Genomic DNA, 57,671 nt, shown 5'->3' with positions numbered 1-57,671 from the left:
ATATCCATATAACCCCCGACAGGCAGCCATTCACTTTTCAGGCTTCGGAACACTCTTTCCATTGGTGAGTTATCCAGGCAGTTACCCCTGCGGCTCATACTCTGCATCACTCCGTTCCTCCACAGTAACTGCCTGTATTTCTTACTCCTGTACTGCCCTCCCTGATCCGAATGAAACAGCAGCCTCTTTTCCTTTGGTCGCGTCTCCAGTGCATTACGCAGGGCTCGACACACCAGCTCGGCATCCGGGGATGACGATATGGCACTGCCCACTATCCGACGGGAGTAAAGGTCAATCACCAGTGCCAGGTAGCACCAGCCACCATTGACTTTGATATAGCTGATATCTCCACTCCACACACGATTGGGCTCCGACGGCTTAAACTGCCTTTTCAGTAAGTCTGGCGATGCCAGTGACGTCTCCCGTTCACCACGGTAACGAGGCTTGCCGGGTTGGCGACTCGCCAGACCACATTCCTGCATCAGCCTGCGGGCCAGCCAGCGCCCCACGTTATAACCCGACTGACGCATCAGCAGACTCAGTGTTCTGCTGCCGGCTGCTCCCCGGCTCTGTTGATGCAATTTCCGCACCTGAGCACGCAGTTGCAGACGTTTTACATCAACCCGCGAATTCAGCGAGGCATAGTAAACACTGCGCGTTACTTTGAGCAGGCGGCACAATTCGACCACCGACCATTTTGTTTTCAGCCGTGTGATTAACGCAAAGATTTGATGGGGAGCTCGCTCATCAACACGGCTGCCTGCTTTAGTATTTCTTTTTCCATTTCTAGCCGTTTAATCTGCGCTCTGAGCGACTGGATTTCACGTTGCTCTGGTGTCAGTGCAGGATTGTCCGGCGTCACCCCGCTGACTTCTTCTTTGTGCTGGCGTATCCATTTACGCAATTGGCTGGGGTCCAACTCCAGAGCGCGTGCAACCTCGATGGTTGACCGCTGATACTTAACGACCTGCTCAATAGCTTCCAGTTTGAATTCAGGAGAAAAACGGCGTTTGGTCTGTTTAGGTTGAGTCATTATCAATTACCTCAATTGGCTGTCATTAAATTAACAGGCTATTGAGGTGTCCGGTATTACTGATCCACTACAATTGAACTTGTTGTCTGAACGTGCGGAGGTTCTTTAATGTTTGGCAACGGTGACAACCGACATAAGCGCATCTTGTTAGCTACTGTCTTGATGTTGATGGCGCTGCCAGCTCTGGCCGTAGCGGATAAAGACGACGGTATTCCGGCCATTCTGAAGTTTGTGGGTCAGTGGCCGGAAAAAAATCCCGCGACCAAAAGCAGGCAGGATGGGCGACAGTTTCGCCTAGCGCCGCAAAACGGACTGCATCAGAAGAAGGCGGATGAGGCAACGCTGATTGAGTTACGGCAACAGATTGAGGCGTTAAAGGGGCAACTTAATGCGCGTGCGGAGGAGTTGGCCGAGCTCCGAAGGGAGGGGGCGGAAAATGCCCGCCGCGACAACGCGCAGAATAAGCTTCGTCGGAAGGTCGCGATGACCTCTGCCCGGCTGGCAAAAGCCGTTACAGAGAGAAACGCCCTTCAGAATCAGTTGAAAGCGCAGTCTACCGTGCTGGAGGCCATGCAGAAAAACCTGACAGACGAACAACAACAGTCAGAGGCGCTGAAGAGTCAAATCGCCAGCCTGACCCGGATAAATAAAAATCTGGACCGGCAGGTGACCGAGTCGGTATCGACAATTGCCACGCTTGAGAGCCAGAAGAAGGAAACGGAAGCGAAGTATGGTCGGATTATCCTTGATGGCAAGAACGCTGCTGCCGTTACCGATTATGCGTCAGGGGCGATGTTTGGCCGCGAACTGGCCCATGCGCTGATGCTGAACACCGCACTCGGCGTAAAATATGATAGCAAAGTGGTACTTGCCGGTGTGATGGATGTTATTGATAACCGACTCCAGCTCCGGGGGGATGATATTGAGAAAGCGTTCTCTGGTCAGCAGGATAGGCTGAGAAGTGCCCGTGATAAAATGCTCGCCATGCAGGCGGAAAAGGGTAAAGACGCGCTCGCCTTATTGAAAAGGCACCAAGGCGTCAAGGAGGCAGAGGCGGGTTACAGTTACCGTATCGATGCCATGGGTAAAGGGAAAATAGCGGAAGAACAGCCGGTCAGGGTGACGGTTAAAGAAAGCCTGGCAGACGGCACCGTGATAGAGGATATGGAAAAAAGCGGGTTGCAGTTGAACCAGAAATTGAGTGAGTTCCCGCCGATATTCCAGGCGGTTATCAGGCAGCTACAAATTGGCGGTAAAGCGACGGTGCTCATCCCCCCTGAACTGGCTTATGGCGAAGATGGCTATCCACCTAAAATCCCGCCAGGGGCGACGATGCTGTATGAAATCAAAGTGACCGCGCAGGATAAAGGGGGATCGTAATCTGTTAAAGCGTGCATGATTTGGCGCTAATGGGATCGACGCTTCCAATTAAACGGCATCAAAAGGCCAAAATGGAGTTGTGTCGCATTAACGAAGAGAAAGCGAAAAACAGGGGGCTATCGTTTAGGCGGCCAACAGATAAAATTGTTCTGCCGGTGATCCAAAAGCTGAAATCCCAGCTCGGTATTCCCTATGTGTGGGGAGGCAAACGCCATCACAAGGGTTTGATTACGGTGGCTTGGTTTACTATGTTTATAATCAGCATCTAAACGAAAAACTGCCGCGCACCACTAATCAAATGTACCAAAGCAAAAAATTGCGCCACATCAAGCAGGGAGAACTGAGCAAAGGGGATTTGGTGTTCTTCCGCATCAAAACCCAGGATGTGTCTGATCATGTTGGGGTCTATTTGGGTTACGGAAAGTTTATTGAAGCGCCGCGTACTGGAGCCAACGTTCGTATCAGTAAATTGACGGATAACTTTTGGCAAAGCCACTATGTGGGCGCTAAGCGTGCAATTACCGAGGCGGCATTGTTATAACGCCATGCTTTGTGCTTCTACCACGCTTCTAGAGAGGTAATCAGTTGGCACGGCTGCGAGGTAGGGGTTGATTGAGTAAAGTTTTTACAAAGGGATGTGAACCTCTCTGTGCCATGAATGAGATATTGACTTAGAGAGTCTGCTCAAAATGTTTGTATTTCGTCCTGTAATTTGATTGAGTTTGGCGATGTAGCAGGATTTAACCCGATGTAACATGCTGGCCGGAGAGACTATCATGCCCTGTTATGCCTATCGCCTATTGCTCCTGGCTAGCGTTTTTACCCTATGTTGCATGCCATCGATACAAGTACAGGCAAGATGTATCAATACCACAACCGGGGGACAGGCTACCGACGGTATTGATATGCCTACTTCTGGTCAGTCTGTGGTTTGCGATCCAACCGCACCTAATCCTTCAACCACCACAATCACAGCCCCTACTGGAACAACAGGCGTAAATATAACCCTATTACCGGGGAGTATACTCAATACCACACCGCGCGCTGTCGGCCTTAACGGCAGTGACAGTAATATAACTAATCAGGGTACGATCAATACAGCCGGTATCAATGCGTTCGGTATGGCCTCTACCGGGGCAGGTAACACATTGACTAATGAAGGAGCGATTCGCACATCCGGGATGAATTCGCATGGTATCAGCGCAACCGGAAGTAATAGTCTTTTGAATAATACGGGGACTATTTTGGCCAATGGCGATGGAGCCAATGGCTTTCGTTCACTAGAAACAACGACGGCAACGACACTTGTCAACAGCGGCAGTATTACTGCCAATAATAATGGTGTTTTGTTGCAAGCCGGGACCTTTGAGAACCTGGCCGGTGGCTCGGTAACCAGTGCACGAACCTACGGTATTCTAGGGGGAAATGGTGGCATTATTCTACGCAACTCTGGAACGATCAGTGCGGGTAATGGTATAGCCATCGAGCTTGGTAGTGGCAACAACCTCATCGAATGGAACGCAGGTCAAATTGTCGGAACAATTATTGGTGGAACAGGCAATGACACACTTATCCTGCGCGATCTTGCCGACACTGAGCTTGTATCGACTCCGTTAATTGATGAAGGTCAGGGTGTAGGTCAACTGATATTCGACAATTCAAACATCACTGGTTTCAGTCGGTTCACCAACTGGGATAATGTCATTCTTACCCATCATGCTGAGCTTACTCTTGATAGTAGTGGCATGACGCTAGGGGATGCTGTCACCAAAACCGGTACTTTGGCACTCGACTCTACCAGCAGCCTGAAGCTTTCCGATGATGCCACAACCTCTATTCGCTCATTCTATAGCGGACAACAGGTTTCTGTTGGCAATGCAGGTATCATCGATCTTGGATCGGGCATCCTGAACACGACCAGAACTCTGAGCATTATTGGGAATTATGTTGGTGAGGGTGGGGAGCTACACCTCAACACGGTGCTCGATGCCGATGACTCTCCATCGAACCGTTTAGTGATAGCGGGTAACGGTGCATCTGCCACAGGCACCACATCACTTATCATCACCAATATCAACGGCTCTGGAGCAACGACTACCGACAACGGTATTCTGGTTATCGATGCGATAGAGGGGGCAACCACGTCACCTGGTGCTTTTAAGCTAGGCAACCATGTTGTAGCCGGCCCCTACGAATATCTTTTATTCCGTTCGAGTATGGATAACAGCAATCCTGATGCATGGTACCTGCGTTCAACACTGACGTGTGCACAAGCTCCTTATGCGCCGGATTGTAAGGGAACAGTCCCTGACTATCGCGATGTAACTTCGTTGTACACAGTTCTCCCAGCCATGACGATATTGTATGACCGGGTATTGACTGATAGGTTACATGACCGTTTGGCTGAGGAACGTATGGGGATCAAAAAGCCTATTAGTAGAGGAAACGGTAGCGATGCGGTTCCTTCAATTGGCTGGGCACATTTGACCACAATCACTGGCGCACGTGCTGGTAGCCCCTACGGCATTTTTGGCAATGGGCCGAAATATGACTACGACATCGTCGCCTTTCAAGGCGGTTTTGACCTGTATGATAGAAAAAATGACCATGGCAGCCAAGACCGTGCCGGGATCCATATCGCTATTGGCCGAATATCCGCTGATGTTACACATGTCGATGGGCTTAATGCTGGAAAGGATAATATTAACGCTTACACCTTTGGTGGCTATGCAACCCATGTTGGTGTCAGTGGTTGGTATCTGAACACTATTGCCCACTACACATGGAATGATGTCGAATCTCAATCTTATCAAGACAAAAGTTTAGATACCCACTCCAACACGTTTTCGGCCTCACTTGAGGGCGGACAACAGTTCCTGCTGACCAACCAGCTAAGCATTGATCCCTACGCACGTTTGTCGTATCGGACTATCTCCTTTGCGGATAGCAACGATGGCGTTTCATCAATCTCCTTTAAAAACACAGATTCACTAACTAGCCAGTTTGGAACTCGGATAGCGCAGAACTGGGTACTCGATACCAATAACGCATCGCCACGCTTGCTGACACTCTGGCTGCGTACTGGGATGGGATATGAATTTCGTGGGGAGCCGACAACCGTTTTTTCATCGGCAACTGGCCCTGTTTCTTTTCAAGCCGATGTTGATGGCAGTTGGGGGGAATTGGCTACGGGCTTCAATGCTCAACTTGACCGTCATATCAGCCTCTACGGTAATATCAGCTATCAAGCTGATTTTGATAATAGTCACAGTAATGCCTACAGCAGCTTAGTGGGGATACGCGTCATTTGGTAAAGTCCTCCACTCGTTGTTCACATAGCATGACTTGAGAACGATTCGATCTCTTGAGTGAAAGATTTCTGCCGAAGCTCAGAGTTGTTCATCCTTATCTTTTACAACGCTTCTACGCCAAACACCCGAGGTGGAAGCCGGATGCGTTAGCAGCGCAAGTCTGGATCTGTGATGGGGCGGAGGGTAACCTCCGTCCTAACGTGGTCGATGAAGTAACAGGAAAACCACGTAGCGGTTAAAGTCGGAAGGTAGCATCACAGTACGGCCACTAAATCTTGCTACAGTTCAGGAGCTAACTTAGCGTTCAAAGGGCATTCATTACTGACCCATTTCTCCAATGTCTTGGGGGCATGCGTTCATCTGAGGGCATAAGCGAGATACCAGCGAACATATTGAACGATAACATCAGCGGGATAATGTAGCCGACGTAAGGCATTTCTGATCAGAGACATGGGCGGGAAAAATGGTCGTGACGCAAATTTAGTGGTAATGGTTGATTGTCTGATACCAGCCGATGATCTTATCATGCATTTCTTCTGACTTTGGGAAGAAAATGGTCTTGCGGGTAAGCCGCTTAAGATGGCTCCGCAAGTTCAGATTATGTCGCTCTATCCGTTGGGTGTATTTCTTGCTGATAACATGACTGGTTGAGGACAAAAAAGTTTGATGATGAAGTTTTGAAAGTTTAAATAAAGTTAGAAAGGTAGCTCTGCGTTGACCAAATTCACTTACACCAGCCGTTACATAAATTTTTTCGTTTGTAACTGCCGTTGATGACTTTGTTTATGGTACGCCCTACAGGGCTCGAACCTGTGACCTACGGCTTAGAAGGCCGTTGCTCTATCCAACTGAGCTAAGGGCGCATTGTGGTGCGACAACCAAGAGGTTGCGGATTGGGATTATACGGTCAGAGCAAATCGAGTCAATGCCTTTTCTTGTTACAACCGAGATAGGCGTACTTTATGATGGATTTTTGCACATAACAGCAGCAATTAGCGTAAGTAACACAATGATTTTTCTGAACCTATTGATTTTCATCAGCGAGTAAACCGCTATCATGAAGGCGTTTGACGTTGCAAACAACGGTGTGGCTCCCTTGTTCTAAGGGGAAAAATATAAATCGCAGCGCAATCGTAAGCCTATTATTAGCATAACCCTGATTCAAGGCCTGACAGCGTGCTTCTCTTCTGACAAAATAGCGCTACCCGGGCTTTTCTTAAATGATGGATTTCCTCACTGATGGCAGCAAAGATTATTGATGGTAAAACGATTGCGCAGCAGGTTAGAAACGAAGTAGCTGAGCAAGTTAAGCAACGTCTAGCAGCAGGTAAACGTGCGCCAGGGTTAGCTGTGGTGCTGGTGGGCGAAGATCCAGCTTCACAGATTTATGTGGCCAGTAAGCGTAAAGCCTGTGAGGAAGTGGGCTTTATTTCCCGCTCTTACGATCTGCCAGCGGCTACCACAGAACCTGAACTGTTGGCTCTGATCGATAAACTGAATGCAGACAGCACAATCGATGGCATTTTGGTGCAACTCCCGTTGCCTGCAGGTATTGATAATATCAAGGTATTAGAGCGCATCCATCCAGATAAGGATGTTGATGGTTTCCACCCTTACAATGTTGGCCGTCTGTGCCAACGTGCGCCTAAATTGCGCCCCTGCACACCACGTGGCATCGTCACCTTGCTCGAGCGTTATAACATCGATACCTACGGCCTCAATGCGGTCGTGGTGGGGGCCTCTAATATCGTTGGCCGCCCGATGAGCATGGAGTTATTGCTGGCTGGGTGCACCACAACCGTTACACATCGCTTCACCAAGGATCTTCGTCGCCATATAGAGCATGCCGATCTGTTGATCGTGGCCGTGGGCAAACCGGGCTTTATTCCGGGTGATTGGATAAAACCTGGCGCTATCGTGATTGATGTCGGCATCAACCGTCTGGAAAGTGGTAAAGTGGTCGGCGATGTTGATTTCGAAGCCGCCAGCCAGCGCGCGGCCTACATAACCCCGGTTCCCGGTGGCGTTGGCCCAATGACCGTTGCTACACTGATCCAGAATACCTTGCAAGCCTGCGAGGAATATCACGACGTTCAACCACACTAAGTTAAGGCAGTATGGAAATTTTTAATCTGGAAAATCACCCTCACGTCGAACTGTGCGATTTGCTGAAGTTTCAGGGCTGGTGCGAAAGCGGTGGTGCCGCTAAAGAAGTCATCGCCGAAGGGTTGGTGAAAGTTAATGGCCAGGTAGAAACGCGTAAGCGATGCAAGATTGTTGATGGCCAGAAAGTCAGCTACAAAGGCATGAACGTTATCGTTAAAGCCTGATGGTTCAGCACCATTGAAAAAGCCGGGTCGCTTTTGCTCCCCGGCTTTTTTAGGCGGCTATTGAACTTACTTACGGCGCCAACTGGTCCCTTGCGGGCCATCTTCCAGTACAATATTCATTTCGTTCAATCGGTTACGTGCAGCATCCGCTAACGCCCAGTCTTTGGCAACGCGTGCATCGTTACGCTGCTTAATCAATGCTTCAATCTCTGCCACCTCGGCGTCATTCGTTTGTGCACCGCTTTGCAGAAACTGTTCAGGCTCTTGTTGCAACAAGCCCAACACCTTGGCCAGTTTACGCAATTCTGCCGCCAAGCCGTTGGCTGCGGCCAGATCTTCGCCCTTTAAGCGGTTCACTTCACGCGCCAAATCGAACAGTGCGGAATAGGCTTCCGGTGTGTTGAAATCGTCATCCATTGCTTCACGGAAACGGCTTTCAAAAGCTTCACCTCCGGCAGGTTCTGCATTAGCGTCGGTACCGCGCAGCGCGGTGTACAAACGTTCCAAAGAGGCGCGAGCCTGCTTCAGGTTCTCTTCGCTATAGTTCAGCTGGCTGCGGTAGTGGCCGGACATCAGGAAATAGCGCACGGTTTCAGCGTCGTAATAGCCCAGCACATCACGAATGGTAAAGAAGTTGTTCAGTGATTTGGACATCTTCTCTTTATCGATCATCACCATGCCGGAGTGCATCCAGTAATTGACGTAAGGGCCATCGTGCGCACAGGTGGATTGAGCGATTTCGTTCTCGTGATGAGGGAACATCAGGTCTGAGCCACCGCCGTGGATATCGAAATGGGTGCCAAGCTGTTTGCTGTTCATCGCTGAACACTCAATGTGCCAGCCAGGGCGACCCGCGCCCCACGGGGATTCCCAGCTTGGTTCACCCGGTTTGGACATTTTCCACAGTACAAAATCCATCGGGTTACGTTTTACATCGTCAATTTCTACACGCGCACCGGCCTGTAGTTGCTCCAGATCCTGGCGAGAGAGCAGCCCGTAGTCTGGATCGCTATCAATAGAGAACATGACGTCACCGTTGCTGGCAATGTACGCATGCTTGCGCTCAATCAGGCTTTGAGTGATCTCAATGATTTCACTGATATGTTGAGTGGCGCGCGGTTCCAAATCCGGGCGTTCAATCAGTAATGCGTCGAAATCAGCGTGCATTTCTGCCAGCATGCGCGTGGTGAGTTGATCGCACGTTTCGCCATTCTCTGCTGCGCGACGGATGATTTTATCATCCACATCGGTCACGTTACGCACATAGTTCAGCGAATAACCGAGGTAACGCAAATAGCGAGCCACAACGTCAAAAGCAACAAAGGTACGCCCATGGCCAATGTGACACAGGTCATAGATGGTTACCCCGCACACGTACATGCCAATTTTACCGGCATGAATGGGTTTGAATTCCTCTTTTTGACGACTCAGGGTATTAAAAATCTTTAGCATCGGGATATTCCGTGTGTGTGCGTGATAATAATATTACTCGAGTAAACTTCGCGTATTGAAACCCGAAGGCTATTCTATTGCAAGGTCAAGCCTGATGATTGCCGATTTCACTGGCCAAAAGTTGCTTAGAATCAGCGTTTGCCCCATCTGGTTAGCGCGGCAATATCCGTTACTTCACCGCTAGCCGTGTCCCCCGGAGAGCTACTGACTGATTAATAGAGATATGTTATAAAGGCGGCCTGATTGCTCACATGCCTCCCTTGTGTGACATTTCACTTCATCATCTTGTTAGGACAAAAACTATGGTTACTTTTCATACCAATCACGGCGACATCGTGATCAAAACTTTTGCTGATAAAGCGCCGATTACCGTTGAAAACTTTCTGAACTATTGCAACGAAGGCTTCTACAACAATACGATTTTCCACCGTGTTATCAATGGATTTATGGTGCAGGGCGGTGGTTTTGAACCGGGAATGCGTCAGAAAAACACCAAAGCGACCATTTTAAACGAAGCCAACAACGGGTTGAAAAACACCCGCGGCACTTTGGCAATGGCGCGGACTAACGATCCTCATTCGGCAACTGCCCAATTTTTTATCAACGTTGTCGACAACGATTTCCTGAATTTCCGCGGTGAAAATGCTCAAGGTTGGGGTTACTGTGTCTTTGCTGAAGTGGTTGAAGGCATGGACGTGGTAGACAAGATCAAAGCGGTGAAAACTGGCCGTAGTGGTATGCACCAGGACGTTCCAGTTGACGATGTTGTTATCAACAGCGTTACCGTCAGCGAGTAATCGCAGCTGCATGAGTACATTGTTCATTGCAGATCTGCATCTATGCGCACAGGAACCGGCAATTACTGCCGGTTTTCTGCGTTTTTTGCAGCGTGAAGCCATGCACGCAGATGCGCTATACATTCTGGGCGATCTGTTCGAGGCCTGGATTGGTGATGACGACCCGGCCCCTTTGCATAGCGAAATTGCTACCGCGTTGAAGGCGCTGCAAAATGCCGGCGTGCCTTGCTACTTTATTCATGGTAATCGCGATTTTCTGCTGGGTAAGCGTTTTGCAGCGCTCAGTGGCATGACTCTGCTGCCGGAAGCACAGGTTATTGAACTCTATGGCCGCAAGATCCTGATCATGCATGGCGACACCTTGTGTACCGACGATCGGGCATACCAGGAATTCCGTCAAAAAGTACATAACTCTTGGATCCAAAGGCTGTTTCTTGCTCTTCCTTTGCGCTGGCGCTTAAAAATTGCTGCCAAAATGCGTGAACGAAGCCAGCAGACCAACCGTTACAAATCTGAAGCGATTATGGACGTTAATCCACAAACGGTTGAACAGGCTTTATTGCAGCACGATGCACATTGGCTGATCCACGGTCATACCCACCGCCCAGCGGTCCACAACCTTATCTTGCCTAATGGCAAAGCCTATAGAGCCGTACTCGGGGCCTGGCATGCTGAAGGCTCAATGATAAAGGTTTCGGCGGATGCCATCGAGTTGTTTGAATTCCCCTTCTGATTGGCGGCTAACGAAACATTCACGTTTTTGTCGCTGAAAACCGTCTACGCAACCGTTTTCCTCCCCGTGCACCCATGATATGCTCTACGTCCTCATTCGGCATGCCATTGCAGGTAACTAGCCGACGTTCGTCCAATCACAGGAGTCATACCCTCATGGGAGCCAACGCCACTTCAGCGACAACTGCTGAGGTTAAAATCGCAATTGTAATGGGATCGAAAAGTGACTGGGCCACCATGCAGTTTGCGGCTGAAGTCTTAACCATGCTTGAAGTCCCGTTCCATGTCGAAGTCGTCTCCGCCCACCGAACGCCAGATAAACTGTTCAGTTTTGCCGAACAGGCAAGCGCTAAGGGTTTTGACGTGATCATTGCTGGAGCAGGCGGCGCTGCACATCTGCCAGGCATGTTGGCGGCGAAAACGCTGGTTCCGGTGCTGGGCGTGCCAGTACAAAGTGCGGCATTGAGCGGTGTTGATAGCCTCTATTCCATCGTGCAGATGCCCCGCGGCATTCCGGTGGGTACGCTTGCCATCGGTAAAGCCGGTGCGGCAAACGCCGGGTTGCTGGCCGCACAAATCCTGGCACTGCACGATGCAGCTTTGGCACAACGTTTGGCCGGCTGGCGCCAAGCGCAAACCGACGAGGTGCTGAATAATCCAGACCCGCGGGAGGAAGCATGAAGCCGGTTTGCGTATTGGGTAATGGCCAGTTAGGGCGCATGTTGCGTCAGGCGGGGGAGCCATTGGGTATTGCGGTTTATCCGGTGGGCCTTGATGCCGAACCGGAAGCTGTTCCCTACCAGCATGCGGTGATCACCGCAGAGATCGAACGTTGGCCAGAGACTGCGCTAACACGCGAGTTGGCCACTCATAACAGCTTCGTTAACCGCGATATCTTTCCGCGTCTGGCCGACCGTTTGACACAGAAACAGCTGCTTGACCAACTTCATCTGCCCACTGCCCCTTGGCAATTGCTGGCCAACCAGAGCGAATGGCCACAGGTATTTACCAGCCTGGGTGAACTGGCGATTGTTAAACGCCGCGTTGGTGGTTACGACGGCCGCGGTCAGTGGCGTATACGCCCCGGCCAGGAAACCGAATTACCGGCAGATGCTTATGGCGAATGCATCGTGGAAAATGGTATTAATTTCTCTGGTGAAGTGTCTTTAGTTGGTGCTCGTGGTCATGATGGGCAGTCGGTATTCTACCCGTTGACCCACAACCTGCATGAAGAAGGTATTCTGCGCACCAGCGTTGCTTTGCCGCAGCCAGACCCAGCGTTGCAACAGCAAGCGGAGCAGATGTTGGCTGCCATTTTGAACGCCTTGAACTACGTGGGCGTAATGGCGATGGAGTGTTTTATCGTTGGTGATAGTCTGTTTATCAACGAACTGGCACCACGCGTTCACAACAGCGGCCATTGGACGCAAAATGGGGCTTCCATCAGCCAGTTTGAACTGCATCTGCGAGCCATTCTTGGGTTACCACTGCCAAAGCCTGTGGTCAATACGCCCTCGGTGATGATTAATCTGATTGGTACGCCGGTTAATCAGCAATGGTTATCTTTGCCATTAGTGCATTTGCACTGGTATGAAAAAGAAGTGCGTGAAGGCCGCAAGGTAGGGCACCTGAATCTCAACGATCCCGATACTACCCGTTTACAGCAGACGTTGCTGGCGCTGGCACCCTTGTTGCCAACGGAATATCAAACGGGGTTAGCCTGGGCACAGCAGAAGCTCGGGTAAGATTGAAAGTATGAAAAAAGGGTTCAGCAGTACGTAACGTCCAGACTGTTGGCAAAGCTTTTTCAGCTCTTAGTGAGTCGTTGCCAGCCGAAATGCCGTAAGTATGGCACTTCCGCGTTAACGGAGAGAAGACGAAAAATCTGGGCTGTCTGTTTTGAGACGGCCAACAGATAAGATTGTTCTACTGTGGGCAATCCGTCGCCAGCTAAATAGGTGTTCTTGATACCGCGACACGTCATGCTTCCGGCAGGTGTGAACGATGAGGAACGCTGACAGGCAGTGCCCCTCCCAGGGGCTTGTATCGCGCATCCCTGCGCTCAACGGTCGGCTAACCTGCATCACGCACACTTGTAGCAATATTACGCACAACTATTTAGAGCCCCCAGTTAATCTTCCTGACTGTTCACCCTTCTGACCGGATTTTATCGTCTTCTATGGATTGGTCGGGTGCCCCATCGAACGAGAGACTTTAATCCGGTTTGCGTACCAATCCGTTCCCTACGGCAATCTTGCCGGGGAAGTACTGGCGCTTCACCACAAAGGGACTGGAGCAACGGAAATAGTCCGTCAGGCCAATGTTGCACGCTCAACGGTTTATAAGATTTTGGAGGATGCGACACGTTAATGTAACTTCCTGAAACAATTAAAGTTTTTGTTAATTTATCATTCCTGTATTATTTGCTGGTTTTATAACCATTTTATTCATAAGGGTATATGTCGAGACAACGGGCAAATCTGGTGATAAAACGACCAGTGGCGGACAGGTAATCACCGTGACTTCCAGCTTCAGTGACAACGAAACCCAGCGGGTGGTGACAGCCGATATGGCGTTGTGCCCGAAGTGTAAAGGCTCGTTTCAAATAATTGGAACAGTGTCTACCGAAGTTCGATGGGTAAAACCCATGTGGCGACGGGAAACTAACTGACCATATCACAAGGAGGGCAACCAGCAGAAATGAAATCAACCTATATGTTAAGACTCACAAAAACAACCGGAAACAGTTAATAGTGGATATATTATGAAAGCCAAAATGACAGTAGACAAACTTGAATTACGCAACATTAAGTCAACACGAGATTCAGGAAAAATAGGACACAGCTTCGAACTGGTCGCAAAGTTGAATGTCAAGTCGCGCTCTATGGGAGCATTTTCTGGCGAAGGTATTGATTGTCCAGATTTAGAATGGATTGAAACAGTAGATTGGTACAGGCTAGATACTAGTGCAGACAAATGGATCCACGTAGGAACTAGTCCCAATAATACAAATTTATACAAAACAAACCCAAAATCGCAAACATTTATAACCTGGTGGGAAGAGTATCGTTATGCATTCGCAAGGAATTCCCATGGGTTTCCTGCCACACTTAAAAATGCTAATGAACGTGATGTCAAACATTGGATCGCACGTAACGGCTTTGAGTGGGAACTTCCAATCATGGATATACCAAGTATGAGTTTGCTGGGAGGGTCTGGTGGCGGGGCTGGACCCAGTCTCGTTATTGGCGACACCCGCCGCCGAGTTATTCGTTTCGAGTTAGGTTTTACTGGATACCCACATCGAATATATTGTGCACAGATACTCGAAACAACGGATGGGAAACCAACCATTAATGCCTTTATACAAAGAAGATTATCAAACATGGATTTGAACAACCAACAGAATTTGATCTACTGGAGAAAGTCATCCCGTTTTTAGATTTATTCAGAAATGGACACCCGACGACCTTGTACTCGATTCCGTGTAAATGCCTTTTCTCAGAAGTGACCATCCAAGCTGTCACCGAACTCGATAATAAAGCGGTTCATAGCCATATGTCAGTCCCTCAGCGGCATCGTCCATTTTTGTGATGTCGCCTGGACTGCCAGCTGTATCACGTTTTTCACTGAGTCGTGTGTCGGGAACATTTTGTGTTTCTTGATGGTGCGGCGGATCACGCTGTTCAACGGCTCGATAGCGTTGCGGTATAGATGACCTTGCGGGTGTCTGTCGGATAAGCGAAGAACGTGGCCAGATTGATCCAGTTTTAGGCTGATTTTTATCCTAGCCCAGATACCCGCAGACACACTGAGCCATAATATCGACGTGATAATGCAGGTGGCTGAAGGCGTTTCGAATAAAAGGCATGGTCAGAAAACTTCGTAAAGAAAAACAGCATATTATCTGACCAAGCCTTAATGCGACACAACCTCAGGAATTCTCCACCTCGTTAACCATCGTAGCTGCGGAACAGCGCGCGCCCACGCAGTAAACGTACTCCTAACCAACCGCCACACAGCGAGAGCAGTAAGGCACTCAGCAAGGGTAATGCCCACCAAAGCATCGGTGTTGGTACCCACGGGAAGTCAAACACCTTGGTCTGCAACAACCACAATGCCGCTTCAGCGCCGACCGTTGCCGCAATACCGGCAACCAGCCCCAGTAATGCAAACTCACACCATAACGTGCCGCGCAACAGACGTTTGCCTGCCCCCAACGTGCGGTAAACCACCAGCTCTTGCCGACGCTGGCGCATGCCTACCTGTACCTGAGCCATCAGCAACAGGCCACCGCAGATCACCACCAGTACCACCATTACCTCAAGCGCTTTACTCACCTGCTGTAACACGCTGCCCACCTGTTTCAGGATGGAGCCAATATCCAGCAAGCTTAGGGTTGGGAACTGCCTGTTAAGCTGTGTCAGTACTTTGCCATCGCCTTCGTAGCGGAAGCTCGTCAGCCAGGTTTGCGGTTGGCCGTCCAGAGCACCCGGTGGGAAGATGAAGTAGAAGTTCGGTTTCAAGCTCTCCCAATCCACCTGCCGCAGGCTGGTGACTTTGGCGCTGAAAGATTGGGTATCGCCGCTAAACGTCAGCGTATCTCCCAATGTTACCTTGAGCCTTCCGGCGAGCCCTTCATCCATGGAGACTTCTCCGCTTTTTGGGGGCCATGAGCCTGCCGTCAATGGGTTGTGATCCGGTCGTTCTGCTTGCCAGGTCAGATTTAATTCCCTGTTAACCGCTTCACCACCGGGATCGCTCTCATTAACGCGTTTGGTGGCTTGCTGTTGATTAATTTCTGTCAGTCTAACGCGGACAATTGGGTAGAAAGTTTCTTCCCGTAATTGGTGCTTTTGCAAGAAGGCTTTTACCCCCGGAACCTGACTCGTGCTGATATTCAGCAGGAAGTAGTTTGGGCTGCCCGGTGGTAATTGCTGTTGCCAGCGATCGAGCAGATCGCCCCGGAGTACCAGCAACAGAGCCAGTAGCATAAAAGATAAAGAGAACGCTGACAGTTGGCTAATAGTCACCCAGGGTTGATGCAGCAGGCGATTTACCGCCAACCGTAGCGCTAGGCTTTTCAGTGTGAAGCGTCTTAACAGCAGCAAACTGCCCCAGCCAATTCCAGCCAGTAGCAGAGCTAAGACCACCATACCAGCAAGAATGGCCCAGAGCAGCGTACTGGCGCCCATCAGCAAGGTCAGTAACAGCACCACAATCACTACCGTGGCAGGTAGGAAGTAACGCAATGGCCATACGTTGGCAACCACGTCGCGGCGTAAGACGCGTAGCGGTTGGGTAGCTAATAATTGCCGATACGGGCGTAGGCCGACCAGCAATGAGATCATCACTAAAGCCCCCACTGCCCATAACCATGGCCAAACCCCAGCGGCGGGTAACGCCCCCGGTAATACGGGTGCCAGCAAGCGTAGCAGTAAAGTCTCAAAGCCCAAGCCAATCAGGCTGCCACAGATGCCCGCCAACAGTAGCACTGCCAGCCACTGGCCAATGATCAACTGGCTGAGTGCTTTCCTGCCTGCGCCCAGGGTTTTCAACACCGCCATCAGATCATAACGGCTGCGGCAATAATGGCTCATGGCAACCGCTACGGCGGCAATCGACAGCAGCAGCGTCAGCAACGCCGAGAGCAGTAGGAACTGTTGCGAACGTTGTAGGGATTTACCCAACGCACTGCCAGACTCTTCCAGCCCATACCAGCGTTGATCGGGTTTAAGCCGCGGTTTCAGACCTTCCTCGTAGCGCTTAATGTCCTTAGGAGAACCAGCAAACATATAGCGGTAAGTCAAACGGCTACCGGGTTGGACTGCCCCGGTTTTGTCCACATCAGCCAGATTGATGATAATCGTTGGTGCGGTCTGGAAAGGATTGAAACCTGAGTCGGGTTCCTGAATGATTTCCCCCGCGATACGTAACGTCGTATCCCCCACATCCAGATCGTCACCGACTTTGCTATCCAATAGCGCGAGCAGACGAGGGGCTACCAAGACAGTGCCTGGCTGTGGTTTGAGATTGAGCGGGTGCGTTTCCAGCTTGCCATACAGCGGATAAGCTAAATCTGTCGCTTTCACATTAGCCAGTTGTGGGCGATCGCCCGCATAGGTCATGGTCGTGAAGCTCAGTTGGCGGCTGACCTGCAACCTTTGCTGTTGAGCCTCAATAAGCCAGTCCTCTGGAACCGGCCGAGCGGTGCGTAATACGCGATCGCCGGCAATAAAATCACGGCTTTGCTGGCTCAAGCCTTTATTCATACGATCGCTGATGCTGCCGAGCGCCAATACACAGGCAACCGACAGGGTCAGAGCCAACCAGACGATCAGCAGGGAAGGGGAGCGCCATTCACGCCAGAACCAACGCCAAATCATACTTCCTCCCAAAGCTGGCCTTCACGCAGCCTTAAGCGCCGCTGGCAGCGTGCTGCCAATGTTTCGTCGTGAGTGACCAGGATCAGCGTGGTAGAAAAATCGCGATTAAGGGAGAACAGTAAATCGGCAATCCGTTCCCCGGTCTGGCGATCAAGGTTCCCGGTTGGCTCATCGGCAAACAGTACTCGCGGGCGTCCGCTAAACGCACGAGCCAACGCCACCCGTTGTTGTTCGCCGCCGGAAAGCTGGGCAGGCAAGTGATAAAGGCGTTTGCCAAGTCCCAACTGTTCCAGCAGTTTTACCGCCTGTTCGCGGCTTTGCCGATCGCTTTCACCGCGCAGCAGCGCCGGTAACTGCACATTTTCCAGCGCATTCAATGTGGGTACTAACATGAAAGATTGGAATACAAACCCAACGTTTTTCGCCCGTAGTGCTGCTCTGCCTTCTTCATCCAATTCGGTCAGCGATTCACCCAGTAAACGTACATCCCCTTTACTGCCGTCGTCTAATCCGGCGAGAATACCCAACAATGTTGATTTACCCGAACCGGACTCGCCAACCAACGCAATTGTCTGTGCGGGTTTGACAACCAGCTCCACTCCGGTGAGGATGGTAAGCCGATGTTCCCCCTGACCAACGTGTTTACTAAGATGATGAACTTCAAGAACGTTTTCCGCTGGCATTTTCCCTTCCTTTTGCTGTTGGGATTATTCAGTTTACGTGCTGTTGCAGCCGATACTTTATTGATATTAGGCGACAGTTTAAGCGCTGGTTACCGATTACCGGTGGCGCAAGCCTGGCCAACACGCTTGGCTAATGAGTGGCTTAATAAACCTAACCACCCGCGCGTGATCAACGCCAGTATCAGTGGCGATACTGCTGCTCAGGGGCTGGCACGTCTGCCCGAACTGCTGAAACAGCACCAGCCGCGCTGGGTAGTCGTCGAACTGGGTGCCAACGATGGCTTACGCGGCTTTCCTGCTGCAGACATTGAACGCGATCTCAGCCAGATTATCACCCTCATTCAGCAGGCTGGCGCAAAACCGCTGCTGATGCAAATCCATATTCCGCCAAACTATGGCCGCCGCTACACCGAGGCTTTCGGGGCAATCTACCCGGCGCTGGCCAAGCAGTTCAACATTCCGCTGCTGCCGTTCTTTATGGAACAGGTGGTGATCAAACCGGAATGGATGCAGGATGACGGATTACATCCCAATCAGGATGCCCAGCCGTTCATTGCCACCTGGATGGCAAAGCAGCTGGAGCCACTAGTAAAACATGAGTCTAACTAAATAGGGCTGCCTAGTAGGTAAAGTTATGCAAAAAACGGTGTTAATAACAGGCTGTTCGAGCGGGATTGGATTTATTGCAGCGCAGGATCTGCGCAACCGGGGCTATCGCGTCCTGGCCGCCTGCCGTAAACCCGAAGATGTAGAGCGCATGAACCAACTCGGGCTGGAAGGCATAGAACTGGATTTAGACGACAGCACCAGCGTAGAGCGCGCCGCCGCGCAGGTTATTGCGCTGACCAATGGTCGTCTGTATGGCCTATTCAACAATGCCGGTTTCGGTGTTTATGGTCCGCTCAGTTCTATTTCACGCCAACAGCTTGAGCGGCAGTTCTCCGCCAATCTGTTTGGTACCCATCAGTTGACACAGTTGTTGCTGCCCGCCATGCTGCCACACGGCGAAGGCCGGATCATTCAGACCAGCTCTGTCATGGGGTTGATCTCCAGTGCTGGACGTGGTGCCTATGCCGCCAGTAAGTTTGCTCTGGAAGCTTGGTCGGACGCGCTGCGTATGGAGTTGTACGGTACGGGTATTCAAGTCAGCCTGATCGAACCCGGCCCACTAACTACCCACTTTACTCAAAACGTCGATCAGGCACAGAGCGATAAACCAGTACGTAATCCCAGCATAGCCAAGCGTTTGACGCTGTCTGCTGAAGCGGTATTGCCCAAACTGCTGCACGCGCTGGAAAGCCGAAGGGCTAAACTGCGCTATCCGGTAACTTTGCTAGCCCACGCGATGGGGATTTTGCGTCGTTTGTTGCCGGGCAGGGCGCTAGACTGGTTAATGCGCAGTAATGGTTAAGTTAGCCGGGGCAAGGGTTGAAGTGTGCCCATTTGTCCCCCATTTAGGCTGTATTCCTTAATTGCACCGCAAGATCAGATAGAGAGAAATCATGCTAGTTCAAGCTGTTGTTGATATTAACGAAACTAACCTGCACCAGACACTGGAACAGTCCATGTCTATCCCAGTGTTGTTCTATTTCTGGTCTGAACGCAGCCAACATTGCCTGCAACTCACTCCGATATTGGACAAGCTGGCGGCAGAATACGCGGGGCAGTTCGTCCTGGCAAAGGTGGACTGTGATGCGGAACAGATGATCGCCTCCCAATTCGGGCTGCGTTCTATCCCTACCGTTTATTTGTTCAAAGATGGGCAGCCGGTTGATGGTTTCCAAGGGCCACAGCCGGAAGAGATGATCCGTGAGCTCCTACAACGCTTCCTGCCCAAAGCGGAAGATTTGAAGCTGGCAGAAGCGACTGAATTGCTTGCAGAAGAACGCGTAATGGATGCATTGCCTTTGTTGAAAGAGGCTTGGCAACTTAGCAACCAGCGTAGCGATATCGGTCTGGTACTCGCTGAAACGCAAATCGCCCTGAACAAAACAGAAGATGCTGAAACGGTGTTGAGCAAGATCCCATTACAGGATCGCGATACCCGTTATCAAGGCTTGGTCGCACAGATTGAGCTGTTGAAACAGGCCGCCGATACGCCAGAAATCCAGCAATTGCAGCAACACGTCCAGCAACAGCCAGAAAACGTTGAACTCGCCGTGCAACTTGCCTTGCAGCTGCATCAGGTAGGCCGGAACGAAGAGGCTATGGAACTGTTGATGGGGCATCTTAAGAAGGATTTAGCCGCGTCAAATGGCAACGCGCGCAAAACGCTGATGGACATCTTGGCCGCACTGGGTACCGGTGATGCATTGGCAGCCAAGTATCGTCGGCAGCTCTATTCCTTGCTTTACTAGGCTGTTTCCTTTAATTGCTTTTGGTGCTGCAACAGCACCAAAAGCCTGCCATCAAATCAGGAGCGCAACCGCATGGGGTACGCTCGGCTCTACGTGATTGCTGACGCCCAATTTTTCTGCCAGTGCCTAGGCTGTGTCCCTTAACTGTACGCGAGCGCCGCTGGCATCGGCTTTTTGCCACGTACACTCTGTCAGCCCTACTTGGATAGTGGAGAATTGTTGCAAAAGAAGCCGCAACATTCGCGGTATCTGTCACTGGCTTGGTCGAGCCACCGTAGTGGAGAAGTGGTGAAAAGCATCATTGCGCTGTTCCAGAACCATGACCCCCTGATAAATGAATTTCTTTTACGCCTGGATTAGGTTGGAAATTAGGCTTTCCTTCAGTGCTGTCGTAATATCTATTAATTCATCTGATAGGAGTTTATGTCATGTTTACTATTGTACCTATTGTGATCGTTGTTGCGCTGATCGTTGTTTTTAGCAGCATAAAAATTGTGCCGCAGGGCTACCAATGGACGGTTGAGCGCTTTGGCCGATATACCAAAACACTGATGCCAGGTTTAAGTATCATTGTTCCATTCATAGATCGCATTGGAAGAAAAATCAATATGATGGAGCAGGTGCTGGATATTCCCTCCCAAGAGATTATTTCCCGCGATAACGCCAACGTGGCAATTGATGCCGTCTGCTTTATTCAGGTTGTCGATCCGGCACGCGCTGCTTATGAGGTGAGTAACCTCGAGTCGGCAATCGTTAATCTGACCATGACCAACTTCCGTACTGTGCTCGGTTCAATGGAGCTTGACGAAATGCTCTCGCAACGTGACAGTATCAACAGCCGTTTACTGCATATCGTTGATGAAGCCACTAACCCTTGGGGAGTGAAGATCACCCGTATTGAAATCCGTGACGTTCGTCCACCAGTGGAGCTGGTTGCATCGATGAACGCGCAAATGAAAGCAGAGCGAACCAAACGTGCAGACATTCTGGAAGCAGAAGGGGTACGCCAGGCAGCAATCCTGCGTGCTGAAGGTGAGAAACAGTCTCAGATATTGAAAGCTGAGGGGGAACGTCAATCCGCGTTCCTGCAGGCTGAAGCGCGTGAGCGTGCTGCTGAGGCCGAAGCCCGAGCAACTCAGTTGGTTTCTGACGCTATTGCTAGCGGTAATATCCAAGCCATAAACTACTTCGTCGCACAGAAATATACCGATGCGTTGCAGCAGATCGGTTCTGCTGATAACAGCAAAGTCATCATGATGCCGCTGGATGCCAGTAGTTTGATGGGGGCCATTGGTGGTATTAGTGAATTGCTGAAAAAAGCAGGTAAAGGCGAGTAATCATGCTTGAGCAAATTGCAGCAAATCCCTACTGGTTTTGGATCACTCTGGGTGGGTTGCTGCTGGCAGCAGAAATGCTGGGTGCCGGTGGTTATCTGCTGTGGAGCGGCATTTCAGCCGTGGTTGTTGGCCTTCTTGTCTGGTTGATCCCGCAGCTAGACTGGGAATGGCAAGGGGCTATCTTTGCCATTATCACTATCGCTGTGGCTTACCTGTGGTGGTATTGGTTGCGTCAACGGCCAGCGGCTGCAACCAGCGGTTCGCAAGTTCTCAACCAGCGCAACCGTCAGTTGATTGGTATGCGTGCCACACTAACGGAACCAATGCAAAACGGCTTTGGGCGGGTGAATATCGGTGACAGCAGTTGGCGTGCTCAGGCCAACGAGGATTTACCCGTTGGCACCGAAGTTGAAGTCGTGTCTGTCGAAGGCGTCACGCTTTTGATCCGCGCTATTAAACGTTAAGGCTTATGGCAGCACCTTGCCAGGTTATTGATGATTGGGCAGTCTGCACCTTCATCACCTGGGCACTGTTCTGCCAGTGCCAACAACCATCGGCGCATCTCATTCAGTTCACTGATGTGTTTTTCAATATCAATTACTTTCTGCAGTGTACGTGCCTTAACATCGGCACTATGGCGAGCCGGATCGTTGAATAGCGCAACCAGTTCACGGCATTCATCAAGGTTGAATCCCACCTGCCGAGCTTGACGCAACAACGTCAATTCCTCGATATGCCTGGTGCTGTAGCTGCGGTAGCCGTTATCCCTACGGATTGGTGCGGTGACCAAGCCTTTCTCTTCATAGAAGCGGATAGCTTTGCTGGTCAATCCAGTTTTCTTGGCAACGTCGCTGATATTCAATTTCACTCCTTGACCTTCCCCTTGCAGGAAGGTTTAACCTCATTCTTAATGAAAATAACCAAGTTGGTCAAGCCTTAAACAACTGCCATTTTTGCGAGGGAATAACCATGTCACAAACTACCGTGCTTGTACTACAGGGGCTTTCCTGTATGAACTGCGCACAGCGGGTGAAAAAAGCACTTGAGAGCCGCGATGATGTTGAACAGGCAGACGTCAACACCCGCTATGCAAAAATTACCGGAGAGGCCCCAGTCCCTGAACTGATTGATAGTGTTATTGCCGCGGGTTATCAAGCCGAAGTTGCAACACAGGCAGACACAGAGTTACAACTTTCAGGCCTTTCCTGTATGCATTGTGTGGGGACTGCTCGCAAGGCACTGGAGGCCGTACCGGGCGTGATCGCCGCGGAGGTTACGCTCGACGGTGCAAAAATTTATGGTGAAGCGGTATCCGAACAGTTGATTGCTGCTGTGGAAAACGCGGGTTTTCACGCTAGCCAAGCTGCAACAGACCACCACCCAAAAAATGAGCCGCTGATTGAATCTGCCCCAGCGTTGCCGGAATCTCAGGCAGCGGCTTACTCTTCTCTTCCGGCTACCGATTCTGATGACGCCAGTATACAGTTATTACTGAGTGGCATGACCTGTGCCAGTTGTGTCAGTAAGGTCCAGGCAGCGATACAAAGCGTCTCTGGCGTTGAGATTGTGCAGGTGAATCTGGCGCAACGCAGTGCGCTGGTTACCGGAAATGTGGCACCACAAGCGCTGGTAGCGGCAGTAGAAAAAGCCGGTTATGGTGCTGAAATCATCCAGGATGAGACAGAACGCCGTGAACGGCAGCAGCAGACAGCTCAAGCTGCTATGAAACGCTTCCGTTGGCAGTCTGCATTAGGCCTGGCTCTCGGTATTCCACTGATGGCATGGGGGGTGTTCGGTGGCAGTATGACGTTGACGCCAGAAAACCAACACTCTTGGCTAATGGTTGGCATTCTGACTCTGGCAGTCATGGTAGTGGCTGGGGGGCACTTTTACCGTAACGCTTGGCGCGCACTGATGAACGGCAGTGCCACTATGGACACCTTGGTTGCTTTAGGCACCGGAGCCGCTTGGCTATATTCCATAAGCGTAAATATCTGGCCCAATACCTTTCCGATGGAAGCGCGGCATCTCTATTACGAAGCTAGCGCGATGATCATCGGCCTGATTAATCTTGGTCATGCTATGGAACAGCGTGCGCGCCAGCGCTCTTCTCAGGCGCTGGAGAGGTTATTGGATCTTACGCCGCCAACTGCCAGATTAGTCACTGATCAAGGCGAGAAGAGTATTCCGCTGGCAGAAGTGCGGCTGGGTATGATACTGCGCCTAACCACTGGCGATCGTATTCCTGTTGACGGAGTAATCGTTCAGGGCGAGGTCTGGATCGATGAAGCCATGTTGACCGGCGAAGCCGTACCACAACAGAAAAGCCTAGGGAATACGATCCACGCGGGTACGGTGGTGGAAGACGGTACAGTCCTGTTCCGCGCGGCTGCGGTAGGCACTAAAACTACACTGGCACGCATTATTAAACTGGTACGTCAGGCACAAAGCAGTAAACCGGTTATTGGTCAGTTGGCAGATAACATCTCCGCGGTGTTTGTCCCCGTTGTTGTTGCTATTGCTTTATTCAGTGCGGCTACCTGGTACTTTTTTGGCCCGCAACCACAGTTGGTTTATACGTTGGTGATTGCCACAACGGTGCTGATTATTGCTTGCCCTTGTGCCTTGGGATTAGCAACCCCTATGTCGATAATTTCTGGCGTTGGCCGTGCTGCAGAGCTAGGTGTGTTGGTACGTGACGCTGATGCGCTGCAACAGGCCAGTAATCTCGACACTCTGGTGTTCGATAAGACCGGTACGCTGACCGAAGGCCAACCGAAGGTGGTGGAAGTCGTTACCTTCAACGAAGTAGATGAACATCAGGCACTGCGTTGGGCTGCAGCGTTGGAGCAAGGTGCGAATCATCCCTTAGCGAGGGCCATCGTCGATCATGTCGAAGGCCAGGTGTTGCCACAGGTAGAACAGTTTCGCACGCTGCGCGGTAGTGGCGTCAGCGGGGAAGTTGAAGGTGTGCGTCTGTTGCTGGGGAATATCAGGTTAATGCAAGAAAACCAGATAGCGACTTTGGCATTTGAAAAGCAGATACAGCAGCAGGCTGAGCGGGGTATTACGCCGGTGCTTCTGGCTGCCAATGGAAAACCCGCTGCGTTGATAGCCGTTCGCGATCCTCTGCGTACTGACAGTGTAAACGCATTACGGCGTCTGCGTCGGCAAGGTTACCAGTTGGTGATGTTAACGGGTGATAATCCGGTGACAGCCAATGCGATTGCTAAAGAAGCTGGTATTGATCGTGTTATCGCGGGCGTCTTGCCAGAGGGTAAAGCACAAGCTATCAAGCAGTTGCAGACACAAGGTCACCGCGTGGCAATGATCGGTGATGGTATCAACGATGCTCCGGCGTTAGCACAGGCTGATGTGGGTATCGCCATGGGGAGTGGGAGTGACATCGCGATTGAAACAGCCCCTATTACACTGATGCGCCACAGCCTAAACGGAGTGGCGGATGCGCTGGCCATATCGAAGGCAACCCTGCGTAATATGAAGCAGAACCTATTGGGCGCTTTTATCTACAATGCGCTTGGTATTCCCATTGCCGCTGGCGTGTTGTACCCGCTGACCGGTTCATTACTCAGCCCGGTCGTTGCAGGCGCGGCGATGGCGCTTTCATCCATTACGGTGGTCAGCAATGCTAATCGGTTACTGGGTTATGTTCCTTAATTGCTGCGATGTTCGAAAAAGCGTCAAGCTCCGGTTTACTTTAAGCTCATTCTGAGCCGTTGGGTGCTTCCCTGTGCTGCAGTTAGCGTTTAGCATGGTCAGAACGCCGTCCATGGCAGAGCGCGATCCGCACGCTGTCGAGAATAATTTGGAGCTACGTTGTATGGGTCGATTGTTACGCCGTCTTGCCGCATTTCTCGGCATTATTTCCCCGATGAGTTACGCCTATCCGGCGCTGGATATTTCTCTACCAGGGGAACGGCAGCTTCATTTGGTCGGCAGTATTCATATGGGAACTAGCGATATGGCTCCGCTCCCTGAGCGATTGATAGCACGCTTGCGCCAAGCTGACGCACTGATAGTCGAAGCCGATATCACAACTTCCTCTTCGCCATTTGGCCAAAATGACGTCCAACTTGCTCTAGAACAACGCCTTTCGCAACAGGAATTCCAACGTTTACAAGAGTTATGCGAAGAACTGAGGACAGATATAGAGATATTTTCTATTTTACCCGGCTGGCAAGTCGCTCTGATGATGCAAGCCCAGCAGGCACAACGACTTGGATTGCGAGCAGAGTACGGCATTGATTACCAGTTGTTGCAAACGGCTAGGGCATTGAATATGCCAGTGATTGAGCTGGAAGGTGCAGCTGAGCAGTTGGATATGTTGGAACAACTACCTGAAGGTGGCATAGCCCTGCTGCATGACACGCTTGAGCACTGGAACACTAATGCTCGCCTGCTACAAACCATGGTGAGCTGGTGGTTACACGCCAAGCCGAATTCGGCGTTGGAGACACTGCCTAATACTTTTAGCGCCGAACTTTATGATTTATTGATGCACCGCCGTAATCGTCACTGGCAGCAAAAACTGGCGTCGTTACCGCCGGGTAATTATGTGGTTGCTGTTGGCGCATTGCACCTGTATGGAGAAGGCAATCTACCCGACCTGTTACAGGCGCAACAGTAAAGAAGTGGCCAGGCGTGTGCCCTGCGACTGGGGTTATTTGAGTGCACCGCTTATGCTCAAATGACCGCCAGCGGCACTCGCGTCTCATTAAGGAAAACAGCCTGATACAGGTTGCTAATTCGTTTACATTTTTGTAGTTTTGTTGCCTCCAATGACAATTTTCTACCTGATTGGAAAACAGCTTTATGACGCCCGCAGTTCTCCTACTTGAAAAGCACAACGTGGCATTCACTTTACATCCCTATCATCATGACAGTGACGAAACCCATTTCGGCGATGAAGCGGTGAAAAAACTTGGGCTTAATGCTGACCAAGTCTATAAAACGCTTCTGGTTTCTCTCAATGGTGATGTGAAAAATCTGGCGGTAGCGGTAACCCCGGTGGCTACGCAGTTGGATTTGAAGAAAGTCGCTAAAGCACTCGGTGCTAAAAAGGCTGAAATGGCCGATCCCATGATAGCTCAACGAGTTACCGGGTATCTGGTAGGAGGCATTAGCCCACTAGGGCAAAAGAAGCGTTTGCCAACCGTGATTGATGCTCCTGCACAGCAATTCGCCGCCATTTATGTTTCCGGTGGCAAACGTGGCTTGGATATCGAACTCACTCCTGGCGATTTATGTCGTTTGCTATCCGCGAGCTTTGCTGAGATTGCCAAACGAGATTGAGCTTGTTAGCACTCTGCTGTTGCTGCCCGCTGTCACTGATCCCATCGAGTGGTATCACAGATGAGTCCCCAGCGTAATTTGATAAAAAGATTAAATCATTTTAAAACAAATGGTTAAAAAATAGTTTTGCAGAAGCTTTTTTCTTTGCTTTATACTGTACGTATAAACAGTTAAAGCGTGAGGGGAAACATGTTTGTAGAGTTGGTATTTGACAAACGCAATGTGGCAGGGATACCCGATGCCGCGGAGATCATCAAAGCGGAACTGACAAAACGCGTACATCGCATTTTTCCTGACGCGGATGTTCGTGTAAAACCGATGCAAGCTAATAACATTAATACCGATGCCAGTAAAAGTGATAAAGAGAAGTTAAACCGAATGCTTGAGGAAATGTTCGAAGAAGCCGATCAGTGGCTGGTTACCGATATCTGAGAGTAAAAGGGGGAGGCTGTTTTCCCCACTGGCACGCAGCGGCTATTTTGCCGCAAAAAAATCCGCCCTGATGAAGGCGGATTTTTTGAGTATGGTAACAAAAGCCACCAACTCATAAGCGAAGTATGGCGAAATCTTAGAAGCGGTAACCTACACCCACGTTCCAGATGCCAATGGTAACGTCGCGGATTCGGCTTTTTTCATAGCCTACGTCCAGTGCTACCTGTTGGATCGGGTTGAACTGCAGGCCTGTACCATACACAAAGCCATAGCCGGTGTCGGTATGGTCGCTATAAATATTTTTTTGAGAACCAGTGAATCTGCCATAGCCGACACCGATCACGCCATAGACACTTGCCCAGTCGTTGATGCGGTAAGTTGGGCCAGCTGTAACGCCGTTATACTGCGCTTTGTCGTATAATTCGTTACCAGAGTCACTTTGTTTTAGATAGGTGTAAGAACCGATCACACCCAGTTGACTATTGTCGAATTCGTAACGGTACTTCAGGTTGAAACCATCGGCTTTGTTTACAACGCCTTGAAAATCACCCATAGCATAACCGGCAGATATTGTGTTATCACCGGCAAATGCTGTACCCGCGCACACTGCTAATACGCAACCTGCTACTGCTGAAAGACATGTTATTTTTTTCATAAATACCTCAAACACGTTTTATTATAAAAACACATTCGTTTGGTAATACATTAAAAATATAGCAGCCAGCGTTTAAGGCCGTCTTTTATTCGTCAAATAAAACCCAATATCATGTAACAAAATATTACATATGCATTTTTCTATCCAAATCCTTTCAAAATGCTGGCAGGTAGTAACTGCGAACTCTTCTAGGGGCTTTCAAGCCAATAGCTGCATCGAGCAACGTCCAATGCGGTTCTAAAAGCGACCGTTGAGCGCAGGGATGCGCGATACCAGCCCCCAGGGAGGGGGCACGGCGTGTCGGCGTTCCTCATCATTCCGACCTGCCAGAAGCATGATGTGTCGCGGTATTAAGAACACCTATTTAGTATTAAGTCAGGCGAATAAATTTTATCAATTGAGGTCGGGCAATTCGCTGATAATCATGGGCATTCAGAATTACTGACCGCTCTAGCATACCTGCGTTAAATGCCAATTCATCATAGCGTTGAAACAGCAACGGGTCGGCAACCAACAGTAAGTCCGGGTGGAAGCTGAACGGTGGAATAGCGCCAAATACGCAATCGGTGAGAGTAGTAACTTCGACAGGGCTTGCCAGCGAAGCACGAGTCCCACCGATGCTGTTGGCGAGTATCGCGAGATCGGCCTGCTGATCTGCGGGCAATACGGCGAGAACATACTGCTTAATGGCATTGCCTTTAACATGACACACTAACGCTTTTGCACCTTGCCCTAACTGGGTGCCGCGTATTGTGGCAACGTCTTGAGATTTTCCTGCCTTGGAGTGCTCAACTACCCGATAGCGTGCTTGTTTTTCATCTAGAAGGGCGGTTAAACGAGCAAAGGTTGCACACGACACGTAGGGTTTTCCTTGGTCTATTGGTGTTATTAGCTCTCATACCATAGTACGACACTGTGTTTGAAAAACTACCTGGTTCTTTTAACGGTAGCAATTTTTTTGTTTTACCAGATAATAGTTTTTTGAAACGGCAGTTCGTTTTTAGAGGAACAGGTGTGAAAACTGACGAGTCTCTTTTCTCTCAGAGAAAATTCGTGTGGGTGTGTGCTACGTTCTGTTGTTTGCTGTGGGGTAGTGCGTATCCGGCAATTAAAAACGGCTATGAAATCTTTCAGATCTCTACAGACAATCTTCCGGATAAGATTATTTTTGCCGGTTATCGCTTTGTTATAGCTGGGGGATTTCTGCTGCTGTTTGCCTTTTGGCAGGGTAAGTCTATAGCAAGGTTGTCACGGCACCAATATTTGCAGCTTATTGTTCTGGGGATAACCCAAACGGCGTTGCAATACACCTTCTTTTATATCGGTCTGGCCTTCACTACCGGGGTAAAAGGGGCGATCATGAATGCAACCGGTACTTTTTTCAGCGTGCTTTTGGCGCATTTTATTTATAAAAATGACCGTTTGAGTATCAATAAGATCGTCGGTTGTGTACTGGGTTTCATCGGGGTGATGGTGGTGAACTTTAACAGTCAATCGATGGACTTTGGTTTCAGCTGGTTAGGGGATGGTTTCGTGGTGTTGGCCGCGTTTATCCTTTCTGCTTCGTCCTTATATGGCAAACGTATTTCGCAAACAATCGATCCAACGATCATGACCGGCTGGCAATTGGCATTAGGAGGTGTGGTGCTTACATTAGGGGGCTATTGGTCAGGAGGAACGCTGGTTTTTCATGGCTGGCAATCGATCGCGAATATGGGTTATTTAGCATTGTTGTCATCGGTGGCTTTCGCACTCTGGAGTCTATTGCTGAAATATAATCGGGTAGGAATGGTTGCCCCTTTTAACTTCTTGGTCCCGGTTTCAGGCGCGGTACTCTCGGCTATTTTTTTACAGGAAAGCATTGCTGAATGGCGTTATGCGATGGCCTTGGCACTGGTATGTTTGGGTATCTGGTGGGTAAACGTGGTGCGCAACGAAAAACGTAAAGACTTACGGAAGGATAACGTTGTTCTTTGAAAAAATGTTTTCCACCGGTTTTATCGTTTTTCCAGTATGCATTGACGTGACTAGAAGCGGTGAACGATCTCCGGTATGTGGGGGCCATTGGCACAGCAGATACTGGATTAATCAGGATAGTGCGCCGTGGTGTACTTGGCGTACGTGGGCAGATCGATAAGAGGGTAAGTGCGAGAGGAAATACTTACGCAACATTGGGTTGCAACATTGCGCAAGTTGCCTAATCTACTTTTTTCTCTCTTTCTCTACCGCAGTTTGAATGGCATCGGCAAGGGAGGAGACGTACTTTTCCGCTGTTTTCAGTTGGTATTCTACACCGTTGCCATCGTTGGTATCAGACAACGTGGCTTTCAATAGCTCTAGTGCTGCTTGCACAGCCAGCAACCTGCGTTTTTGCTCTTCTGTCGTGTTGGGGGCAGAACCAAAATAGTTTTCTAACATAGTTATTCTCCTTAACTAAAGCTACCAAAATGGCAGACGGCAATGATTACATAGGGGAAAGACTTGGTTTTTTCAAGGCATTTCTTACACCAGAGGACATGACACCGTTTCTGTATGTGCTGCTAATTCAAATAAATACTGAAATAACCGATAAGTAGGCGACACTACGCAGTGCCGCCTACCTTGGGCCGTAGCTTCGGCGCATGAACCCAAACGGCGAACCGATACTACATGAAGCAGAACCCGTTATCTTCATCAATGCAGCGGCCGTGCCGTTATGGGTATCCATGCATCATCATCGTAGAAAATTACCCCCCTATTGTTTTTTCCAGACGGTACCATCATAGATGAATACATAAGTGGTATTGGTCTTTATGGTTAAGTCCGTTGCCATATCAGTATTCGTTTTACTCAGAATGGAATCATACGTTGCCTTAGATGTGACAGTGATTTTATTACCGGCCACTCCATTGTTTGGCAATGTAAGATCCTTGAACCAGTTAGCATTTGCTGTTGAATAATAAACCTCGTCATAGCCCGCAGGGATATTGCCACTTCCATAAGCATTTGGCGTCGTGGTTAATACATAAGGTGCGAAGGTCACATCTTCATAATCCGAGGTGGTGCCCGCTGTTGGCGACGTTACCGTCGCAGTAATTCTAAATACACCTGCCTTGGTATTGGCAAATTCCAGTTGTGCCACGCCGTCGATACCAGTGGCGACCTTCTTGTTATTGACGGTGCCTGCAAGCGTTGCTTCCGGTGTGGTAAAGGTGACTTCAACTCCCGACACGGGATTATTATTTGCGTCAAGGATTTTGGCCTGTACCTTGTTTTTGGCGGTGTTATTGGCCACCTGATTGTTCGTCAGCGAGGTCAATCCAGTGGCGATGATTTTCGCGGTGCTTGCATCGCCAATAAAGGTCGCTTTGGTGGTGGCCTGTCTGCTGCTGTTATTAGTCAACACCGCGGTGACAGTAAAGGTCTCTGCCTTTGTACTCTTAAAGCTTGCGGTTACCTTGCCTTCTACGTCTGTCTCCCCGAGGCTTTGTGTCGAAAGCTCGACACCGGAGGTGTCACCCTTGACGGTAAAGGTGACCGTCTGGCTTGGCAACGGATTATTATTCTCATCTAGCAGTGTTAACACCACTTCGTGTTCAGCGACGTTATTCGCGACCTGATTATCTTGGCTCTTAAGTACCAGAGCACCGTTCATCTTCACGGTGGAAATATCTGCCTTGAAGGTAGTGGTTACTGTTTGAGAGTTTCCATTGATAGTTGCCGTAACGTTGGCGTTACCCGCTTTAGTATTCGTAAGGGTGATACGAGCCTTCCCTTCGCTATCTGTGGTGGCTTCTCCATTATTGGCAAAAATAGCGCCATCGTTAGATGTGAACCTAACAGTTTCATTAGGGACGACTACGCCGTTTTTATCGGTAACAAAAACTTCTACCTGGTTAGGTGTAAAACCATTGGCGAGCTGGTTATCAGTAATGATACTCAAAGCACCACTCTCAATTGTCGCGCTAGCTATGTCGGCTTTAAGAGGGGGACTGAGTAAACAGCTAACATTGTAGCCCTTCTCATTACCCGTAGAGTTATAGCTCGCAGTACCTCTATCCATGTATACGTAATAGTACTGGCCCGATGGGGATTTTACCGATGAACGATAAACTTGATTATTAATTAGCCATCCATTAACAGAGTTCAGTTTGCCTGAGGGGTAAGCGTTATATAAATTTATTAATTGATTGCTGGTTGGCAGGGTACACATATTGCTAGCTTGACTATGAGTAAACATTCCCCAGGTTTCGTTATCAACGGTTAAAGTAGAGAAGGCATCAGGTTTCTCTGCTGCAAGATATGGACGTTGGAAGATGCTACCAGATGCTGTTAGCGTATTTGGCATATGGCCCCACATATTTGCCAGAGGGGTATCGGGACTTTTTACCGTGGTAAAACGCACAAAGCCCATGTCTCTTGGTGCTCCTACATCAGGTACGACTCTGATATAGGTATCGACCCCTTGGCCATCAGGTGAGGTAATGGTTAGGGTGAGATCGCCTTGCTCATTTGTTTTGCCCTGGAAGGTGGAGATCTCGGTATCGTTGAGTAATATTCCACCATCATTACTAAACGTATTCCCTTGTCGGTTCTGTGTTTTGATCACTTCAAAAGTAACGACTCTATTCTGAGCAAGTTCGTTCTTGTCTTTGATCGTATTGGTAATACCCGATAATGTTAAGGTGATTTTATCTCCCACTTTTGCCATGTTAGAGGCATATCCGCTGGTTGAAGTCGACCATTGTGGAGTCACTAGAGCAAGGTTTAACGGTGCAGCAGCAAATGTACTCATAGCAGTGACTGTGCTGGTTTTACCGTTAACGGTTATTGAGGCGGTAATATTCTGCTTACCGGCGATCAGGCTGGTAAAATCTAATTGCGCTACGCCGTACTCATTAGTGGTCACTTGCCCACTAATGGTGTTATCCGTATCACTGCTAAAGGTCACAGTAACATTCGGAACAGCATTATTATTTTCATCGAGCAGCGTCACTTGGGCGATGTTGTTGTCGCCAACGATGCTGTTATCCAGTGTCAGTTGCAATGCACTGGCGTTATTGCCGGCACCCAATATCGCCGTGTTGGCATCTCCCACAAAGGTCAGTTCTACGCTGGCATCTTTGCTGCCCACTTCAGTGGTAATGGTGATCGTCCCCGCTTTGCTGCTGGTGGTATTTTCCGCCGGCAGGGTGGCGATGCCGTTGTCATCGGTCTTGACCACCACATCGGTGGTGGTGCCGTTGGCATCGGTGACTTTAAAGGTGACTTCAAAATCCGGTACCGGGTTGCCGTTGGCGTCGACCACCGGCAAGGTAACGGTATTGCTGGTTTGGCCATCTGCCGGGGTATTGCCGTTGTTGGCGGCGGTGAGGCTGTTGTCGGCAATGGTGGCGGTGCTGCTGTCGGCGACAAAGTTGAGCGTGACGCTGGCGTCTTTGCCGTCGATCTGGGTGCTGATGGTGACGTTACCGGCCTTGCTGCTGGTGGTATTTTCCGCCGGCAGGGTGGCGATGCCGTTGGCATCGGTCTTGACCACCACATCGGTGGTGGTGCCGTTGGCATCGGTGACTTTAAAGGTGACTTCGAAGTCCGGTACCGGGTTGCCGTTGGCATCCACCACCGGCAGGGTAACGGTATTGCTGGTTTCGCCGTCGGCCGGGGTATTGCCGCTGTTGGCGGCGGTGAGGCTGTTGTCGGCAATGGTGGCGGTGCTGCTGTCAGCGACAAAGTTGAGCGTGACGCTGGCGTCTTTGCCATCGATCTGGGTGCTGATGGTGACGTTACCGGCCTTGCTGCTGGTGGTATTTTCCGCCGGCAGGGTGGCGATGCCGTTGGCATCGGTCTTGACCACCACATCGGTGGTGGTGCCGTTGGCATCGATGACTTTAAAGGTGACCTCGAAGTCCGGTACCGGGTTGCCGTTGGCGTCGACCACCGGCAGGGTAACGGTATTGCTGGTTTGTCCATCCGCTGGGGTACTGCCGCTGTTGGTGGCGGTCAGGCTGTTGTCGGCAATGGTGGTGGTGCTGCTGTCGGCGACAAAGCTGAGTGTGACGCTGGCGTCTTTGCCATCGATCTGGGTGCTGATGGTGACGTTACCGGCCTTGCTGCTGGTGGTATTTTCCGCCGGCAGGGTGGCGATGCCGTTGGCATCGGTCTTGACCACCACATCGGTGGTGGTGCCGTTGGCATCGATGACTTTAAAGGTGACCTCGAAGTCCGGTACCGGGTTGCCGTTGGCGTCGACCACCGGCAGGGTAACGGTATTGCTGGTTTGGCCATCCGCTGGGGTACTGCCGCTGTTGGTGGCGGTCAGGCTGTTGTCGGCAATGGTGGCGGTGCTACTGTCGGCGACAAAGCTGAGCGTGACGCTGGCGTCTTTGCCATCGATCTGGGTGCTGATGGTGACGTTACCGGCCTTGCTGCTGGTGGTATTTTCCGCCGGCAGGGTGGCGATGCCGTTGGCATCGGTCTTGACCACCACATCGGTGGTGGTGCCGTTGGCATCGATGACTTTAAAGGTGACCTCGAAGTCCGGTACCGGGTTGCCGTTGGCGTCGACCACCGGCAGGGTAACGGTATTGCGGGTTTGGCCATCCGCTGGGGTACTGCCGCTGTTGGTGGCGGTCAGGCTGTTGTCGGCAATGGTGGCGGTGCTGCTGTCAGCGACAAAGCTGAGTGTGACGCTGGCGTCTTTGCCATCGATCTGGGTGCTGATGGTGACGTTACCGGCCTTGCTGCTGGTGGTATTTTCCGCCGGCAGGGTGGCGATGCCGTTGGCATCGGTCTTGACCACCACATCGGTGGTGGTGCCGTTGGCATCGATGACTTTAAAGGTGACTTCAAAATCCGGTACCGGGTTGCCGTTGGCATCCACCACCGGCAGGGTAACGGTATTGCGGGTTTGGCCATCCGCTGGGGTATTGCCGCTGTTGGTGGCGGTCAGGCTGTTGTCGGCAATGGTGGCGGTGCTACTGTCGGCGACAAAGCTGAGCGTGACGCTGGCGTCTTTGCCATCGATCTGGGTGCTGATGGTGACGTTACCGGCCTTGCTGCTGGTGGTATTTTCCGCCGGCAGGGTGGCGATGCCGTTGGCATCGGTCTTGACCACCACATCGGTGGTGGTGCCGTTGGCATCGATGACTTTAAAGGTGACCTCGAAGTCCGGTACCGGGTTGCCGTTGGCGTCGACCACCGGCAGGGTAACGGTATTGCTGGTTTGGCCATCCGCTGGGGTATTGCCGCTGTTGGTGGCGGTCAGGCTGTTGTCGGCAATGGTGGCGGTGCTGCTGTCAGCGATAAAGTCAAGTTCGACGCTGACGTCTTTACCGCCGACGTTGGTGGTCACGGTGACGGTGCCGGCCTGTTCACTGGTGACCGGCAGGGTGGCGATCCCTTCCTCATCGGTCTTCGCAACAAACGTAATTTTATTCCCTTTGGTGTCTGTGACGGTAAAGGTAACGTCAAAATCCGGTACCGGGTTGCCGTTGGCATCGACCACCGGCAGGGTAACGGTATTACTGGTCTGGCCATCGGCGACGGTAGTGCCAGCGTTGCCGGCTTTGAGGGTACCGTCTGCCACGGTGGCGGTGCTGCCGTCGGCAGTAAAGTCAATGCCGACGCTGACGTCTTTACCACCGACGTTGGTGGTCACGGTGACGGTACCGGCCTGTTCACTGGTGACCGGCAGGGTGGCGATACCGTTCTGGTCAGTTTTCACCGTGACGGTGCTGTCGCTGCCGTCCGGCTGGGTCACGGTAAAGGTGACCTCGAAGTCCGGTACCGGGTTGCCGTTGGCGTCGACCACCGGCAGGGTGACCGGGTTGCTGGCTTTGCCGTCGGCGACGGTACTGCCGACGTTGCCGGCTTTAAGCGCATCGTCGGCTACGGTGGCGGTGCTGCCGTCGGCCACAAAGTCGATGCCGACGCTGAGGTCTTTGCCGCCGACGTTGGTGGTGACGGTGACGGTACCGGCCTGTTCACTGGTGACCGGCAGGGTGGCGATACCGTTCTGGTCAGTTTTCACCGTGACGGTGCTGTCGCTGCCGTCCGGCTGGGTCACGGTAAAGGTGACCTCGTAGTCCGGTAGCGGGTTGCCGTTGGCATCCACCACCGGCAGGGTAACCGGGTTGCTGGCTTTGCCGTCGGCGACGGTGCTGCCGGCGTTGCCGGCTTTGAGCGCATCGTCGGCTACGGTGGCGGTGCTGCCGTCGGCGATAAAGTCGATGCCGACGCTGACGTCTTTACCGCCGACGTTGGTGGTGACGGTGACGGTACCGGCCTGTTCACTGGTGACCGGCAGGGTGGCGATACCGTTGGCGTCGGTTTTCACCGTGACGGTGCTGTCGCTGCCGTCCGGTTGGGTCACGGTAAAGGTGACCTCGTAGTCCGGTAGCGGGTTGCCGTTGGCATCGACCACCGGCAGGGTGACCGGATTAGTGGCCTTGCCATCGGCGACGGTAGTGCCGGTGTTGCCGGCGGTGAGGCTGTTGTCGGTCACGGTGGCGGTGCTGCCGTCGGCGATAAAGTCAATGCCGACGCTGACGTCTTTACCGCCGACGTTGGCGGTAACGGTAACGGTGCCGGCCTGTTCACTGGTGACCGGCAGGGTGGCGATACCGTTCTGGTCGGTTTTCACCGTGACGGTGCTGTCGCTGCCGTCCGGTTGGGTCACGGTAAAGGTGACCTCGTAGTCCGGTAGCGGGTTGCCGTTGGCATCGACCACCGGCAGGGTGACCGGGTTAGTGGCCTTGCCGTCGGCGACGGTAGTGCCAGCGTTGCCGGCTTTAAGCGCAGCGTCGGTCACGGTGGCGGTGCTGCCGTCGGCAGTAAAGTCAATGCCGACGCTGACGTCTTTACCACCGACGTTGGTGGTCACGGTGACGGTGCCGGCCTGTTCACTGGTGACCGGTAGAGTGGCGATCCCGTTGGCGTCGGTTTTCACCGTGACGGTGCTGTCGCTGCCGTCCGGCTGGGTCACGGTAAAGGTGACCTCAAAATCCGGCACCGGGTTGCCGTTGGCATCCACCACCGGCAGGGTGACCGGGTTAGTGGCCTTGCCGTCGGCGACGGTGCTGCCGGTGTTGCCTGCGGTGAGGCTGTTGTCGGTCACGGTGGCGGTGCTGCCGTCGGCGATAAAGTCGATGCCGACGCTGACGTCTTTACCGCCGACATTGGTGGTGACGGTGACGGTACCGGCCTGTTCACTGGTGATCGGCAGGGTGGCAATGCCGTTCTGGTCGGTTTTCACCGTGACGTTGGTTTCGCTGCCGTCCGGCTGGGTCACGGTAAAGGTGACCTCAAAGTCCGGTACCGGGTTGCCGTTGGCATCGACCACCGGCAGGGTGACCGGGTTAGTGGCCTTGCCGTCGGCGACGGTGCTGCCGGTGTTGCCTGCGGTGAGGCTGTTGTCGGTCACGGTGGCGGTGCTGCCGTCGGCGATAAAGTCGATGCCGACGCTGAGGTCTTTACCGCCGACGTTGGTGGTGACGGTGACGGTACCGGCCTGTTCACTGGTGACCGGCAGGGTGGCGATCCCGTTGGTGTCGGTTTTCACCGTGACGTTGGTTTCGCTGCCGTCCGGCTGGGTCACGGTAAAGGTGACCTCAAAATCCGGCACCGGGTTGCCGTTGGCATCCACCACCGGCAGGGTGACCGGGTTAGTGGCCTTGCCGTCGGCGACGGTGCTGCCGGTGTTGCCTGCGGTGAGGCTGTTGTCGGTCACGGTGGCGGTGCTGCCGTCGGCGATAAAGTCGATGCCGACGCTGACGTCTTTACCGCCGACATTGGTGGTGACGGTGACGGTACCGGCCTGTTCACTGGTGATCGGCAGGGTGGCAATGCCGTTCTGGTCGGTTTTCACCGTGACGTTGGTTTCGCTGCCGTCCGGCTGGGTCACGGTAAAGGTGACCTCAAAGTCCGGTACCGGGTTGCCGTTGGCATCGACCACCGGCAGGGTGACCGGGTTAGTGGCCTTGCCGTCGGCGACGGTGCTGCCGGTGTTGCCTGCGGTGAGGCTGTTGTCGGTCACGGTGGCGGTGCTGCCGTCGGCGATAAAGTCGATGCCGACGCTGAGGTCTTTACCGCCGACGTTGGTGGTCACGGTGACGGTACCGGCCTGTTCACTGGTGACCGGCAGGGTGGCGATCCCGTTGGTGTCGGTTTTCACCGTGACGTTGGTTTCGCTGCCGTCCGGCTGGGTCACGGTAAAGGTGACCTCAAAATCCGGTACCGGGTTGCCGTTGGCATCGAACACCGGCAGGGTAACCGGGTTGCTGGCCTGGCCGTCGGCGACGGTGCTGCCGGTGTTGCCGGCTTTGAGGGTACCGTCGGTCACGGTGGCGGTGCTGCCGTCGGCAGTAAAGTCAATGCCGACGCTGACGTCTTTGCCGCCGACGTTGGTGGTCACGGTGACGGTACCGGCCTGTTCACTGGTGACCGGCAGGGTGGCAATGCCGTTCTGGTCGGTTTTCACCGTGACATTGGTTTCGCTGCCGTCCGGCTGGGTCACGGTAAAGGTGACCTCGAAGTCCGGTACCGGGTTGCCGTTGGCATCGACCACCGGCAGGGTGACCGGGTTAGTGGCCTTGCCGTCGGCGACGGTGCTGCCGGTGTTGCCTGCGGTGAGGCTGTTGTCGGTCACGGTGGCGGTGCTGCCGTCGGCGATAAAGTCGATGCCGACGCTGACGTCTTTACCGCCGACGTTGGTGGTCACGGTGACGGTGCCGGCCTGTTCACTGGTGACCGGCAGGGTGGCAATGCCGTTCTGGTCGGTTTTCACCGTGACGTTGGTTTCGCTGCCGTCCGGCTGGGTCACGGTAAAGGTGACCTCAAAATCCGGTACTGGGTTGCCGTTGGCATCGACCACCGGCAGGGTGACCGGGTTGCTGGCCTTGCCGTCGGCGACGGTGCTGCCGGTGTTGCCGGCTTTGAGGGTACCGTCGGTCACGGTGGCGGTGCTGTCGTCGGCGATAAAGTCGATGCCGACGCTGACGTCTTTGCCGCCGACGTTGGTGGTCACGGTGACGGTGCCGGCCTGTTCACTGGTGACCGGCAGGGTAGCCATCCCGTTGGCGTCGGTTTTCACCGTGACGGTGCTGTCGCTGCCGTCCGGCTGGGTCACGGTAAAGGTGACCTCGAAGTCCGGTACCGGGTTGCCGTTGGCATCGACCACCGGCAGGGTAACCGGGTTGCTGGCCTTGCCGTCGGCGACGGTAGTGCCAGCGTTGCCGGCTTTGAGGGTACCGTCGGTCACGGTGGCGGTGCTGCCGTCGGCAGTAAAGTCAATGCCGACGCTGACGTCTTTACCGCCGACGTTGGTGGTGACGGTGACGGTACCGGCCTGTTCACTGGTGACCGGCAGGGTGGCAATGCCGTTCTGGTCGGTTTTCACCGTGACGTTGGTTTCGCTGCCGTCCGGCTGGGTCACGGTAAAGGTGACCCCAAAGTCCGGTACCGGGTTGCCGTTGGCATCGACCACCGGCAGGGTGACCGGGTTAGTGGCCTTGCCGTCGGCCACGGTGCTGCCGGCGTTGCCGGCTTTGAGGCTGTTGTCGGCCACAGTGGCGGTGCTGCCGTCGGCCACAAAGTCAATGCCGACGCTGACGTCTTTACCACCGACGTTGGTGGTCACGGTCACGGTGCCGGCCTGTTCACTGGTGACCGGCAGGGTGGCAATGCCGTTCTGGTCGGTTTTCACCGTGACGGTGTTGTCGCTGCCGTCCGGCTGGGTCACGGTAAAGGTGACCTCGAAGTCCGGTACCGGGTTGCCGTTGGCATCGACCACCGGCAGGGTGACCGGGTTAGTGGCTTTGCCGTCGGCGACGGTAGTGCCGACGTTGCCGGCTTTAAGCGCATCGTCGGCTACGGTGGCGGTGCTGTCGTCGGCCACAAAGTCGATGCCGACGCTGACGTCTTTACCGCCGACGTTGGTGGTGACGGTGACGGTACCGGCCTGTTCACTGGTGACCGGTAGGGTGGCGATACCGTTGGCGTCGGTTTTCACCGTGACGGTGCTGTCGCTGCCGTCCGGTTGGGTCACGGTAAAGGTGACCTCGTAGTCCGGTAGCGGGTTGCCGTTGGCATCGACCACCGGCAGGGTGACCGGATTAGTGGCCTTGCCATCGGCGACGGTAGTGCCGGTGTTGCCGGCGGTGAGGCTGTTGTCGGTCACGGTGGCGGTGCTGCCGTCGGCAGTAAAGTCAATGCCGACGCTGACGTCTTTGCCGCCGACGTTGGTGGTCACGGTGACGGTACCGGCCTGTTCACTGGTGACCGGCAGGGTGGCGATACCGTTCTGGTCAGTTTTCACCGTGACGGTGCTGTCGCTGCCGTCCGGTTGGGTCACGGTAAAGGTGACCTCGAAGTCCGGTACCGGGTTGCCGTTGGCATCGACCACCGGCAGGGTGACCGGGTTAGTGGCCTTGCCGTCGGCGACGGTAGTGCCAGCGTTGCCGGCTTTAAGCGCAGCGTCGGTCACGGTGGCGGTGCTGCCGTCGGCAGTAAAGTCAATGCCGACGCTGACGTCTTTACCACCGACGTTGGTGGTAACGGTGACGGTGCCGGCCTGTTCACTGGTGACCGGTAGGGTGGCTATACCGTTCTGGTCAGTTTTCACCGTGACGGTGCTGTCGCTGCCGTCCGGCTGGGTCACGGTAAAGGTGACCTCGAAGTCCGGTAGCGGGTTGCCGTTGGCATCGACCACCGGCAGGGTGACCGGGTTGCTGGTTTTGCCATCGGCCACGGTGCTGCCGCTATTACTGGCGGTAAGAGCGTTGTCGGCAATCGCCGCCTCAGGCAGGCTGGAAACCAGGGTCACTTTGGCATTGGTGTTAGCGAGAGGCGTTCCTTCTACGATAGCCGTCATATTGACGACGCCCATCAGGTTGCCTGCCGTCAATGTGGCCAGGTAAGTACCGGGTTGCTCGGGGGATTCCGTCACGCGACTCAGCGTATATTCTTGTGTCGCAGGGGTAGTTACCGCCGTTACCTTCCCACTGGACTTGCTCTGCTTACTCATCCGTGCGGCACGGGGTGTGACGGGTACCGATTGTTGGGCCTCAAACTCGCCCACCAACTGGATGGATCCTGCAATGCCTGTGACAGGCTGCTGATTCGGATCGCTCAGGGTCAAGACAATCGTAGTATTCGATTGGCTGTCTGCGGGCAGTGTCGTTTGGCTAGACTGCAACGTGGCCTGCATGCCGTCAATCCCATAGCCGGTTACCAAGATCTGCGTCTGGGCCACCTGAGATTTGTTGCCGGCTTTATCGTATACCACCAGGCTGAGTGGGTAACTGTTGTTGCCGCCGGGAATGTAAGCAGGCAGGGTGACCTGCCAGTGACTCCCGCTCCCCGTAACCTTGCCCTTGGCGGCGGCCAACAGGCTGTCATCCCATTCATACCGTGTCACTCCGTTTTTACTGGTGGTTTTAACCTGTAACGAGAGGGTCTGCCCGGCGTTTCCCTGCAATGAGGGGGGCAATGAGACGCTGAGTTGGATTTGTTCCTGATACTGCAACACGATTTCGTTATTACGATCGACCAGATCATAACGGCTCCCTGCCAGGCTGCGTTTGGCCGCCACATTCGAGGCCTGAATCTGTTTTGAGAATGCCGTGCCGAAGGCATAATTAAAGGCAAGATTGAATTGGGTGTCCTGCATCCCTTGAGTGCCTTGTTTATGGTCAACGCCGAATGTCACCAACGGGATGGGGGTGTAGTTGACGCCAAAACTCATGGCATGCGGATTAGATTGGAGTTTGTCTTTGCCAAACAGCCCGACATTCTCACCAAAATACTGTTCGTAGGCCACTTTTGCGCCCAATTGGGGCAGTGCGGGAATGTAACCTTCGGCACGTACGTCAAAACCGCTGGCGGCTTTTTCATTGTATCCGGCGAGGTTTTTAGAATCCTTCCAGCCATCCAGAGCCAAATAGGTGTTGGTTGAGAGCCGCAGGTTATCGCGCATATATTCGGCCCCTAACCCCCCGCGGGAATGCTGCCCCTGAATATCGCGGTCGAGAAACAGGTTATAGCCGAACATCTGGGTGTCAAGGAAATGACGTTTCCCAACCCCCAGGTTCAGGGTGAGGTCGCCATCCGCATCGCTGCGAAGCCCCAACTGGCTGAAGGTCAGGGCGCTTGGGGTATCTTCGAGGGCAAAAAGCGCATCTATCTGGCTGCCGTTGAGCGCTAGGTCATTGTCGAGGTCCAGCTGGACTTTGGCACTGCCGAATTGATTCAACCATTCTTGCACGGCTTCATTGCCCTTGCTGGTCGCGACCCCCCGGGCGAGGTTTTCCGCTGATTGTGTGGCATCGTTGCTGGTGAGTACGTTAGCTAGGCGAGAGGCGGCGGTTGCCGTTGCCTGTTCTCCACGTGAGGCCGTGCGTTTTCTATCGGTGGTTTCGGCCATGACAGCGGGCGTAAATGCGACCCCTAACGGGAACAGAGCCTGTGTGACAATATTGGCCCAGGCTAATGAAACGGACACTTTGGATTTTCTGAAGTTTTTTCTGGTGGACTTGGTTTTTTTGAAGAGTGCTAACGTTTTTTTTGATTTTGGAAAACGACGTTTTTTCATGTGTGTTGTCCCCATTTTCATTAACAGGCATAGCCGTTAACATTCCCTATTAAAATGCTTTGCCGGGATAAGGTATTTATTTAGTTGACCACGCAGTGATAAATTTTAAATATCATACTGATATCAATAGGTTTTCAATCATAAATAGTACGCTAAACTTTCAGAGCCGTATGTGGACTGCGGTTTCTGAACGCAACTTGTTTCTTAATTTCCTACGTCAGTGGGGGCTATTGTGATCGACTAATAGTTAGAAAAGTATAGGTTGTTAAATATGGTCTAAGCAGTTTTTTTACTAAATCGTAGACCCGAATAAGTTGTATGACATGCAGGCTTGAAATGCTCTCCAGGTCCAAGCATAGGGTCAGTAAGAGAATTGAGTCAGTGTATAGAGGAAACTAAACAACGCGGTGATTGATTGTAGCCCCAGGTGGCAAGAACACGAGAGGTCCTAGAGAAGCAATGGCTTAACCCTGTTTAGGCGCAAATTGCGTCCCGCAGTTAGGGCAAATCAAGGTAATAGGCCTGCGTAGTTTTGAACATTGCTGCTGCGTAACATAGGCACATTTGGGGCAGACGATTTGTGTAGTGCGGTTATTGAAACCTTTAACACTAGTGGATTCAGACATGGTGTGTACCTGCGTTAGGTGAAAACTTACGCTAACACAGGCGATGATAAATAGCTTTAATGTTTTGCGGACTTATAACATTTTTAATGTTTTGATTGTTTCATCAATATCGATCTCGTACTCAGAGAAGGTATACGTGCCTTTTTGGAAGGTGATAATCGATAACATGCGCAGTGTTTCCATCATTTTTGGTGTTTCTACCGTCTGTGGACGGATTCGATTCATCAGCAAGCCAACTGAGAGCACTGTGTTTTCTTTATCTACATTCGCCTTCACCGGTACCTCTTGGGTGAAGGTATTAAAGGATTTAATGCTGGAGATTTTAATTCTCTCATTGGCGATAGTTATATACTTGCTGGGGGCCTGGACTTTTACTGCGTAGGCAGATGGTCCTTTGGCATTATTGGTTGGTTCAAAAGTAACCGATGCATTCTTTTTGATCAACTCAGGGTTTTGTACTTTAATCACGTGAAAATAACGATTTTCCCCGTTCTCGTCGGTGATAAAACCGAAACCTTTGTCTTCAAAAAAAGTCGTTATCCTACCGTTCATTGTCTTTCTCATAAGATCGTTCGAAACAGCGTTAATGATAGCGTGGAATGGCCGCTAGTGACAGAGCAGAGAATGGAGTAACGCGATGTGGCTAAGTCAATTTTAGCGAGCAAACCAGCAATACTTTCCACTGATACAGTTTTCCGGTGCACGCCATAAAAGCCTGTTTTATGTGTTGTTGAGTTTTAGGCTGTGTCCTTTAACTGTACGCGAGAGCCGCTGGCGATCATTTACGCGCAGAGCAAGGCGTGAGCCGTGAGATTTGCTGGGCCAAATAAGCGGCGAACAACGCAGAAATGCGCGCAAATGGCCCCAGTACGTAGGGTCTGCGACGGCACCACGGACAGTTAAGGGACACAGCCTAGTAAAGGTGACTCTCTCTGCCTTGATGACGAGTTTTTGGCTCTGTGATAACACCAGGAGTGACTAAGGGCTGCTATCAGTAACCTTTGAATTATTCGCTGACCGATTTATCGCCCAATAGTCGCCTAATCTGCAACTTAGCTATGGATTATGAGTTTTTTTCACTTTTTTATCGATTTTATGTGATCCAGATAGTGGACAAAATCCCGTTCAATTGCTGTACTGTAATAGACACACATTCTGTGTCTTACATTCACGTTAAAGGTAAGTTTGATGTCTAAGATTAAAGGTAGCGTTAAGTGGTTTAATGAATCTAAAGGTTTCGGTTTCATTACTCCAGAAGATGGTAGTAAGGACGTTTTCGTTCATTTCTCTGCCATCGCTAGCAATGGTTTCAAAACTCTTGCTGAAGGCCAGCGTGTAGAATTTGAAATCACGAACGGTGCCAAAGGGCCATCTGCTGCTAACGTTATCGCTATCTAAGCTACAGTAGCCGAAATTCTTAAAACCCGCTCCATGAGCGGGTTTTTTATTGTCGGCCCTAAACCACCTCTTTGGGAGGTGGTGATTGTTTGTCTATTTATCAACTGGATAGTACTGTGTGCCGTGACTCGTATACTTTTGAAGGTGCACTTAATGCCCGTAGATCCAACGAATCAACATAAAAGCCAGTAGCGTCATCGCTAACGAACCCGCTAAATTGATCAACATATTTGTTATAGCCCAGAAAAAGCGGCCGTCCTGCAACAGATAAACCACTTCAAGCGAAAAAGTAGAAAAAGTAGTCAAACCACCACAGAAACCGGTAGTGATCAGTAGTTTTAAATTACTATCGATATTTGTCATACGCGAAAATAGTGCCATAGCAAGGCCGATGACAAACCCTCCCAGCAGGTTTACAGAGAGCGTGCCTAATGGAATATGCTGATGTAATGGGTTCATCTTGAGACTCACTGCCCAACGCAGCATACTGCCCAACCCACCGCCAATGAAAACTGCTAGCAAAGAACTCAACATACTTATAAACCCTTTAAGAAATAGAGGACGCTCAGAAAGGTTTAGTCGCAATGCTACGTACCTCTCTGAGAGATTACGTAGACATCATCAGCCAGCGATGGCGGTTATGGAGGAATGTCATCTCCGTTTGTCTGCTCGAGTATTTTCACCGTGCAGAATAAATACTACACCTTGTAGCCTTCATTTTGTAGTATCGGTAACACTTGTGTGAGAAGAAGTCACACTGGATTATTAACAGCGTGGGGTTGGCTTCCGTGCTTGGTTAACACGGTTGTATAGCATTCTCAAGACGGTTACGGCCATTCTTTTTTGCCTTATACAGTGCGTTGTCTGCTGCTTTCAGCCACTCTTGGTAGCCCCCCATTTCTGGCCGGTAATCGGCAATTCCCGCACTGATATTCAGTTTCAACTCCGGTGCTTCACGGAAGGTTGTTTCGTTAAGTCTATCTTGGATACGTTTTAGTGCCTGACTTGCCTGTTCAGCGGTGGTGTTTGGTAGCACCGCACCAAATTCGTCACCGCCGTAGCGGCCAACAATATCTACAGTACGGAATCCGAGCACCAGCTCTTCGGCCAGCACGATCAAGGCTTCATCACCCAGTGCATGACCAAAGGTATCGTTGATCATTTTGAAACGGTCAACATCCATTAGGATCAGTGTGGCGGCATGCTCGTAGCGTCGGCAGCTATCAAATTCGTTATGTAATAGGTGTTCCCAATGACGGCGATTGTAAAGACCCGTTAATCCATCGCGCATGCTGATACGTAATAACTCTTGCTTCTTTTCCGCTAGGCGTTTTGCCGTACGGTAGGTCACTAGACCAAGAAATACGGGATAAATGAAAATCATTGGTAAACAAAGATATACCTGTAGCAAGGAGGTTTGGGGACTGAAGTGAAAACCCAGCAATGCGCTGGTTATAACTGCACCAATAATCTGGGCGGCCAGCCCTTTAAAGAACAGGTTTTGTCCGCCAGAGGCGATATTATTCATCCCCATCATGGACAAGATCACCACCGCAGGTAGTGCGTTAAAACCCATTATTGCAATCCATACCCCTCCCATCAGGGAATCTATCAAAAGATTGCGGATCTCTGTTGAGAATGGGTTTTCGGCTCGGATCGACCATTGGTAAGCAATATGTGGCCAAATAAAGCCGTTAAAAGTCAGCAATATCCAAACAATAACAGGAGGATTCAGAGGATAAAGAACAGCAAGCACGCAAAAGAAACCAATCCCGAGGCCAACGATTCGAGGATGGTAAATACGCCTGGCAAAACTGAGACCTGAACGCCGGGTATTCGTATTCGATAGTGCTATTGGCATTCAACGACTCCCTGATGTGAATTAAAAAACCTATCATGCTCTTAATAAAAGCAGAATGGCTGGAAACATTCCTTATAATTAAAGCATAGAACATCTCTGTCAGATCTCACTCTGTTACATATTACCTTTGTTTTAGCGGGTAGAAAGTCGCTAAATACTCTCAGGCAAGGTTTGTTCCCTCGCTGCACTTTGCAACATAGATGAATAAAGAAGGTGAATATGGAAGGTATCAGTATTACCAAACTTCTGGTAATTGCAGTGTTGATTGTATTGCTGTTTGGTACCAGCAAACTACGTACTTTAGGGGCGGATCTTGGGGCTGCGCTTAAAGGTTTCAAAAAAGCGGTAGGCGAAGATACTCCCCCAGCGCAAAGTTCGGCTGAGAATCTATCTACTCAGCAGAGCGTAGAGAAAAAAGACGTTTAAGCACTTTCCATTGAACAATAAAAACGGATACTTGCGGGCATCCGTTTCTCTGCCTTTTCATTCCCTGAAGCGTAATAAAATATTACTGGATTTATTTCACTTCCATCCCTTTCGCCTGCAAATCTGCGTGATACGAAGAGCGGACAAAAGGACCACAGGCTGCGTGAGTAAATCCCATCGCCATCGCTTCTTCTTTCATCTCATCAAATTCAGCCGGGCTGACATAGCGCTGTACGGGAAGATGATGGCGACTTGGTTGCAAGTATTGGCCGAGTGTCAGCATCGTCACACCATGACGGCGTAGATCTCGCATGACTTCCACGATTTCTGCATTGGTTTCACCTAAACCAACCATTAAACCCGATTTAGTTGGGATATCTGGATGAGCTTCCTTAAAGCGTTCCAGCAGTTTCAGTGACCATTCGTAATTGGCTCCAGGACGAACCTGACGATAAATGCGTGGTACGTTTTCCAGGTTATGGTTAAACACATCGGGGGGAGTTGCAGTGATGATTTCCAGTGCACGATCCATTCTTCCACGGAAGTCTGGTACCAGTGTTTCAATCTTGATATTAGGGCTTTTTGCACGAATGGCGGTAATGCAGTCTGCAAAGTGTTGTGCACCACCATCGCGCAGGTCGTCACGATCAACCGAGGTAATGACCACATAACGTAATGCCATATCGGCGATCGTTTGTGCCAGTTTTTCTGGTTCATTGGCATCAGGCGCAATGGGACGTCCATGGGCTACGTCACAGAATGGGCAACGCCGAGTACAGATGGCTCCCAGTATCATGAAGGTTGCAGTACCGTGGTTAAAACACTCAGACAGGTTCGGGCAAGAGGCTTCTTCGCAAACCGAATGCAGACCGTTCTTGCGCATTGCTGCTTTGATACCTTGAATGCGTGTAGAGTCCGCAGGAAGCTTTATTTTCATCCACTCAGGTTTACGTAATAGTTCCTGCCGCTCGGTGACCACTGTTTTTACTGGAATCAACGCCATTTTATCTGCGTCGCGGTACTTAACGCCGCGTTCCATCTGAATCGGTTTACTCATAATTGTGCAGGTTCCCAGTTACGAAGCTCGACTGTTTGATAGCCGAGTAAATGAACAAATTCCTTTATCAGGATTGGATGTACATCTGTTATATCAACACCAGGTACCAGCGCACTGACTTGAGTCATTTGCATACCTGCATAACCACAGGGGTTGATACGCTGAAATGGGGTCAGGTCCATCTCGACATTCAAGGCCAAGCCGTGAAATGAACCGCCTTTGCGGATACGTAGACCTAATGAACAAATTTTCTGTTCACCGACGTAAACACCAGGTGCGTCAGGACGCGCATGAGATTTGATCTTGAAATGAGTGAGAGTATTGATAACGGTATCTTCGAGGGCAGAGACCAGTTGGCGTACACCCACTTTGTTACGTTTTAGGTCTACCATCACGTACAGCACCTGTTGGCCGGGGCCATGATAGGTGACTTGACCGCCGCGATCGCTTTGGATCACCGGGATGTCTCCTGGCACTAGCACATGCTCAGCTTTACCCGCTTGGCCTTGAGTGAAGACGGGATAATGCTGCACTAGCCATAGCTCATCATGCGTTGACTCGTTGCGGTTATCGGCAAAGTAGTGCATGGCTTGGGATACAGGTTCATAGGGCTGTAACCCAAGCTGGCGCAGAATGATTTTATCGTGTTGCAAGCAAGGTATCGTCAGGTTACGGAAGTGGTAAAAGGCATTATATCGGGCACTTAAGTCTTCAACCAGTGTTTATCCATTAGCCTAGGCCGGTTACCACCAAAGTTTAAATAGGTAACTCGAATAGCTGAAAACCTGTACCGGGTCGCTGATTGTTTTTTATATTTAAATTACAATACCATACGAACAATCTCAATGTTGCCTAACTCTTCATACAGCGTCTCTACCTGTTCAATATGGGTAGCGGTAATGGTGATAGAAACCGAGTGATAATTACCTTTGCTGCTCGGCTTCACCTGTGGATTGTAATCACCTGGAGCATGACGCTGCACGACTTCGACCACTTGGTCTACCAGCTCGGGTTGTGCGAGACCCATAACCTTGTAGGTAAATGTGCAGGGGAATTCGAGCAATTCGTTCAGTTTGGTTTTTTGCATGTGATTGCACTCCATAGGTATTGCTAAGCTAAAATCATAACTCCCGCTTGAGCGGGAGTTAGTATTAATCATTATGTGGGGGCGAAATCGCCTAATTCAAATATCAACCTAACCAATGGTGGAGCATCAGTCTAATGTAATCGACTATTCGGCTAAAGAAGCCACCCTCTTTTACTTCGTTTAAGACAACCAGTGGGCGTTGATCGATGATTTTGCCATCCAGTTGGAAATTAATGCTACCAATCACTTGGTTTTTAGCCAGTGGAGCATGAATTTCTGGAGTGTTAAGAACATAGCTGGCTTTCAGATCTTTCATGCGGCCACGAGGAATCGTGAGATAGACATCTTTATCCACGCCTAACTCTACGCGATCGGCATCACCAAACCAAACTGGCTCAGAAGCGAATTCTTTTCCGGCCTTCAATGGTGAGACGGTTTCGAAGAAACGGAAGCCCCAGGTCAGCAGTTTCTTGCTTTCTGTTTCACGACCTTTGAAGGTCCTGCCACCCAGCACGGCAGAAATCAAGCGCATCTGGCCTTCTGTTGCCGAAGCCACTAGGTTGTAACCCGCTGCTTCAGTATGGCCGGTTTTAATTCCGTCGACGTTAAGGCTAGTATCCCACAGCAGGCCATTGCGGTTTAGTTGTCGAATATTGTTGAAAGTGAACTCTTTCTCTTTATAGATGGCATATTCATCAGGGACATCGCGGATTAACGCCTGACCGATCAGGGCCATATCACGCGCTGAGCTGAACTGGCCTTCAGCATCAAGGCCGTGCACGGTCTTGAAGTGGGTATTTTGCAGGCCAAGTTGTTGAACGTAGGTATTCATCAGATTAACGAAGGCGTCTTGGCTGCCAGCGACATAATCCGCCATGGCAACACAGGCATCGTTACCCGATTGCAAATTGATACCGCGCGTCAATTTAGAAACCGGTACGCGATCGCCCGGTTTCAGGAACATCAGTGAGGAACCTTTGAACACCGGATTACCCGTTGCCCAAGCATCCTGGCCGATAGTCACCATATCTTCCTGGCCAATCTTACCGGATTTCAAGGCCTGGCCGATCACGTAGCTGGTCATCATTTTGGTCAGGCTGGCAGGGTCTCGGCGCGCATCGGCATTCGATTCTGCCAGCACTTTACCTGAGTTGTAATCAATCAGGATGTAAGTTTCCGCATCAATTTGCGGCACACCTGGGATCATGGTTTTGATATTAACGTCGTCTGCATGTGCAATTGACGCTGCACTTATCGCGATGATGGTGCCGAGCGTGATGCTCTTGATTAAGCGGAAAGAAGTTACATATTTCATGAGCGAGACTACAACATCCATGAGATTAAATTAAATAACGAGCCACACTATAGCAGATGGGCTTCCAGCAGGCATTAGCCATTCATCCGACAGAGGGGGGTTACTCATATTAACCTGAAACGAAATGTTTCAGATAAAACTGTGTCGGTTGTTATCGCCTGTAGAGGGTCGCTCTACGGTGCAACAGTGATAAAGGATTGTTGCTCTGCTTCGCTGGCCAAACGTTGCTGCAACTGGGTAGCTTGCTGCCGATTGTCGAATGGTCCTAGTTGAACGCGATAAATGCTGCCGGTGGCAGTGACTTTACCCGGAACGCCAAATTGCTCGCTTAACTGTTGTTGCCAGCTTTTCGCACGTTCGGCATTGCTCAGAGCACCCACCTGTACCATTAATCTGCCGTTTGCACTGTTTGCCCCAGCGGTTGCTGAGTTAACGGGAGTACTAATGACCGATTGTGGTTCTGAACCCTCCAGTACACCAGCAGGTAATGGTCTTGGTGCGCGCAGAAGTCTACTGCTATGAGGTGACTTGGAGACAGCGGCATCATTGTTGTTCAACGTGCTGTTATCAACTGGGTGGACGGCTGTACCAGCAGACACTGGGCTTTCTTGCTGTATCGGTGTACCCATATCACCTGAGTCAAGATTGGGGCGTGGGGGAAGGGCGTAGCTCTGCTTAGCGACTACTGTCCCGACGCTGCCGGGGCCGCTCAAGGAACCATCTGGTGCAACGTTGATAAAGTCGACTTTCACCTTGGTGTTGTTGGACAGATTGAGGCGTTCGGCTGCGGATTTTGATAAATCGATAATGCTGCCTTGCGTATAAGGGCCGCGATCGTTGACTCGGACTACCAATTGACGACCATTAGCCAGGTTAGTGACACGAACATAGCTAGGGATCGGCAAGGTGGGATGTGCTGCGGTCAGGGCGTTAGGGTTGAATTGCTCACCAATGGCTGTTGTGTTGCCGTTGGCCTCTTCACCGTACCAGCCAGCCAGGCCGGTTTGCGAGAAACTCTGTGGATCTTTAACGATACGGTAAGTGTTGCCATTAGCCTGATAATCCTGCATGGCGCTCGGGTTATATGGCTCATAGCGTGGTTCAGCCCCGCCAATTTCAGTCACTGGTCCGTTATAGGGCTGTTGTGGAGCTGGAGCCTGTGTTTCCTCCATTGTGGTGGTGCATGCTGAAAGTAATACCGCCACTGTAACTGCGCTGACCCAAAGCCATTGCTTACGCATTACTCACCTCTTATAGATTCTTAGACAACATTTTTCGGTGTGTGTGGATCGACATCACGATACCGAATCCAGCCATGAGCACGATCAGCGCCGATCCCCCATAGCTGACCAAAGGCAAAGGTACGCCAACCACCGGTAAAATGCCACTTACCATACCAATGTTAACAAATACATAGACAAACAAGATCAACATCAATCCCCCGACCATGACACGGCCAAAGGTTGTTTGCGCCCGTGCTGCAATCATTAGCCCGCGGAGGATCACCAGCAGGTACAGTAGCAGCAAGACTAAAACGCCGATCAAGCCAAGTTCTTCTGCCAACACGGCAAAGATGAAGTCGGTATGGCGTTCCGGCAGGAATTCTAACTGGGACTGTGTGCCGTGTAACCATCCTTTGCCCGACAGACCGCCGGAGCCAATGGCTATTTTTGACTGAATAATATGATAGCCAGCACCGAGCGGATCGCTTTCTGGGTCGAGCAACATCATCACGCGGTCACGCTGGTATCCATGCATCAGGAAGAACCACAATACGGGGATAAAGGCTGCCAGCAACACGGCGGCTCCCGCAATCAGTTTCCAGCTCATCCCCGACAAGAACAGGACAAACATGCCAGAAGCAGCGATCAGGATCGCTGTGCCCAGATCGGGTTGTGCGGCTACCAGTAAGGTTGGTAGAAATATCAGCGCCAGCGCGATGCCGGTATTCTTCAATGAAGGGGGACAAACGTCGCGATTCATGAAACGAGCAACCATTAATGGTACAGCAATTTTAGCAATTTCAGAGGGTTGGAAACGTACAAAGCCCAGATCCAGCCAGCGTTGCGCTCCTTTACTGATTTGACCAAAAGCGTCGACCAGAATGAGGAGGGTCACACAGAAAATATAGAGATAGGGTGCCCAGCTTTCATAAACGCGTGGTGGGATCTGCGCCATGACACCCATCACAATCAATCCCATCAGGATCTGGCCGATTTTGCGTTCCATCATGCCGATATCCTGGCCGCTTGCACTCCACATCACGAAAGCGCTATAGACCAGTAAAGCCAGAATGAATAACAGAAATGTCGGGTCGATATGGATCTTGGTCCAGATAGAGCCTTTATGTTGGCTTTCAGTCATAATCTACCTTAATCACCTTCGATACCTGGCGGCAGCGGGGCTGCATCAGGTAATTGCGTATTGTTGTCGCCCAACAGAATGTGGTCGAGGATCTGACGCGTGATAGTTCCCACTGCAGGCCCCGAACCGCCGTTCTCCAGAATGATGGCCACTGAAACCGTCGGGTTATCGAAGGGTGCAAAGGCGGTCATCAATTTGTGGTCACGCAGGTGTTCTGCGAGCTTGTGGGCGTTATAGGTCTCATAGCCGAAAACCTGCGCGGTTCCCGATTTTGCCGCGGCTTTGTAAGGAGTTCCCTCAAAGAATTTCCGTGCCGTACCGTTGGGCCGATTGGCTACGCCGTACATACCGTCTTTGGCAATTTCCCAGAAGCCAGAATGAATATCCCCGATCTGTTTGTTTTCTTCCTGACGAAAAGGCACCAACACGCCGTTGATCCTTGTGTTAAGCAAGAGATGCGGGGTCTTGACATTACCATCGTTGACCAGGGTGTTGAGTGCTTTTGCCATCTGGATCGGTGTTGCAGTCCAATAGCCTTGGCCGATGCCGACAGGAATGGTGTCTCCTTGATACCAGGGTTTTTTGAATCGCTTGTACTTCCATTCGCGCGTCGGCATCAGTCCTGAACGCTCTTCAGAAAGATCAATTCCGGTATAGTCTCCGTAGCCGAACTTGCTCAACCAGCTCGATAAGCGATCGATACCCATGTCATAAGCTACCTGATAGAAGAAAGTATCTGCAGACTCCTCCAGCGCTTTAATCACGTTCAGGCGACCATGCCCCCACTTTTTCCAGTCACGGTAGCGTTTTTCAGAACCTGGCAGTTGCCACCAACCAGGATCGAACACCACGGTATTTTTGGTAATCACCCCAGCACTGAGTGCTGAAACTGCAATATAGGGTTTTACCGTTGAGGCGGGCGGGTATACGCCTTGTGTGGCGCGGTTAATCAGTGGCCGGTTGGTATCATTAAGTAAGGCCTGATAATCCTTATTAGAAATGCCATCAACAAATGGGTTTGGATCGTAGCTTGGGTTGGAAACCATCGCTAGAATTCCCCCGGTGCGTGGATCGCTGACCACGACTGCTGCACGGCTGCCAACCAGCAGTTGTTCAATATAGCGTTGCAGGTTGAGATCGATCGTCAGATAGATATCTTTACCTGCGGAAGGCGGTTGTTCGTGTAATTGACGGATCACTCTGCCACGGTTGTTGACTTCAACTTCTTCATAACCCGTTTTACCGTGCAGGACATCTTCGTAATAACGTTCTATCCCCAGCTTACCGATTTCCTTGGCGGCGGCATAGTTGGCCAGTTTACCTTCTTCGTCCAGGCGTTCAGCATCGCGATCGTTAATTTTCGAGACATAGCCGATAACGTGGGTAAGTGCTGAGCCATAAGGATAGTAGCGACGTTGAAGGCCTTTTATTTCCACGCCGGGAAAGCGAAATTGGTTTACCGTAAAACGTGCTACCTGAACTTCCGTTAGCGCTGTTTTGACTGGGATTGGAACAAAGCGGCGTGAGCGTTTACGCTCTTTTTCAAAGTTGGCGATGTCTTCATCAGTCAGGTCGACGATTGAGCGTAATGCTTGAAGCGTAGCCTTCAGGTCTTCAACCTTCTCTGGCATCAGTTCCAACTGATAAATGGTGCGGTTAAGCGCTAGCGGTGTACCGTTTCGATCATAAATAATGCCGCGACTGGGAGCAATGGGTACCAGTTTGATACGGTTTCCATTGGAACGGGTACTATAATCCTCAAAACGAACGATTTGCAGATTATACAAATTGACAATCAGGATGCTGGTGAGCACCAGAATAATAAAAAATGCCACCAAGGCACGGCGTACAAACAAGGCGGCTTCGGCCGTATAGTCGCGAAAAGGGTTACGTTCTATTTTCATCCTGTTGCTTTATTTCACTCTGTTGCTATCACTACCGGTTACTCCCGGTGGTAAGGATGATTTGCAGTAATACTCCAGGCGCGGTAAAGGCTCTCCGCCACCAAAACACGCACTAGAGGATGCGGTAACGTCAACGGTGAGAGTGACCAACTCTGTTCTGCGGCGGATTTACATACCGGAGCCAAACCTTCAGGCCCACCGATCAACAGGCTGACGTTGCGGCCATCCTGCTTCCATCGTTCGAGTTGCTGTGCCAACTGTGGCGTCTCCCAAGGTGTTCCTGGAATATCCAGCGTGACAATTCGGTTGCCTTTTCCTACCGCGGCCAGCATTTGCTCACCTTCTTTTTCCAGAATACGCTTGATATCCGCATTTTTTCCGCGCTTGCCCGCAGGGATTTCGCACAGTTCAAACGGCATGTCTTTTGGAAAGCGCTGCAGGTAATCCATAAAGCCAGTCTGAACCCAGTCAGGCATCCTGGTACCGACTGCAACCAGTTGCAGTTTCACGGTTTAACTCCAGAGCTTTTCCAGTTCATACAGGCGGCGGCTTTCTTCCTGCATCACATGTACAATCACTTCACCTAAATCCACGACTACCCAATCAGAGACAGCCTGGCCTTTCATACCAAACAGTTCCATGCCAATGGCACGGGACTCCTGGATTATGTGCTCTGCTATCGACATCACATGACGGGTAGAGGTCCCGGTGCAGATAACCATGCAATCGGTGATACTGGATTTTCCCTTAACATCCAGGGCGATGATATCTTGGCCTTTCAGGTCATCAATTTTATCGACGACGAAATCTTGGAGCGCTTTACCTTGCAAAGGTTCCCCCTAGGGTATGTTCTGTTCATCAGGCTGCCGTAGGCAACTGCCCACAATAACAATCCGAATGATGATATTGGCTGGATGCCTCTGTGCATCTTCCGACCATAGCCTGATCTACGAAGGCCTAAGGTTTTCGGCGGACACTTGAAAAATAGCGGCGCAGTATAGCATGTGGCCTATCGATATAAACCCTGTAACGCGATATAACGCTGAACAGAACGCGGCAACAGATCGTCACAACTAATACCTTGGTGGCGACGTTGGCGTATCTCGGTGGCAGAGATCTCTAATAAAGGCGTATCTGCCAGATAGATATAGCCGTTAGGCTGGTTGCTGAGCTGCTCTGCATCGCGAACCAGATGTTGTTCCAACCAATGTTGCAATTCTGGCGTATCCATCTGCGCATGATAGCCAGGCCGAGCGAGCACCAGTAGATGACAGACATCCAACAGCGCTTGCCATCGATGCCATTTATGTAATGTCAGCAGTGAATCTTGGCCAATGATAAACGCCAAAGGCAATGTTGTGCCACGCTCTTTACGAATCATCTCTAACGTATCAACGGTGTAGGACGGTGTTGTACGATGCAACTCACGATCGTCTACGGTAAACAGCGAATTATCCGCAATGGCCAACGTGACCATTTTCAACCGTTGTTGTGCATTTGCGATGGGTTGAGGACGATGAGGGGGAACATGGTTAGGCAACAGGGTAACTTGGCTCAGACCAACTTCTTTTGCCAATGCCTCGACTGGCCGTAGATGACCGTAGTGGATCGGATCGAAAGTTCCTCCGAAAAATGCCTGAAGCATCTGTTTGCTTTTCGGATTAGCGGGCATCTGTGAAACTCTTGGCCAGTTTTTTGCCGCAAAGCAGCATTGATAGAGCTTCTAACTGTGGCCAAACCGTCTGACCATAGTCTTTCTTGAGTGTTATCTCTATTTGCGTCAGCAATCGTATCGCTTGCCGAAGTTGCAGCTCTGTCAAACGCTGTAACGCCTGTGTGAGCAGTTCACGCCTGTTTTGCCAGACTTTTTGCTGGTCGAACAGTGTGCGTAGTGGGGTATTTGCCATTTTGCGCCGCAGCGTAAGCAGCATCAGTAATTCGCGTTGTAGAGTGCGTAGCAGGATCACGGGTTCCGCGTCCTCTTGTTGCAACTGTTGCAGGATATGCCAAGCACGTTGACTTTTGCCAGCCAATAGCGCATCCATCCAGTGGAAAGGCGTAAAATGAGCTGCATCATTTACTGCTTGTTCAACACGAGGCAGGGTAAGCTTACCGTCTGGATGCAATAATGCCAGGCGCTCCAGTGCTTGTGACAGTGCTAACAGGTTACCTTCATAGCAGTAACACAACACCTGGTTGGCCGCATCATCCAGATAAAGTTGCATGGCTTTGGCCCGTTGTGCAACCCAACGCGGTAGTTGAGCCTGTTCTGGCGTTTGGCAACTGATCAACACCCCTTTGGGGCCGAGCGCTTTGAACCAAGCGCTATTCTCCTGCGCTTTGGTCAGACGGGGCCCGCGCAATACCAGCAGAATGTCTTCGTGTAACAGGCCTGCCAATTTGACCAGTTGTTCGCCTATCGGGGCGGTAGGGCCATTTTCAGGGAAGATCAATAATAGAGTCTGTCGGCTGGCAAACAGGCTCATTGCTTGACAGAGGTTGAAAATAACATCCCAGTCGGTTTGGGCATCGAGAGAGACACTATAGTGTTCGGTGAATGCCTGCTGTTGGGCCACCTGACGGATCATATCTTGGCTTTCCTGGAGCAACAAAGGTTCGTTACCGCTCAATATATAACAAGCGCGCACTCCTTCACGGAGTTGCGCGGCGAGTTGTTCAGGATAGATACGAATCATTTTGCTGTGGTATTGGCTGTGGCGGCAGCAGCTTTCTGTTGCATTTCCCCTTGTGCAGCAGCATGAATGGATACCAACTTACGTATGATTTGCTGTGCTGCCTGCTTGCGCATTTCTTGCAGGATAATATCTTGCTCAGCGTCTTTAGCGAGTGCCGTCAACGGGTTGTCAAA

At 51.2% G+C, this 57,671-nt stretch carries 47 protein-coding genes, 1 tRNA gene, 4 pseudogenes and 1 riboswitch (2 of these 53 cut by a window edge); of the genes and pseudogenes, 23 read left to right on the top strand and 29 right to left on the bottom strand.

The features are described from left to right. A protein-coding gene (locus tag OK023_RS12950) for an IS3 family transposase (protein ID WP_317692555.1) occupies window positions 1-1,033 on the bottom strand; the annotation gives its coding sequence in 2 pieces (ribosomal slippage) (window positions 1-769 and window positions 769-1,033; 1,167 coding nt in all) (it extends 133 nt beyond the left edge of the window). 108 nt (window positions 1,034-1,141) lie between these two features. On the opposite strand from OK023_RS12950, the gene OK023_RS12945 reads away from it, so the two are divergent. The 3 genes from OK023_RS12945 to OK023_RS12935 all read left to right on the top strand — a co-directional run bounded on the left by OK023_RS12945 (window position 1,142) and on the right by OK023_RS12935 (window position 5,727). Beyond that, window positions 1,142-2,413 carry an FKBP-type peptidyl-prolyl cis-trans isomerase gene (locus OK023_RS12945; RefSeq protein WP_317693131.1) on the top strand — a complete coding sequence of 424 codons (1,272 nt, stop codon included), beginning with the start codon at window positions 1,142-1,144 and terminating at the stop codon, window positions 2,411-2,413. Between the two features lie 196 nt (window positions 2,414-2,609). Next, entirely contained in the window at window positions 2,610-2,954 is a 345-nt protein-coding gene (locus OK023_RS12940) for a C40 family peptidase (RefSeq protein WP_317693130.1), read from the top strand. A 235-nt stretch (window positions 2,955-3,189) separates the two neighbouring features. Beyond that, window positions 3,190-5,727, top strand: coding sequence for an autotransporter outer membrane beta-barrel domain-containing protein (locus OK023_RS12935; RefSeq protein ID WP_317693129.1), 2,538 nt, complete (start codon window positions 3,190-3,192; stop codon window positions 5,725-5,727). A 359-nt stretch (window positions 5,728-6,086) separates the two neighbouring features. On the opposite strand, the pseudogene OK023_RS12930 reads toward OK023_RS12935, so the two are convergent. The 3 genes and pseudogenes from OK023_RS12930 to OK023_RS12920 all read right to left on the bottom strand — a co-directional run. Next, window positions 6,087-6,176, bottom strand: a pseudogene (locus tag OK023_RS12930) (IS6 family transposase); the annotation flags it as partial. Between the two features lie 28 nt (window positions 6,177-6,204). Continuing rightward, window positions 6,205-6,372 (bottom strand): annotated as a pseudogene (locus OK023_RS12925) (IS1 family transposase); the annotation flags it as partial. A gap of 138 nt (window positions 6,373-6,510) precedes the next feature. Continuing rightward, a tRNA-Arg gene (locus tag OK023_RS12920) sits at window positions 6,511-6,587 on the bottom strand. A 376-nt stretch (window positions 6,588-6,963) separates the two neighbouring features. Here OK023_RS12920 and folD point away from each other — a divergent pair. Together folD and ybcJ are read left to right on the top strand one after the other, a co-directional pair. Then, entirely contained in the window at window positions 6,964-7,830 is an 867-nt protein-coding gene (gene folD / locus OK023_RS12915; RefSeq protein WP_317693128.1) for a bifunctional methylenetetrahydrofolate dehydrogenase/methenyltetrahydrofolate cyclohydrolase FolD, read from the top strand. Between the two features lie 11 nt (window positions 7,831-7,841). Beyond that, complete coding sequence (ybcJ, locus tag OK023_RS12910) at window positions 7,842-8,054, top strand: ribosome-associated protein YbcJ (RefSeq protein ID WP_317693127.1); 213 nt, start codon at window positions 7,842-7,844, stop codon at window positions 8,052-8,054. 66 nt (window positions 8,055-8,120) lie between these two features. Here ybcJ and cysS read toward each other — a convergent pair whose 3' ends face one another. Next, window positions 8,121-9,506 carry a cysteine--tRNA ligase gene (gene cysS / locus OK023_RS12905; RefSeq protein WP_317693126.1) on the bottom strand — a complete coding sequence of 462 codons (1,386 nt, stop codon included), beginning with the start codon at window positions 9,504-9,506 and terminating at the stop codon, window positions 8,121-8,123. A gap of 302 nt (window positions 9,507-9,808) precedes the next feature. On the opposite strand from cysS, the gene ppiB reads away from it, so the two are divergent. The 6 genes and pseudogenes from ppiB to OK023_RS12875 all read left to right on the top strand — a co-directional run bounded on the left by ppiB (window position 9,809) and on the right by OK023_RS12875 (window position 14,477). Next, a complete protein-coding gene (ppiB, locus tag OK023_RS12900; protein ID WP_317693125.1) occupies window positions 9,809-10,303 on the top strand; it encodes a peptidylprolyl isomerase B in 495 nt (164 codons plus the stop codon). Between the two features lie 10 nt (window positions 10,304-10,313). Continuing rightward, window positions 10,314-11,036, top strand: coding sequence for a UDP-2,3-diacylglucosamine diphosphatase (locus OK023_RS12895; protein WP_317693124.1), 723 nt, complete (start codon window positions 10,314-10,316; stop codon window positions 11,034-11,036). A gap of 155 nt (window positions 11,037-11,191) precedes the next feature. Beyond that, window positions 11,192-11,716, top strand: a complete 525-nt coding sequence (gene purE, locus OK023_RS12890; protein WP_317693123.1) for a 5-(carboxyamino)imidazole ribonucleotide mutase — start codon at window positions 11,192-11,194, stop codon at window positions 11,714-11,716. Next, window positions 11,713-12,780 (top strand): 5-(carboxyamino)imidazole ribonucleotide synthase, encoded by a 1,068-nt coding sequence (gene purK / locus OK023_RS12885; protein ID WP_317693122.1) that lies wholly within the window; start codon window positions 11,713-11,715, stop codon window positions 12,778-12,780. The genes purE and purK overlap by 4 nt, the downstream gene beginning before the upstream one ends. Window positions 12,781-13,300: 520 nt before the next feature. Then, a pseudogene (locus OK023_RS12880) lies at window positions 13,301-13,405 on the top strand (helix-turn-helix domain-containing protein); the annotation flags it as partial. A gap of 394 nt (window positions 13,406-13,799) precedes the next feature. Further along, window positions 13,800-14,477: a hypothetical protein gene (locus tag OK023_RS12875; RefSeq protein WP_317693121.1), complete on the top strand. Its 678-nt coding sequence runs from the start codon at window positions 13,800-13,802 to the stop codon at window positions 14,475-14,477. A 119-nt stretch (window positions 14,478-14,596) separates the two neighbouring features. Here the strand turns inward: OK023_RS12875 and OK023_RS12870 are convergent. The 3 genes and pseudogenes from OK023_RS12870 to ybbA form a co-directional block, all read right to left on the bottom strand. Beyond that, a pseudogene (locus tag OK023_RS12870) lies at window positions 14,597-14,805 on the bottom strand (transposase); the annotation flags it as partial. A 183-nt stretch (window positions 14,806-14,988) separates the two neighbouring features. After that, window positions 14,989-17,421, bottom strand: coding sequence for a putative ABC transporter permease subunit YbbP (gene ybbP / locus OK023_RS12860; RefSeq protein ID WP_317693120.1), 2,433 nt, complete (start codon window positions 17,419-17,421; stop codon window positions 14,989-14,991). After that, window positions 17,418-18,104: a putative ABC transporter ATP-binding protein YbbA gene (gene ybbA, locus OK023_RS12855; protein WP_317693118.1), complete on the bottom strand. Its 687-nt coding sequence runs from the start codon at window positions 18,102-18,104 to the stop codon at window positions 17,418-17,420. Before ybbA ends, ybbP begins: the two co-directional genes overlap by 4 nt. Here ybbA and tesA point away from each other — a divergent pair. The 5 genes from tesA to OK023_RS12830 all read left to right on the top strand — a co-directional run bounded on the left by tesA (window position 18,075) and on the right by OK023_RS12830 (window position 22,262). Beyond that, window positions 18,075-18,713, top strand: coding sequence for a multifunctional acyl-CoA thioesterase I/protease I/lysophospholipase L1 (tesA, locus tag OK023_RS12850; RefSeq protein WP_317697693.1), 639 nt, complete (start codon window positions 18,075-18,077; stop codon window positions 18,711-18,713). The genes ybbA and tesA overlap by 30 nt on opposite strands. A gap of 25 nt (window positions 18,714-18,738) precedes the next feature. Further along, entirely contained in the window at window positions 18,739-19,515 is a 777-nt protein-coding gene (locus OK023_RS12845) for an SDR family oxidoreductase (protein ID WP_317693116.1), read from the top strand. A gap of 91 nt (window positions 19,516-19,606) precedes the next feature. Further along, the gene (locus OK023_RS12840) at window positions 19,607-20,461 is read left to right on the top strand and encodes a co-chaperone YbbN (protein WP_317693114.1); all 855 of its coding nucleotides are present in this window, start codon (window positions 19,607-19,609) and stop codon (window positions 20,459-20,461) included. Window positions 20,462-20,889: 428 nt separating this feature from the next. Next, window positions 20,890-21,798 (top strand): SPFH domain-containing protein, encoded by a 909-nt coding sequence (locus tag OK023_RS12835; RefSeq protein ID WP_317693112.1) that lies wholly within the window; start codon window positions 20,890-20,892, stop codon window positions 21,796-21,798. A 2-nt stretch (window positions 21,799-21,800) separates the two neighbouring features. After that, complete coding sequence (locus OK023_RS12830) at window positions 21,801-22,262, top strand: NfeD family protein (RefSeq protein WP_317693110.1); 462 nt, start codon at window positions 21,801-21,803, stop codon at window positions 22,260-22,262. On the opposite strand, the gene cueR is transcribed toward OK023_RS12830, so the two are convergent. Continuing rightward, the gene (gene cueR, locus OK023_RS12825; RefSeq protein ID WP_317693108.1) at window positions 22,259-22,660 is read right to left on the bottom strand and encodes a Cu(I)-responsive transcriptional regulator; all 402 of its coding nucleotides are present in this window, start codon (window positions 22,658-22,660) and stop codon (window positions 22,259-22,261) included. The two genes, OK023_RS12830 and cueR, sit on opposite strands and share 4 nt — an antisense overlap. A 107-nt stretch (window positions 22,661-22,767) precedes the next feature. On the opposite strand from cueR, the gene copA reads away from it, so the two are divergent. The 4 genes from copA to OK023_RS12805 all read left to right on the top strand — a co-directional run bounded on the left by copA (window position 22,768) and on the right by OK023_RS12805 (window position 27,543). Further along, window positions 22,768-25,476 carry a copper-exporting P-type ATPase CopA gene (copA, locus tag OK023_RS12820; RefSeq protein ID WP_317693106.1) on the top strand — a complete coding sequence of 903 codons (2,709 nt, stop codon included), beginning with the start codon at window positions 22,768-22,770 and terminating at the stop codon, window positions 25,474-25,476. Between the two features lie 163 nt (window positions 25,477-25,639). After that, a complete protein-coding gene (locus tag OK023_RS12815; protein WP_317697690.1) occupies window positions 25,640-26,446 on the top strand; it encodes a TraB/GumN family protein in 807 nt (268 codons plus the stop codon). A gap of 185 nt (window positions 26,447-26,631) precedes the next feature. After that, window positions 26,632-27,111 (top strand): Cys-tRNA(Pro)/Cys-tRNA(Cys) deacylase YbaK, encoded by a 480-nt coding sequence (gene ybaK / locus OK023_RS12810; protein WP_317693105.1) that lies wholly within the window; start codon window positions 26,632-26,634, stop codon window positions 27,109-27,111. A 189-nt stretch (window positions 27,112-27,300) separates the two neighbouring features. Then, window positions 27,301-27,543, top strand: coding sequence for a DinI family protein (locus OK023_RS12805; RefSeq protein WP_317693103.1), 243 nt, complete (start codon window positions 27,301-27,303; stop codon window positions 27,541-27,543). Window positions 27,544-27,679: 136 nt separating this feature from the next. Here the strand turns inward: OK023_RS12805 and ompX are convergent, their stop codons facing one another. Both ompX and OK023_RS12795 read right to left on the bottom strand, forming a co-directional pair. Next, window positions 27,680-28,198, bottom strand: coding sequence for an outer membrane protein OmpX (ompX, locus tag OK023_RS12800; RefSeq protein WP_317693101.1), 519 nt, complete (start codon window positions 28,196-28,198; stop codon window positions 27,680-27,682). A 370-nt stretch (window positions 28,199-28,568) separates the two neighbouring features. Next, complete coding sequence (locus tag OK023_RS12795) at window positions 28,569-29,057, bottom strand: YbaK/prolyl-tRNA synthetase associated domain-containing protein (RefSeq protein ID WP_317693100.1); 489 nt, start codon at window positions 29,055-29,057, stop codon at window positions 28,569-28,571. Window positions 29,058-29,212: 155 nt separating this feature from the next. Between OK023_RS12795 and OK023_RS12790 the strand changes: the two genes are divergently transcribed. After that, the gene (locus OK023_RS12790; RefSeq protein ID WP_317693099.1) at window positions 29,213-30,175 is read left to right on the top strand and encodes a DMT family transporter; all 963 of its coding nucleotides are present in this window, start codon (window positions 29,213-29,215) and stop codon (window positions 30,173-30,175) included. A gap of 225 nt (window positions 30,176-30,400) precedes the next feature. On the opposite strand, the gene OK023_RS12785 is transcribed toward OK023_RS12790, so the two are convergent. From OK023_RS12785 to OK023_RS12770, 4 genes are all read right to left on the bottom strand, one after another. Continuing rightward, entirely contained in the window at window positions 30,401-30,616 is a 216-nt protein-coding gene (locus tag OK023_RS12785) for a hypothetical protein (RefSeq protein WP_317693098.1), read from the bottom strand. A 316-nt stretch (window positions 30,617-30,932) separates the two neighbouring features. Next, window positions 30,933-42,764 carry an Ig-like domain-containing protein gene (locus OK023_RS12780; protein WP_317693097.1) on the bottom strand — a complete coding sequence of 3,944 codons (11,832 nt, stop codon included), beginning with the start codon at window positions 42,762-42,764 and terminating at the stop codon, window positions 30,933-30,935. A 464-nt stretch (window positions 42,765-43,228) separates the two neighbouring features. Beyond that, complete coding sequence (locus tag OK023_RS12775; protein ID WP_317693096.1) at window positions 43,229-43,390, bottom strand: YnfU family zinc-binding protein; 162 nt, start codon at window positions 43,388-43,390, stop codon at window positions 43,229-43,231. A 72-nt stretch (window positions 43,391-43,462) separates the two neighbouring features. Next, a complete protein-coding gene (locus OK023_RS12770; RefSeq protein WP_317693095.1) occupies window positions 43,463-43,942 on the bottom strand; it encodes a cold shock domain-containing protein in 480 nt (159 codons plus the stop codon). A gap of 636 nt (window positions 43,943-44,578) precedes the next feature. On the opposite strand from OK023_RS12770, the gene cspE reads away from it, so the two are divergent. After that, the gene (gene cspE, locus OK023_RS12765; RefSeq protein ID WP_002210315.1) at window positions 44,579-44,788 is read left to right on the top strand and encodes a transcription antiterminator/RNA stability regulator CspE; all 210 of its coding nucleotides are present in this window, start codon (window positions 44,579-44,581) and stop codon (window positions 44,786-44,788) included. A gap of 150 nt (window positions 44,789-44,938) precedes the next feature. Here cspE and crcB read toward each other — a convergent pair whose 3' ends face one another. Further along, a complete protein-coding gene (gene crcB, locus OK023_RS12760; RefSeq protein WP_317693090.1) occupies window positions 44,939-45,322 on the bottom strand; it encodes a fluoride efflux transporter CrcB in 384 nt (127 codons plus the stop codon). A 71-nt stretch (window positions 45,323-45,393) separates the two neighbouring features. Further along, window positions 45,394-45,456: riboswitch (Fluoride riboswitch) on the bottom strand. Window positions 45,457-45,584: 128 nt separating this feature from the next. Then, complete coding sequence (locus OK023_RS12755; RefSeq protein ID WP_317693089.1) at window positions 45,585-46,649, bottom strand: diguanylate cyclase; 1,065 nt, start codon at window positions 46,647-46,649, stop codon at window positions 45,585-45,587. Window positions 46,650-46,868: 219 nt separating this feature from the next. Here OK023_RS12755 and tatA point away from each other — a divergent pair, with 219 nt between their 5' ends. Continuing rightward, on the top strand, window positions 46,869-47,075 hold the full coding sequence (gene tatA / locus OK023_RS12750; RefSeq protein WP_317693088.1) for a Sec-independent protein translocase subunit TatA: 207 nt from the start codon (window positions 46,869-46,871) through the stop codon (window positions 47,073-47,075). Between the two features lie 91 nt (window positions 47,076-47,166). Here the strand turns inward: tatA and lipA are convergent, their stop codons facing one another. The 12 genes from lipA to lptE form a co-directional block, all read right to left on the bottom strand. Next, window positions 47,167-48,132 (bottom strand): lipoyl synthase, encoded by a 966-nt coding sequence (gene lipA / locus OK023_RS12745; protein ID WP_317693086.1) that lies wholly within the window; start codon window positions 48,130-48,132, stop codon window positions 47,167-47,169. Next, window positions 48,129-48,785: a lipoyl(octanoyl) transferase LipB gene (gene lipB / locus OK023_RS12740; RefSeq protein ID WP_317693085.1), complete on the bottom strand. Its 657-nt coding sequence runs from the start codon at window positions 48,783-48,785 to the stop codon at window positions 48,129-48,131. The genes lipA and lipB overlap by 4 nt, the downstream gene beginning before the upstream one ends. A gap of 167 nt (window positions 48,786-48,952) precedes the next feature. After that, window positions 48,953-49,219, bottom strand: coding sequence for a DUF493 family protein YbeD (ybeD, locus tag OK023_RS12735; RefSeq protein WP_317693084.1), 267 nt, complete (start codon window positions 49,217-49,219; stop codon window positions 48,953-48,955). A 103-nt stretch (window positions 49,220-49,322) separates the two neighbouring features. Further along, window positions 49,323-50,534: a D-alanyl-D-alanine carboxypeptidase DacA gene (dacA, locus tag OK023_RS12730; protein ID WP_317693083.1), complete on the bottom strand. Its 1,212-nt coding sequence runs from the start codon at window positions 50,532-50,534 to the stop codon at window positions 49,323-49,325. A 173-nt stretch (window positions 50,535-50,707) separates the two neighbouring features. Then, entirely contained in the window at window positions 50,708-51,775 is a 1,068-nt protein-coding gene (gene rlpA / locus OK023_RS12725; protein WP_317693082.1) for an endolytic peptidoglycan transglycosylase RlpA, read from the bottom strand. Between the two features lie 10 nt (window positions 51,776-51,785). Further along, on the bottom strand, window positions 51,786-52,898 hold the full coding sequence (mrdB, locus tag OK023_RS12720) for a peptidoglycan glycosyltransferase MrdB (protein WP_317693081.1): 1,113 nt from the start codon (window positions 52,896-52,898) through the stop codon (window positions 51,786-51,788). 8 nt (window positions 52,899-52,906) lie between these two features. Beyond that, window positions 52,907-54,802, bottom strand: coding sequence for a peptidoglycan DD-transpeptidase MrdA (mrdA, locus tag OK023_RS12715; RefSeq protein WP_317693080.1), 1,896 nt, complete (start codon window positions 54,800-54,802; stop codon window positions 52,907-52,909). A gap of 38 nt (window positions 54,803-54,840) precedes the next feature. Continuing rightward, a complete protein-coding gene (rlmH, locus tag OK023_RS12710) occupies window positions 54,841-55,311 on the bottom strand; it encodes a 23S rRNA (pseudouridine(1915)-N(3))-methyltransferase RlmH (RefSeq protein ID WP_317693078.1) in 471 nt (156 codons plus the stop codon). Between the two features lie 3 nt (window positions 55,312-55,314). Continuing rightward, window positions 55,315-55,632, bottom strand: coding sequence for a ribosome silencing factor (gene rsfS / locus OK023_RS12705; RefSeq protein WP_317693077.1), 318 nt, complete (start codon window positions 55,630-55,632; stop codon window positions 55,315-55,317). A 179-nt stretch (window positions 55,633-55,811) separates the two neighbouring features. Further along, a complete protein-coding gene (nadD, locus tag OK023_RS12700; protein ID WP_317693076.1) occupies window positions 55,812-56,474 on the bottom strand; it encodes a nicotinate-nucleotide adenylyltransferase in 663 nt (220 codons plus the stop codon). Continuing rightward, entirely contained in the window at window positions 56,464-57,498 is a 1,035-nt protein-coding gene (gene holA, locus OK023_RS12695) for a DNA polymerase III subunit delta (RefSeq protein ID WP_317693075.1), read from the bottom strand. Before holA ends, nadD begins: the two co-directional genes overlap by 11 nt. Continuing rightward, window positions 57,495-57,671: the 3' portion of an LPS assembly lipoprotein LptE gene (lptE, locus tag OK023_RS12690; RefSeq protein WP_317693074.1), read on the bottom strand. Its footprint extends 381 nt past the window's final position; 177 of the gene's 558 nt are visible here — the last part of the coding sequence; its start codon lies beyond the right edge, outside the window; the stop codon is at window positions 57,495-57,497. Before lptE ends, holA begins: the two co-directional genes overlap by 4 nt.

Origin of the sequence: Serratia sp. UGAL515B_01, from assembly GCF_033095805.1 — a bacterium.
Classification (GTDB): domain Bacteria; phylum Pseudomonadota; class Gammaproteobacteria; order Enterobacterales; family Enterobacteriaceae; genus Chania.
This window is presented reverse-complemented; position numbering and strand designations above follow the sequence as displayed.

What these genes read in the sequence shown, in the direction of transcription:
- OK023_RS12935 (WP_317693129.1), top strand. Translation starts at nt 3,190, where the DNA reads ATGCCCTGTTATGCCTATCGCCTATTGCTCCTGGCTAGCGTTTTTACC.
- ppiB (WP_317693125.1), top strand. Translation starts at nt 9,809, where the DNA reads ATGGTTACTTTTCATACCAATCACGGCGACATCGTGATCAAAACTTTT.
- OK023_RS12945 (WP_317693131.1), top strand. Translation starts at nt 1,142, where the DNA reads ATGTTTGGCAACGGTGACAACCGACATAAGCGCATCTTGTTAGCTACT.
- holA (WP_317693075.1), bottom strand. Translation starts at nt 57,498, where the DNA reads ATGATTCGTATCTATCCTGAACAACTCGCCGCGCAACTCCGTGAAGGA.
- OK023_RS12815 (WP_317697690.1), top strand. Translation starts at nt 25,640, where the DNA reads ATGGGTCGATTGTTACGCCGTCTTGCCGCATTTCTCGGCATTATTTCC.
- OK023_RS12845 (WP_317693116.1), top strand. Translation starts at nt 18,739, where the DNA reads ATGCAAAAAACGGTGTTAATAACAGGCTGTTCGAGCGGGATTGGATTT.
- ybeD (WP_317693084.1), bottom strand. Translation starts at nt 49,219, where the DNA reads ATGCAAAAAACCAAACTGAACGAATTGCTCGAATTCCCCTGCACATTT.
- dacA (WP_317693083.1), bottom strand. Translation starts at nt 50,534, where the DNA reads ATGAAATATGTAACTTCTTTCCGCTTAATCAAGAGCATCACGCTCGGC.
- ybcJ (WP_317693127.1), top strand. Translation starts at nt 7,842, where the DNA reads ATGGAAATTTTTAATCTGGAAAATCACCCTCACGTCGAACTGTGCGAT.
- ybaK (WP_317693105.1), top strand. Translation starts at nt 26,632, where the DNA reads ATGACGCCCGCAGTTCTCCTACTTGAAAAGCACAACGTGGCATTCACT.
- OK023_RS12775 (WP_317693096.1), bottom strand. Translation starts at nt 43,390, where the DNA reads ATGTCTGAATCCACTAGTGTTAAAGGTTTCAATAACCGCACTACACAA.
- OK023_RS12875 (WP_317693121.1), top strand. Translation starts at nt 13,800, where the DNA reads ATGAAAGCCAAAATGACAGTAGACAAACTTGAATTACGCAACATTAAG.
- OK023_RS12835 (WP_317693112.1), top strand. Translation starts at nt 20,890, where the DNA reads ATGTTTACTATTGTACCTATTGTGATCGTTGTTGCGCTGATCGTTGTT.
- copA (WP_317693106.1), top strand. Translation starts at nt 22,768, where the DNA reads ATGTCACAAACTACCGTGCTTGTACTACAGGGGCTTTCCTGTATGAAC.
- crcB (WP_317693090.1), bottom strand. Translation starts at nt 45,322, where the DNA reads ATGTTGAGTTCTTTGCTAGCAGTTTTCATTGGCGGTGGGTTGGGCAGT.
- OK023_RS12895 (WP_317693124.1), top strand. Translation starts at nt 10,314, where the DNA reads ATGAGTACATTGTTCATTGCAGATCTGCATCTATGCGCACAGGAACCG.
- cspE (WP_002210315.1), top strand. Translation starts at nt 44,579, where the DNA reads ATGTCTAAGATTAAAGGTAGCGTTAAGTGGTTTAATGAATCTAAAGGT.
- purE (WP_317693123.1), top strand. Translation starts at nt 11,192, where the DNA reads ATGGGAGCCAACGCCACTTCAGCGACAACTGCTGAGGTTAAAATCGCA.
- mrdB (WP_317693081.1), bottom strand. Translation starts at nt 52,898, where the DNA reads ATGACTGAAAGCCAACATAAAGGCTCTATCTGGACCAAGATCCATATC.
- OK023_RS12785 (WP_317693098.1), bottom strand. Translation starts at nt 30,616, where the DNA reads ATGTTAGAAAACTATTTTGGTTCTGCCCCCAACACGACAGAAGAGCAA.
- ybbA (WP_317693118.1), bottom strand. Translation starts at nt 18,104, where the DNA reads ATGCCAGCGGAAAACGTTCTTGAAGTTCATCATCTTAGTAAACACGTT.
- folD (WP_317693128.1), top strand. Translation starts at nt 6,964, where the DNA reads ATGGCAGCAAAGATTATTGATGGTAAAACGATTGCGCAGCAGGTTAGA.
- OK023_RS12840 (WP_317693114.1), top strand. Translation starts at nt 19,607, where the DNA reads ATGCTAGTTCAAGCTGTTGTTGATATTAACGAAACTAACCTGCACCAG.
- OK023_RS12780 (WP_317693097.1), bottom strand. Translation starts at nt 42,764, where the DNA reads ATGAAAAAACGTCGTTTTCCAAAATCAAAAAAAACGTTAGCACTCTTC.
- nadD (WP_317693076.1), bottom strand. Translation starts at nt 56,474, where the DNA reads ATGCCCGCTAATCCGAAAAGCAAACAGATGCTTCAGGCATTTTTCGGA.
- ompX (WP_317693101.1), bottom strand. Translation starts at nt 28,198, where the DNA reads ATGAAAAAAATAACATGTCTTTCAGCAGTAGCAGGTTGCGTATTAGCA.
- rlpA (WP_317693082.1), bottom strand. Translation starts at nt 51,775, where the DNA reads ATGCGTAAGCAATGGCTTTGGGTCAGCGCAGTTACAGTGGCGGTATTA.
- mrdA (WP_317693080.1), bottom strand. Translation starts at nt 54,802, where the DNA reads ATGAAAATAGAACGTAACCCTTTTCGCGACTATACGGCCGAAGCCGCC.
- ybbP (WP_317693120.1), bottom strand. Translation starts at nt 17,421, where the DNA reads ATGATTTGGCGTTGGTTCTGGCGTGAATGGCGCTCCCCTTCCCTGCTG.
- tesA (WP_317697693.1), top strand. Translation starts at nt 18,075, where the DNA reads ATGAACTTCAAGAACGTTTTCCGCTGGCATTTTCCCTTCCTTTTGCTG.
- cysS (WP_317693126.1), bottom strand. Translation starts at nt 9,506, where the DNA reads ATGCTAAAGATTTTTAATACCCTGAGTCGTCAAAAAGAGGAATTCAAA.
- tatA (WP_317693088.1), top strand. Translation starts at nt 46,869, where the DNA reads ATGGAAGGTATCAGTATTACCAAACTTCTGGTAATTGCAGTGTTGATT.
- OK023_RS12770 (WP_317693095.1), bottom strand. Translation starts at nt 43,942, where the DNA reads ATGAACGGTAGGATAACGACTTTTTTTGAAGACAAAGGTTTCGGTTTT.
- lipA (WP_317693086.1), bottom strand. Translation starts at nt 48,132, where the DNA reads ATGAGTAAACCGATTCAGATGGAACGCGGCGTTAAGTACCGCGACGCA.
- OK023_RS12755 (WP_317693089.1), bottom strand. Translation starts at nt 46,649, where the DNA reads ATGCCAATAGCACTATCGAATACGAATACCCGGCGTTCAGGTCTCAGT.
- OK023_RS12805 (WP_317693103.1), top strand. Translation starts at nt 27,301, where the DNA reads ATGTTTGTAGAGTTGGTATTTGACAAACGCAATGTGGCAGGGATACCC.
- purK (WP_317693122.1), top strand. Translation starts at nt 11,713, where the DNA reads ATGAAGCCGGTTTGCGTATTGGGTAATGGCCAGTTAGGGCGCATGTTG.
- OK023_RS12830 (WP_317693110.1), top strand. Translation starts at nt 21,801, where the DNA reads ATGCTTGAGCAAATTGCAGCAAATCCCTACTGGTTTTGGATCACTCTG.